This is a genomic window from Streptomyces sp. NPDC031265, from assembly GCF_055570295.1.
The window spans coordinates 1-57,491 of sequence record NZ_JBVIHM010000006.1; the positions used below are offsets into that span (position 1 = coordinate 1).

Annotated in this window: 45 protein-coding genes and 7 pseudogenes (1 of these 52 running past the window's edge); 24 read left to right on the plus strand and 28 right to left on the minus strand. The window is 70.9% G+C overall.

All coding sequences use genetic code 11. The annotated features are described in order from the left end of the window. On the minus strand, positions 1–483 hold a 483-nt coding region (locus ACZ499_RS11800), incomplete at its 3' end, for a TIM barrel protein (RefSeq protein ID WP_468674537.1). A 328-nt stretch (positions 484–811) separates the two neighbouring features. Here ACZ499_RS11800 and yicI point away from each other — a divergent pair. Both yicI and ACZ499_RS11810 read left to right on the plus strand, forming a co-directional pair. After that, positions 812–3,049, plus strand: a complete 2,238-nt coding sequence (gene yicI, locus ACZ499_RS11805; RefSeq protein WP_468674099.1) for an alpha-xylosidase — start codon at positions 812–814, stop codon at positions 3,047–3,049. A gap of 282 nt (positions 3,050–3,331) precedes the next feature. Continuing rightward, positions 3,332–3,727 (plus strand): annotated as a pseudogene (locus tag ACZ499_RS11810) (beta-xylosidase family glycoside hydrolase); the annotation flags it as partial. A gap of 241 nt (positions 3,728–3,968) precedes the next feature. Here ACZ499_RS11810 and ACZ499_RS11815 read toward each other — a convergent pair. Beyond that, entirely contained in the window at positions 3,969–4,136 is a 168-nt protein-coding gene (locus ACZ499_RS11815; protein WP_468674101.1) for a hypothetical protein, read from the minus strand. A 350-nt stretch (positions 4,137–4,486) separates the two neighbouring features. On the opposite strand from ACZ499_RS11815, the gene ACZ499_RS11820 reads away from it, so the two are divergent. Next, a complete protein-coding gene (locus tag ACZ499_RS11820) occupies positions 4,487–5,917 on the plus strand; it encodes a non-reducing end alpha-L-arabinofuranosidase family hydrolase (RefSeq protein ID WP_468674104.1) in 1,431 nt (476 codons plus the stop codon). A 1,002-nt stretch (positions 5,918–6,919) separates the two neighbouring features. On the opposite strand, the pseudogene ACZ499_RS11825 reads toward ACZ499_RS11820, so the two are convergent. The 4 genes and pseudogenes from ACZ499_RS11825 to ACZ499_RS11840 all read right to left on the minus strand — a co-directional run. Then, positions 6,920–7,147: pseudogene (locus ACZ499_RS11825) on the minus strand (YceI family protein); the annotation flags it as partial. Positions 7,148–7,255: 108 nt separating this feature from the next. Beyond that, on the minus strand, positions 7,256–8,974 hold the full coding sequence (locus tag ACZ499_RS11830) for a glycoside hydrolase (RefSeq protein WP_468674108.1): 1,719 nt from the start codon (positions 8,972–8,974) through the stop codon (positions 7,256–7,258). A 463-nt stretch (positions 8,975–9,437) separates the two neighbouring features. After that, a pseudogene (locus tag ACZ499_RS11835) lies at positions 9,438–9,821 on the minus strand (RNA polymerase subunit sigma-24); the annotation flags it as partial. A 37-nt stretch (positions 9,822–9,858) separates the two neighbouring features. Beyond that, entirely contained in the window at positions 9,859–10,026 is a 168-nt protein-coding gene (locus ACZ499_RS11840) for a hypothetical protein (RefSeq protein WP_468674110.1), read from the minus strand. 350 nt (positions 10,027–10,376) lie between these two features. Between ACZ499_RS11840 and ACZ499_RS11845 the strand changes: the two genes are divergently transcribed. Continuing rightward, complete coding sequence (locus ACZ499_RS11845) at positions 10,377–11,555, plus strand: non-reducing end alpha-L-arabinofuranosidase family hydrolase (RefSeq protein ID WP_468674538.1); 1,179 nt, start codon at positions 10,377–10,379, stop codon at positions 11,553–11,555. Between the two features lie 8 nt (positions 11,556–11,563). Further along, positions 11,564–11,812, plus strand: coding sequence for a hypothetical protein (locus ACZ499_RS11850; protein ID WP_468674112.1), 249 nt, complete (start codon positions 11,564–11,566; stop codon positions 11,810–11,812). A 44-nt stretch (positions 11,813–11,856) separates the two neighbouring features. Here the strand turns inward: ACZ499_RS11850 and ACZ499_RS11855 are convergent. The 6 genes and pseudogenes from ACZ499_RS11855 to ACZ499_RS11880 all read right to left on the minus strand — a co-directional run. Further along, positions 11,857–11,988, minus strand: a pseudogene (locus ACZ499_RS11855) (transposase); the annotation flags it as partial. Positions 11,989–12,213: 225 nt separating this feature from the next. After that, positions 12,214–13,664: pseudogene (locus tag ACZ499_RS11860) on the minus strand (NF041680 family putative transposase). A 671-nt stretch (positions 13,665–14,335) separates the two neighbouring features. Then, complete coding sequence (locus ACZ499_RS11865; protein WP_468674540.1) at positions 14,336–15,688, minus strand: glycoside hydrolase family 43 protein; 1,353 nt, start codon at positions 15,686–15,688, stop codon at positions 14,336–14,338. A 170-nt stretch (positions 15,689–15,858) separates the two neighbouring features. Beyond that, positions 15,859–16,551 (minus strand): annotated as a pseudogene (locus ACZ499_RS11870) (beta-xylosidase family glycoside hydrolase); the annotation flags it as partial. A 586-nt stretch (positions 16,552–17,137) separates the two neighbouring features. Beyond that, the gene (locus tag ACZ499_RS11875; RefSeq protein WP_468674114.1) at positions 17,138–17,557 is read right to left on the minus strand and encodes a transposase; all 420 of its coding nucleotides are present in this window, start codon (positions 17,555–17,557) and stop codon (positions 17,138–17,140) included. A gap of 471 nt (positions 17,558–18,028) precedes the next feature. Continuing rightward, positions 18,029–19,312, minus strand: a complete 1,284-nt coding sequence (locus ACZ499_RS11880) for a DUF6777 domain-containing protein (protein WP_468674118.1) — start codon at positions 19,310–19,312, stop codon at positions 18,029–18,031. Positions 19,313–19,575: 263 nt separating this feature from the next. Between ACZ499_RS11880 and ACZ499_RS11885 the strand changes: the two genes are divergently transcribed. After that, positions 19,576–20,898 carry a streptophobe family protein gene (locus ACZ499_RS11885; RefSeq protein WP_468674122.1) on the plus strand — a complete coding sequence of 441 codons (1,323 nt, stop codon included), beginning with the start codon at positions 19,576–19,578 and terminating at the stop codon, positions 20,896–20,898. Between the two features lie 41 nt (positions 20,899–20,939). Here ACZ499_RS11885 and ACZ499_RS11890 read toward each other — a convergent pair whose 3' ends face one another. From ACZ499_RS11890 to ACZ499_RS11900, 3 genes are read right to left on the minus strand one after another with little or no spacing between them, the layout of a single operon-like run. Further along, positions 20,940–21,938 carry a serine/threonine-protein kinase gene (locus ACZ499_RS11890; protein ID WP_468674124.1) on the minus strand — a complete coding sequence of 333 codons (999 nt, stop codon included), beginning with the start codon at positions 21,936–21,938 and terminating at the stop codon, positions 20,940–20,942. Then, positions 21,938–22,588, minus strand: a complete 651-nt coding sequence (locus tag ACZ499_RS11895) for a hypothetical protein (protein WP_468674126.1) — start codon at positions 22,586–22,588, stop codon at positions 21,938–21,940. The genes ACZ499_RS11890 and ACZ499_RS11895 overlap by 1 nt, the downstream gene beginning before the upstream one ends. Positions 22,589–22,597: 9 nt before the next feature. Then, positions 22,598–24,949 carry an ABC transporter ATP-binding protein/permease gene (locus ACZ499_RS11900; protein WP_468674130.1) on the minus strand — a complete coding sequence of 784 codons (2,352 nt, stop codon included), beginning with the start codon at positions 24,947–24,949 and terminating at the stop codon, positions 22,598–22,600. 232 nt (positions 24,950–25,181) lie between these two features. Between ACZ499_RS11900 and ACZ499_RS11905 the strand changes: the two genes are divergently transcribed. Beyond that, positions 25,182–25,469 (plus strand): hypothetical protein, encoded by a 288-nt coding sequence (locus ACZ499_RS11905; RefSeq protein ID WP_468674132.1) that lies wholly within the window; start codon positions 25,182–25,184, stop codon positions 25,467–25,469. 78 nt (positions 25,470–25,547) lie between these two features. Here the strand turns inward: ACZ499_RS11905 and ACZ499_RS11910 are convergent, their stop codons facing one another. The 3 genes from ACZ499_RS11910 to ACZ499_RS11920 are packed head-to-tail and all read right to left on the minus strand — an operon-like array spanning position 25,548 to position 27,968. Further along, positions 25,548–26,333, minus strand: coding sequence for an amino acid ABC transporter ATP-binding protein (locus tag ACZ499_RS11910; RefSeq protein ID WP_468674135.1), 786 nt, complete (start codon positions 26,331–26,333; stop codon positions 25,548–25,550). 7 nt (positions 26,334–26,340) lie between these two features. Then, positions 26,341–27,141, minus strand: coding sequence for an amino acid ABC transporter permease (locus ACZ499_RS11915; protein ID WP_468674137.1), 801 nt, complete (start codon positions 27,139–27,141; stop codon positions 26,341–26,343). Further along, complete coding sequence (locus ACZ499_RS11920; protein ID WP_468674139.1) at positions 27,138–27,968, minus strand: transporter substrate-binding domain-containing protein; 831 nt, start codon at positions 27,966–27,968, stop codon at positions 27,138–27,140. The genes ACZ499_RS11915 and ACZ499_RS11920 overlap by 4 nt, the downstream gene beginning before the upstream one ends. Positions 27,969–28,191: 223 nt before the next feature. Between ACZ499_RS11920 and ACZ499_RS11925 the strand changes: the two genes are divergently transcribed. Continuing rightward, complete coding sequence (locus ACZ499_RS11925; RefSeq protein ID WP_468674141.1) at positions 28,192–29,019, plus strand: SAM-dependent methyltransferase; 828 nt, start codon at positions 28,192–28,194, stop codon at positions 29,017–29,019. 179 nt (positions 29,020–29,198) lie between these two features. Beyond that, positions 29,199–29,870: a DUF6445 family protein gene (locus ACZ499_RS11930; protein WP_468674143.1), complete on the plus strand. Its 672-nt coding sequence runs from the start codon at positions 29,199–29,201 to the stop codon at positions 29,868–29,870. Here ACZ499_RS11930 and ACZ499_RS11935 read toward each other — a convergent pair whose 3' ends face one another. After that, positions 29,871–30,668: a putative protein N(5)-glutamine methyltransferase gene (locus ACZ499_RS11935; protein WP_385823072.1), complete on the minus strand. Its 798-nt coding sequence runs from the start codon at positions 30,666–30,668 to the stop codon at positions 29,871–29,873. 96 nt (positions 30,669–30,764) lie between these two features. On the opposite strand from ACZ499_RS11935, the gene ACZ499_RS11940 reads away from it, so the two are divergent. Beyond that, entirely contained in the window at positions 30,765–31,088 is a 324-nt protein-coding gene (locus ACZ499_RS11940) for a putative quinol monooxygenase (protein ID WP_468404758.1), read from the plus strand. 20 nt (positions 31,089–31,108) lie between these two features. Here the strand turns inward: ACZ499_RS11940 and ACZ499_RS11945 are convergent, their stop codons facing one another. Next, complete coding sequence (locus ACZ499_RS11945; protein ID WP_468674146.1) at positions 31,109–31,501, minus strand: hypothetical protein; 393 nt, start codon at positions 31,499–31,501, stop codon at positions 31,109–31,111. Positions 31,502–31,608: 107 nt separating this feature from the next. On the opposite strand from ACZ499_RS11945, the gene ACZ499_RS11950 reads away from it, so the two are divergent. Together ACZ499_RS11950 and ACZ499_RS11955 are read left to right on the plus strand one after the other, a co-directional pair. Further along, positions 31,609–32,331, plus strand: a complete 723-nt coding sequence (locus ACZ499_RS11950) for a methyltransferase domain-containing protein (RefSeq protein ID WP_468674148.1) — start codon at positions 31,609–31,611, stop codon at positions 32,329–32,331. A gap of 161 nt (positions 32,332–32,492) precedes the next feature. Then, positions 32,493–32,687 (plus strand): DUF2304 domain-containing protein, encoded by a 195-nt coding sequence (locus tag ACZ499_RS11955; protein ID WP_468674149.1) that lies wholly within the window; start codon positions 32,493–32,495, stop codon positions 32,685–32,687. Positions 32,688–32,700: 13 nt separating this feature from the next. Here ACZ499_RS11955 and ACZ499_RS11960 read toward each other — a convergent pair whose 3' ends face one another. Then, entirely contained in the window at positions 32,701–32,907 is a 207-nt protein-coding gene (locus tag ACZ499_RS11960; RefSeq protein WP_468674150.1) for a hypothetical protein, read from the minus strand. A gap of 247 nt (positions 32,908–33,154) precedes the next feature. On the opposite strand from ACZ499_RS11960, the gene ACZ499_RS11965 reads away from it, so the two are divergent. Continuing rightward, complete coding sequence (locus tag ACZ499_RS11965) at positions 33,155–33,571, plus strand: SsgA family sporulation/cell division regulator (protein WP_468674151.1); 417 nt, start codon at positions 33,155–33,157, stop codon at positions 33,569–33,571. 12 nt (positions 33,572–33,583) lie between these two features. On the opposite strand, the gene araD is transcribed toward ACZ499_RS11965, so the two are convergent. From araD to xylB, 4 genes are all read right to left on the minus strand, one after another. Then, entirely contained in the window at positions 33,584–35,314 is a 1,731-nt protein-coding gene (gene araD / locus ACZ499_RS11970; protein ID WP_468674152.1) for an L-arabinonate dehydratase, read from the minus strand. Further along, positions 35,302–36,222, minus strand: coding sequence for a dihydrodipicolinate synthase family protein (locus ACZ499_RS11975; RefSeq protein ID WP_468674153.1), 921 nt, complete (start codon positions 36,220–36,222; stop codon positions 35,302–35,304). The genes araD and ACZ499_RS11975 overlap by 13 nt, the downstream gene beginning before the upstream one ends. After that, positions 36,219–36,866 (minus strand): GntR family transcriptional regulator, encoded by a 648-nt coding sequence (locus ACZ499_RS11980; protein WP_468674154.1) that lies wholly within the window; start codon positions 36,864–36,866, stop codon positions 36,219–36,221. Before ACZ499_RS11980 ends, ACZ499_RS11975 begins: the two co-directional genes overlap by 4 nt. Before the next feature lie 113 nt (positions 36,867–36,979). Continuing rightward, positions 36,980–38,446, minus strand: a complete 1,467-nt coding sequence (xylB, locus tag ACZ499_RS11985) for a xylulokinase (protein ID WP_468674155.1) — start codon at positions 38,444–38,446, stop codon at positions 36,980–36,982. Positions 38,447–38,646: 200 nt separating this feature from the next. On the opposite strand from xylB, the gene xylA reads away from it, so the two are divergent. Further along, positions 38,647–39,816, plus strand: coding sequence for a xylose isomerase (xylA, locus tag ACZ499_RS11990; protein ID WP_468674156.1), 1,170 nt, complete (start codon positions 38,647–38,649; stop codon positions 39,814–39,816). 105 nt (positions 39,817–39,921) lie between these two features. Here xylA and ACZ499_RS11995 read toward each other — a convergent pair whose 3' ends face one another. After that, positions 39,922–41,157 carry an ROK family protein gene (locus ACZ499_RS11995; RefSeq protein ID WP_468674157.1) on the minus strand — a complete coding sequence of 412 codons (1,236 nt, stop codon included), beginning with the start codon at positions 41,155–41,157 and terminating at the stop codon, positions 39,922–39,924. A 96-nt stretch (positions 41,158–41,253) separates the two neighbouring features. Here ACZ499_RS11995 and ACZ499_RS12000 point away from each other — a divergent pair, with 96 nt between their 5' ends. From ACZ499_RS12000 to ACZ499_RS12015, 4 genes and pseudogenes are all read left to right on the plus strand, one after another. Then, entirely contained in the window at positions 41,254–41,898 is a 645-nt protein-coding gene (locus ACZ499_RS12000; RefSeq protein ID WP_468674159.1) for an LUD domain-containing protein, read from the plus strand. Between the two features lie 346 nt (positions 41,899–42,244). Continuing rightward, a pseudogene (locus ACZ499_RS12005) lies at positions 42,245–43,666 on the plus strand (alpha-amylase); the annotation flags it as partial. Positions 43,667–43,765: 99 nt separating this feature from the next. Continuing rightward, positions 43,766–49,156, plus strand: a complete 5,391-nt coding sequence (gene pulA / locus ACZ499_RS12010) for a pullulanase-type alpha-1,6-glucosidase (protein ID WP_468674542.1) — start codon at positions 43,766–43,768, stop codon at positions 49,154–49,156. Between the two features lie 147 nt (positions 49,157–49,303). Further along, on the plus strand, positions 49,304–51,160 hold the full coding sequence (locus ACZ499_RS12015) for a cellulase family glycosylhydrolase (RefSeq protein ID WP_468674161.1): 1,857 nt from the start codon (positions 49,304–49,306) through the stop codon (positions 51,158–51,160). 4 nt (positions 51,161–51,164) lie between these two features. On the opposite strand, the gene ACZ499_RS12020 is transcribed toward ACZ499_RS12015, so the two are convergent. Continuing rightward, positions 51,165–51,470 carry a MazG-like family protein gene (locus ACZ499_RS12020; RefSeq protein WP_468674163.1) on the minus strand — a complete coding sequence of 102 codons (306 nt, stop codon included), beginning with the start codon at positions 51,468–51,470 and terminating at the stop codon, positions 51,165–51,167. Between the two features lie 375 nt (positions 51,471–51,845). Between ACZ499_RS12020 and ACZ499_RS12025 the strand changes: the two genes are divergently transcribed. The 6 genes from ACZ499_RS12025 to ACZ499_RS12050 are packed head-to-tail and all read left to right on the plus strand — an operon-like array spanning position 51,846 to position 57,062. Further along, positions 51,846–53,210 (plus strand): ATP-binding protein, encoded by a 1,365-nt coding sequence (locus ACZ499_RS12025; protein WP_468674165.1) that lies wholly within the window; start codon positions 51,846–51,848, stop codon positions 53,208–53,210. After that, a complete protein-coding gene (locus ACZ499_RS12030; protein ID WP_385537610.1) occupies positions 53,207–53,629 on the plus strand; it encodes a roadblock/LC7 domain-containing protein in 423 nt (140 codons plus the stop codon). The genes ACZ499_RS12025 and ACZ499_RS12030 overlap by 4 nt, the downstream gene beginning before the upstream one ends. Next, positions 53,626–53,985 carry a DUF742 domain-containing protein gene (locus tag ACZ499_RS12035; RefSeq protein WP_190091195.1) on the plus strand — a complete coding sequence of 120 codons (360 nt, stop codon included), beginning with the start codon at positions 53,626–53,628 and terminating at the stop codon, positions 53,983–53,985. The genes ACZ499_RS12030 and ACZ499_RS12035 overlap by 4 nt, the downstream gene beginning before the upstream one ends. Continuing rightward, positions 53,960–54,592, plus strand: coding sequence for a GTP-binding protein (locus tag ACZ499_RS12040; RefSeq protein WP_329396516.1), 633 nt, complete (start codon positions 53,960–53,962; stop codon positions 54,590–54,592). The genes ACZ499_RS12035 and ACZ499_RS12040 overlap by 26 nt, the downstream gene beginning before the upstream one ends. Continuing rightward, positions 54,589–55,836 (plus strand): cytochrome P450 family protein, encoded by a 1,248-nt coding sequence (locus ACZ499_RS12045; protein WP_468674169.1) that lies wholly within the window; start codon positions 54,589–54,591, stop codon positions 55,834–55,836. The genes ACZ499_RS12040 and ACZ499_RS12045 overlap by 4 nt, the downstream gene beginning before the upstream one ends. Next, positions 55,833–57,062, plus strand: a complete 1,230-nt coding sequence (locus ACZ499_RS12050; protein WP_468674172.1) for a cytochrome P450 family protein — start codon at positions 55,833–55,835, stop codon at positions 57,060–57,062. Before ACZ499_RS12045 ends, ACZ499_RS12050 begins: the two co-directional genes overlap by 4 nt. Positions 57,063–57,195: 133 nt before the next feature. Here ACZ499_RS12050 and ACZ499_RS12055 read toward each other — a convergent pair whose 3' ends face one another. Further along, positions 57,196–57,491: the final stretch of a flavodoxin family protein gene (locus ACZ499_RS12055; RefSeq protein ID WP_468674174.1), read on the minus strand. The gene runs 421 nt beyond the window's last position; only the last 296 of its 717 coding nucleotides appear in the window; its start codon lies beyond the right edge, outside the window; it ends in the stop codon at positions 57,196–57,198.

A 57,491-nucleotide genomic window follows, 5' to 3' on the forward strand; every position in this document is an offset into this window, starting at 1 on the left:
CCGATACTGGTTGTATCGGGGTGATCCCGACAACGCGGCGAGCGTGCGTGCCAGACGCCGCCGGGCAGACGGGACTTTCGAAACACGCCCTAGTTCCACAGCGAGGTCGATGTTGCGGATGGTCTTGCGCAGCGCGAAGCGGCGTACGTCGCGGTCGTTGGCGGTGAAGCCGCCGTCCTTGAAGACGGGGTGGGTGAACAGGTTCGTGGTGGCCATCGGCACCGCGAGCCCGGTCTCATCGAGGGCGGCGCGAAACCGCTTGACGATGGCCTCGCGCTCGGCGTCGGAGGAACCGAAGGGGACCAGGTCATCGTCATGGAACGTCACGCCGTACGCACCGAGTTCGGCAAGCCGGCGTACGGAGTCGACGGGGTCCAGCGCGGGGCGGGTGGCGTCGCCGAAGGGGTCGTTGCCCCGCCAGCCGACGGTCCACAGACCGAACGTGAACGTGTCTTCGGGGGTGGGAGTGAAGCGGTCGGACATGGTGCGGCCCTTTGCTGCGAGTTTGTTTTCTGACATGACTAATATGCCACCAAGCGCTTCGACGCTAGACCCTGGAGCAAACGTCACGTCTCGCAAAAGCGTGGCTACCTGGCGCTGTTGAGAATCGAAGCGCTTCCGCGATCACGCCGAAGAAGGGTCCTTGCCGTTTTGTTTTCTGTACGATCAAATGGCACGCACAGCTACTTCCCCTTCAAGATTGCAAGCCAGTTGAGGGGCTCCACGCCACCGACCAGCGTCGTCATCGGCAGGGGAAGTCCGACGGCTCCTGCGACCCGAACCGCCACCCCGCACCACCCTGAGGTAGATCATGAAGTTCACCGACGGCTTCTGGCTCATGCGCGACGGGGTCGAGGCCTCGTACGCGACCGAGGTCCGCAGTGTCCGAGCCGACGCCGACCGCTTCACCGCCCACGCCGCGACCAAGCGCGTCGAGCGCCGCGGCGACACCCTCAACTCCCCCCTGCTGACCGTCGACTGCTTCTCCCCCGCCGAAGGCATCATCGGCGTCCGCGCCACACACCTGGCGGGCAAGCTCCACCCCGGCCCGGACTTCGGCCTGCCGGGCGCCGACACCGGGGTCGGCCAGGTGCACCGCGACGGCGACATGATCGAGCTGACCAGTGGCCCCCTCACCGCACGCCTGGGCCAAGCCGCACCCTGGGCGCTGTCGTTCCGTGACGCGGACGGCCGGGAGATGACATCGGCGGGCCGCAAGGGCACGGCCTTCTTCACCACCGGCGACGGTGCGCACCACATGGCCGGGCGGTTGGCGCTGGGCGTGGGCGAACAGGTCTACGGTCTGGGCGAACACTTCACGCCGTTCGTCAAGAACGGCCAGGTCGTGGACATGTGGCAGGCCGACGGCGGCACGAGCAGCGAACAGGCCTACAAGAACGTCCCGTTCAGCCTGCACGTCTCCCCCGCCGGAGCATACGGCGTGTTCGTCAACCACCCCGGCAAGGTGAGCTACGAGATCGGCTCGGAGTCGGTCGGCCAGATGCAGTTCAGCGTCGAGGACCAGACGCTGGAGTACTACGTCGTCGCGGGCCCGACGCCGAAAGACGTCCTGCGGCGCTACACCGCGCTCACCGGCCGCCCGGCGCTGCCGCCGGCGTGGTCGTTCGGACTGTGGCTCACCACGTCTTTCACCACGCAGTACGACGAGGAGACGGTGACGTCGTTCGTCGACGGCATGGCCGAGCGGGACATCCCGCTGAGCGTCTTCCACTTCGACTGCTTCTGGATGCGCGAGTACCAGTGGTCGGACTTCGAGTGGGATCCGGATGTCTTCCCCGACCCCGAGGGCATGCTGGCCCGGCTCAAGGGACGGGGACTGAAGCTCTCCGTGTGGATCAACCCGTACATTGCACAGAAGTCCGCCCTGTTCGACGAGGCCGCCGCCGCGGGGTATCTGGTGAAGCGGGCGAACGGCGACATCTGGCAGTGGGACCTGTGGCAGGCGGGCATGGCGCTCGTCGACTTCACGAACCCCGAGGCCTGCGCCTGGTTCCAGTCGAAGCTGAAGGTGCTGCTCGACCAGGGCGTCGACTGCTTCAAGACCGACTTCGGCGAGCGCATCCCCACCGACGTGGTGTGGCACGACGGCTCCGACCCGGAGCGCATGCACAACTACTACACGCACCTGTACAACCGCACCGTCTTCGAGCTCCTGGAAAAGGAACGCGGCGCGGGCGAGGCCGTCCTGTTCGCGCGCTCGGCGACGGCGGGCGGCCAGCAGTACCCGGTGCACTGGGGCGGCGACTGCTGGTCGTCGTTCGGTGCGATGGCAGAGTCGCTGCGCGGTGGTCTGTCACTGTCGTTGTCGGGATTCGGCTTCTGGTCGCACGACATCGGCGGCTTCGAGGGCACCCCGGACCCGGCGGTCTTCAAGCGCTGGCTCGCCTTCGGCCTGCTCTCCTCCCACAGCCGTCTGCACGGCTCCAGCTCCTACCGGGTGCCGTGGGAGTTCGGTGACGAAGCCGTCGACGTGACACGGCAGTTCACGCGGCTCAAGCACCGACTCATGCCCTATCTGTACGGCTCTGCGGCCGAAGCACACCACACCGGCGTGCCGCTGATGCGGCCCATGCTCCTCGAGTTCCCCGAGGACCCCACCGCCCGCGGCCTGGACCGGCAGTACATGCTCGGTCCCGACCTGCTCGTCGCCCCCGTCTTCTCGGCCGACGGCGTCGTCGAGTACTACCTGCCCGAGGGCACCTGGACCCACCTCCTGACCGGCGAACACGTCCAGGGCCCGGTCTGGCGCCGCGAGAGGCACGGATTCGACAGCCTGCCCCTGTACGTCCGCCCAGGAGCGGTCATCCCGCTCGGCTCCGACACACAGCGACCCGACGGGGACTGGCTCGACGACCTCGCCCTGCTCGTCACCCCCGACGCACACCAGGTGACGGTCACTGTCCCCGACCACGCCGGCCGCCCTGCCGCCGCTTACCAGGTGACGCGCGAGGCGACGGACACGACGGTGACCGTAACCCCACCGGAGGGCCACAGCGCTCCACGCACGGTGGTGTCGGCCGACCTGTGAAGGCCGGGGCCCAGGCAGACGCCCCCGTCATTGGCGGGGGCATCGCGGGGCGAGCCGGCCCCGGTGGCGCTTGTCGAGTGCGCCTACGTGCAGTCGAATAAGTCCTCCCGGGGAAGCGTGACGCCTGCGCGAACGCTTCCCCGGGACCGGCATCAGGCAGCAGACCCACCTTCGCGGCCTTCGTCTTGATCAGTGCACCTTGGTCGGAGCACATGATCAGACGACGGCTGCCCCAACGTCCGGCGAACCCCCAGGTAAGCGGCCTAGTTCGAGGCCCATTTCGACGGGTCCGGGCTGGCGATGCTGGGGGACTCCTCCGCCTGGATCGGCGTCACGCGGCAGGACGGCGTCAGCAGGCTGGTGATGTTCGACGGCCTGACCATGGACGCCGCCTGGAACACCAGCGGCACCGGCACCGAGCAGGCCGGCGCCGACCTCCCCGCGTCCGGCAGCCGCGTCTGGCTGCGCGCCGCCGCCGACATCAGCCCGGGGCCGGGCCGCCAGGCGACGTTCTCCTACAGCACCGACGGCACCACCTTCACCCCGCTCGGCCCGGCCTTCACCATGAACAACGCGTGGGAGTTCTTCATGGGCTACCGCTTCGCCGTCTTCAACCACGCCACCCAGGCCCTCGGCGGCGAAGTGCTGGTGGAACGCTTCGAGTTGAGCACGCCCTGACCATCCGATGCAGTCCGGCCCTCAGTCGAACAGCGTGGTGCGCACGATGCGTTGCACGGCCATCGCGTCGTGCCGGAACTGCGCCTCGCGGGCCGTCTGCAACTGCAGGCGGGCAGACACGAATGGGCTCTTCTGCACTGAGCACTGTGCATCGTGAAGTTGCTGGTCACGGGTCTGGTGTGTGCGGGGTTCGGGATGCTCGTACTGGTCGTGGGTGGATGACTTCGGTGAAGATCGTCGGTCACTGGGTAACGTCGCGGTTTGTGAGGACGAGCAGGGTCCTCACCAGGGCGGTCGTCCACGTCGGGTCGGTGCGGACCTTGCCGAGCCCGCGCCAGTTCTTGAGGTGGGTGAAGCCGTGCTCCACCGGTGCCGGGACCGCTGCCGGTGCGGTGTTCCTGAGTGCCACCGGCCCCGCCGCGAGCGCGGGTCGGGCGCCGAGCCGAGCCAGAGGCTCAGGTGAGCGGCCTGGTCGGGGTCCGTAATGATCACCAAGCCCGCGCACTGCTACCTGCCCCTCACGCCGAAGACCGGTACAACCACGGGACTTGAAGCCGCCTGGTTTCAGCCTTCGAACGTTTCTGCCCGCGGATTTTGCGAGAAGCATTGACGTTGATCACCGGAACCTTAATCATCCAATTGCTCGACTCTTCGACCCTTGTTCGGTATATCGGACAGTCGGGGTCGTACCGCACCGGCATCCGTGCAGCCTCTGACGGGGAAGACCGGAGTCGCTTGCTCAAGGATGACGAGGTCCTTATGCGCAGACACAGTTTCAGCCGCAGACATCCGTCGGCGGTGCTCGCCGCCGCGGTTGCGGCCCTGGCCGCGTTGGCGGCGCTGCTCGTCGCCGGCCCGGCTCAGGCGGCCACCGCCAGCGACGTGCGCGGTGTTGATTCCGGCCGGTGTCTCGATGTGTCGGGCGTCAGCCAGACCGACGGCGCGAACGTGCAGATCTGGGACTGCCACGGTGGAACCAACCAGCAGTGGACGTTGACGGACAGCAACCGGCTGACGGTGTACGGCAACAAGTGCCTGGATGTCCGGGGCGGCGCCACCACGTCCGGGACCCCGGTGCAGATCTGGACGTGCAACGGCAGTGACAACCAGCAGTGGCGGGTGAACCCCGACGGCACGGTCGTCGGCGTGCGGTCCGGGCTGTGCCTGGAGGTCGCGGGCTGGGGTAAGGCCAACGGCACGGGGGTGCAGATCTGGTCGTGCCACGGCGGCACCAACCAGAAGTGGACCGGCCTGTCCGGGGCGAGCAACGCGTGTGCTCTTCCGTCGACCTACCGGTGGACCTCGTCGGGTCCGCTGGCGGAGCCGGCGAACGGGCAGGTCGCGCTGAAGGACTTCACCACCACCACGTACAACGGCAAGCACCTGGTCTACGCGACCACCTCCAACGGAACGTCGTGGGGCTCGACGGGGTTCAGTCCCTTCACGAACTGGTCGGACATGGCGACGGCCGGTCAGACCCAGATGAACGACGCCGCGGTGGCGCCCCAACTGTTCTACTTCGCGCCCAAGAACGTCTGGGTGCTGGTGGACCAGTGGGGTCAGTGGCCGCTCTACTACCGCACGTCCAGCGACCCCACCAACCCCAACGGCTGGTCCGCCCGGCAGCCGCTGTTCACCGGCAGCCTCCCCGACGGCCCCGGGCCGAACCAGAAGAACGCCCCGATCGACCCGACCATGATCGCCGACGACCAGAACATGTACCTGTTCTTCGCCGCTGACAACGGCAAGATCTACCAGGCGAGCATGCCGATCGGGAACTTCCCGGGCAACTTCGGCTCCTCGTACACGACGGTCATGAGCGACACGAGGGACCTTCTGTTCGAGGCGCCGCAGGTCTACAAGGTCCAGGGCCAGAACCAGTACCTCATGATCGTTGAGGCGCAGGGGACGAACCGCTACTTCCGCTCGTTCACCGCCTCCAGCCTGAACGGTCCGTGGACCGTCCAGGCCGGCAGCGAGAGCAGCCCCTTCGCGGGCCAGGCCAACAGCGGTTCCACCTGGGCCCAGGGCGTCAGTCACGGTGACCTGGTCCGCAACAACCCCGACCAGACCATGACCATCGATCCCTGCAACCTGCAGTTCCTTTACCAGGGCCTCCCCACCAACACACAGGAACCCGACTACCTGAAACTGCCGTACCGGCCGGGCCTGCTCACCCTGCAGCGCTGACCCGCCTGATCCACGATGATCGCGATGGGGTGCGGTCCGCCGACGCGTGGACGAGCTGTTCACCGCGTGGGCGACTCCACCTGCTGACCGATACTCACCACCTTGAGGAACCCCAGTCGCGCGTCGGTCGGGGTTCCTCCCTTTCGTGGCTTTCCCCCGCGGGCGCATGGCGGCGTAACGGGTAAGCGTGCACTGATCCGTACCTGACATCCGTGCGCAGTCCGGCAGGATGCGATGACGATCCCGCATTCGAGGAAGTCGTGGCCGAACGCCGCTGGTGCCCGGCTGGTCGGCCTGGTGGATCAAGTCGATGACGTCGTCCACCATGCCCTGGCGATTTGGCCCAGAGACGGCCCAGCCCCGCCAAAAAAGCGAGGCATTGTCAAATCCTGTGGACTGGCCCGCCCGCGTCCCACCGGGCATCCGCACCACGAGCCTGGTCCACGAGAACGCCCTGCTGGCCGTGCCCGACCGGCACCCGCTCGCCCAGCTGGAGTACGTGCCGCTGGACAACCTGCGAGGCCAGGTCTGGGCCAGCTGCCCACCGGGCACGAGGTCCGCGAACAACCCTGACCGGGAGCGGTACCTTCAGCTGCTCGCAGTGATCAACAGCTGGTCGCCCCCGGAAAACCTGGCACCGGTACTGGACTGGTTCATCCAGGCCTTGCGTGCCCCGGATATCGGGGTAGCGGCCCGGTCGCGACGCGGCGTGGCCGGACCGGTTCACGTCACGCTGCCTTCGCCTGGACGGCGGGTTCTGGGCTGGACCGCGCCCTGGCGGCAACTTCCGAGTGTCGGCGCGGCCGCCGGTACCGCGGGAGGCGATGCCGCGCGGCTTGACGTCGACCGGCCCGCCGCAGCCGCCGGACTCCTCCCGATATCACGCTGTACGGCAGCCAGGACGGTGTCGACATCCTGCTCAGCCACCAGGAGGCACAGGCCACAGACGGCCCGGCCCCCTGTTCCCGAGTGAGGCAGGGGGCCGAGCCGTCTCCGCCGTCGTCAGGCGAGCGGCGGAAGCTGTTCGCCCTGGGCGGCCTGGAGGTCGATCCCGACGCGGAGCGTGGTGCCGATGGCGGCCATGCCGGACTGGACGACCTGGATGACCTGGACGTAGTTCATCGCGAAGTCCTCGCGCGGCGATTCCGCGGTGGCCCGGAACGCGGCCCGTGGGCCGCGTTCCGGGTCGGGACCGGTGCCGAGGCAAGCCAGGTCCAGGTCAACGACCCGGGCCTTGTTTGTTTCCTGACCGCCGACGCCGGCGCGGAGGCCGACGGCCCGGCGCGCACGCCACGGGTGGGTGGCGTTGCTGCCGGGCCGTCAGTCACTCACGCGGTCTCACTTCCCGTGCAAACCCCTGCGGCGACGTCCGCGAAGCAGCAGCACGCCGCCGGCAACGATGACCAGCAGGCCACCGAAGGCGCTGTACGTGACAACAGCGTTGCTCGCCCCGGTGGAAGCCAGGTCGCCGGACGCGCTGCTCGGGCTCGCCTGGCCGACGGGTGCGCCGATCCCCCCCTGCGCACGGGTGCCGATCGTGCCGGAGGAGGAGACAACCGGCGAGGGGGCGGTCGGTGTGGGGGCGGGCGTCGGCTTGTCAGCTATGGCAGTCCCCGACGCGGGCTTCATCTGAAGAGTCGTGATCGAGTACGGCGGCAGCGTCTGTGCGACCGCCGTGCCCCGCTTCGCCGTCGCCAGGGCGGTGCCTCCCTTGGCGTACGAAACGGTCGTGACCGCCCCTGCGGCCGGGGTGAATCCGGCGTACGAGAGCGACACCTGCGCCGCGTTCTGCGGGCTCTTGTTGGTCAGCATGACGTTCAGACCGCCGGTGCTGTTCCGCACCGCGTGCACAGTGACCGACGAGTTGCCCGAGGACGACTTGACGATGGTGTCGCCAGGCTTCGCCAGTGCGGTCAGCGAGCGGATGCCCCAGTAGGTGGGGAAGGTTGTGTCGCGCGGCGGTTGGCACTTCCCCCCGGCGCAGGTGCCGGCGGAGAGAATGCCCCCGTCCTGGTAGTCGGTCTGGCCGTTGACGGTGGTGGGTGCTTGGTCCGTGCCGTTGTGCAGGTTCCACCAGTCCACGTGGGTGGCGCCTTGCTCGAACCAGGTCATGTAGGTGTCCGGCGCGAACAGGGCCGCGGCCTGGCTGGTCAAGGCGGGCGAGCCGACGCCGTCGGTCTCGGTGACCGCGATCTCCACCGAAGCGGCGCGCGAGCCCGCGTACTTAGCGATCAGCGAGCGCAGCTCGGACGTGGTACCGGCGATCCGGGAGGGGGTGTTCAGCAGGTCGGCCGTGGTGGTGCCGCCCGGATACCAGTGGACGATGACGAAGTCGATCGAGCTTCCCGCGATGGAGAGCACCGTGTTGTTCCAGTCGGCGGTGTCACCGGGAGCCTTCTCCTTATCCGGCCAGCCGCCGGGGGTGGTGAGCACCGCTCCGATCTTCACCGTCGGGTCCACGGCCTTCATCGCCTTCGAGTAGGCGACCAGGTTCTTCCCGTACTCCCTCGGGCTCTTGTCGGCGTGATTGTCGATTTCCCAGCCCTTGCCGTTGCCGTAGTGCCCGTTGCCGTAGACCTCGTTGCCGATCTCCCAGTACTTCACGCCGTAGCCCTTGTCGACGTTGGAGTACTTGACCCAGTCGGCGGCCTCCTGAGGGGTGCCGGAACCGTAGTTCGCGGTCAGGATCGGCTGGGCGCCGACCCTCTTCGCGGTGGCCATGAAGTGGTCGAAGTCGGTGTTGGAGGGGATCCAGCCCTTGCCGTCGCCGGAGGTATGGGTCTTCCAGTGGTAGTCATCCGCGCCAGAGCCGCCGGGATAGCGCAGCTGCCGAACTCCCGCCGCCTTCATCAGCGATGTCACCTTGGCGTCCCCCATGTGCTCGTCGCCGAAGCCCGTGTTGAGGCCGACACCACTGCTGGGCACCGTGCCCAAGGAGGTACGGGCATCCACACGGATGCGGACGGTCGGCGCTGCGCCCGCGCTGGGCGCCAGGGCGCCGACGCCGACCGAGGCGGCGAGCACCGCCACCGCCCCCACGACACAATGCCGGAGCATCCGGCTACGGCGGCGGGGCGTGCGACCCCGAGGCATCGGCTGCTCGGCGGATCTCGGGTTGTCTGATGACACGTGATGCTCCGATCAGGGTGTTAACACAGAGGGCGTAACGCCGCTGACCACGGCTCGCCCTCGTCGGTACACCCCTAAGTGGCCACTCGGAGCGGAAAGGTTGCCATCTCAATCGTTTTTTTAGCCGCGACGCGGTCGCACCGTCTCACCGGCCCCGGTGCCCCGCCCGGGCTCCCTTTCCACCTCGACGGCGCGAACCATCACATGCTTCCGGCCGCACACCGCCCCGCGGCGGCCGAGCGGCTGAAGCCGCACAGGAAGCACAGGAAAAGACAGACGGCGGCCGCCGCCAACGCGACGGGCGGCGGCGCGGCCCAGGCCGCACCGGCCGGCCGGAGCGTGGTGGCCGGAGCGTGGTGGCCGGAGCACCCGACGACCCGGCCACGCCGCATCACCACGCCCAGGAGAACACCCTTGGCAGGCGGGCGTTGAGCCGGGGGGCCTGAGGTGTCAGGTGGTCGCGCTCGGCGAGGTTGGGTGCCTTGTGGGCCGCCTCGGGGTACAGCCGAGCCGCCGTCGCCAGGTCGCCGTCGCGCTCGTGGAGGTACGCCGCCACCGCGGCGTGGCGGGGTATGGGGTATCCCCTGCTCGAAGAGCTTGGGGAGGAGCCGTCCAGCGCCGCGAGCGCCGCCAGGCCGGCGCGTGGTCCGTCGGCCTGGCCGACGGCCACCGCGCGGTTGAGCCGGACGGCCGGGCTGTCGGTCAGGCGCACCAGCTCGTCGTACCACTCGACGATCGGCATCCAGTCGGTCTCCTCGGCGGTGGGCGCGTCGGCCTGGTCGTGGGTGGATGACTTCGGTGAAGATCGTCGGTCACTGGGAAACGTCGCGGTTTGTGAGGACGAGCAGGGTCCTCACCAGGGCGGTCGCCCACGTCGGGTCGGTGCGGACCTTGCCGAGCCCGCGCCAGTTCTTGAGGTGGGTGAAGCCGTGCTCCACCGGTGCCGGGACCGCTGCCGGTGCGGTGTTCCTGAGTGCCACCGGCCCCGCCGCGAGCGCGGGTCGGGCGCCGAGCCGAGCCAGAGGCTCAGGTGAGCGGCCTGGTCGGGGTCCGTAATGATCACCAAGCCCGCGCACTGCTACCTGCCCCTCACGCCGAAGACCGGTACAACCACGGGACTTGAAGCCGCCTGGTTTCAGCCTGCGAACGTTTCTGCTTGCGAATTGTGCGAGAGGTATTGACGTTGATCACCGGAACCTTAATCATCCAATTGCTCGACTCTTCGACCCTTGTTCGGTATATCGGACAGTCGGGGTCGTACCACACCGGCATCCGTACAGCCTCTGACGGGGAAGACCGGAGTCGCTTGCTCAAGGATGACGAGGTCCTTATGCGCAGACACAGTTTCAGCCGCAGACATCCGTCGGCGGTGCTCGCCGCCGCGGTTGCGGCCCTGGCCGCGTTGGCGGCGCTGCTCGTCGCCGGCCCGGCTCAGGCGGCCACCGCCAGCGACGTGCGCGGTGTTGATTCCGGCCGGTGTCTCGATGTGTCGGGCTTCAGCCAGACCGACGGCGCGAACGTGCACATCTGGGACTGCCACGGCGGCACCAACCAGAAGTGGACCGGCCTGTCCGGGACGAGCAACGCGTGTGCTCTTCCGTCGACCTACCGGTGGACCTCGTCGGGTCCGCTGGCGGAGCCGAAGTCGGGGTGGGCCTCACTCAAGGACTTCACCAGCGTCGTCTCCAACGGCAAGCATGTCGTCTATGCCACGACGCACAACACCCTCGCCGGTGACGATGGGCGCTGGGGATTGACGACCTTCAGCCCCTTCACGAACTGGTCCGACATGGCCACCGCCACCCAGAACACGATTCCCTTCGATGGCATCGCGCCGACGCTGTTCTACTTCGCCCCGAAGAACCTCTGGGTGCTCGCCTACAACGGGGGTTGGCCATACAGCTTCTCCTACCGCACCTCGAGCGACCCCACCAACCCCAACGGCTGGGGCCCGCAGCAGGAACTCTTCACAGGCACCCTCCCGAAGGGGGGCCCCCTCGACGTGACCCTCATCGGTGACGACACGAACATGTACATGTTCTTCGCCGACGATGAGGGCGGCATCTACCGCGCCAGCATGCCCATCGGCAACTTCCCGGGCACCTTCGGTTCGTTCACGAAGATCATGAGCGACACGCCGCTCAACCTGTTCGAGGCGGTTGAGGTCTACAAGGTCCAGGGTCAGAACCAGTACCTCATGATCGTCGAGGCCCAGAATTATACAGGGTATGGTCGCTACTTCCGCTCGTTCACGGCCACCAGCCTCGGCGGCACCTGGACACCGCAGGCCGACACCGTGACCAACCCCTTCGCCGGCAAGGCCAACAGCGGCGCGGCCTGGACCAACGACATCAGCCACGGCGATCTGGTTCGCACCAACCCCGACCAGACCAAGACCATTGACCCCTGCAACCTGCAGTTCCTCTACCAGGGGCGCGACCCCAGCACCGACGGCATGGACTACGGCCTCCTGCCGTACCGGCCGGGCGTGCTGACACTGCAGCGCTAGCCGGTGGCGTGACGCAGGTCCTGGTGTTCCTGACGTTCGCGGGCAACGACGTACGCCTCTTGGCCGAGAACTCCAACCAGGCCATGCACACCCGGGACATCGCGCGGCATCTCGGGCTCCCCACCTCGGGGCGCCCCCTCAGCAGCCTCACCGCGCAACTCTGCTATTGGGCCCGCAACGGCCGACTCATCCGCACCGCGCCGAGCACGTACAAGATCACTCTCCCTGATGCCTTGACACCGCCAACGGGGCCTTAACTTCGTGGCATTGGTCCAGCATTCTGGCGGTGGCAGTAGCCCTCGGGCTGTCCGCCCCGCCCCTGAAGCCAGGCCGGCACCGGCAGCAACGGCCGGATGGCCGCCCACTCTGCGTCCGTCATGTCCGACGGATACCGGCGCACCCGGTCCGGGTTATCGGCCGCATTCCCGCACACGTGCGCGAGGCAATCACACGATCGGGCACCCGAGTTGAGAACAGCGGGCGTGAGCGCGTACAACTGCGACAACAGGGCCTCCTGGTACTGCTCGGTTCGGTTCGCACCTCCGAGCTACCAAGGGGCCCTGCCCTCATGCGCCGACAGCCAGAAGATCACCCCGGCGGGAAACCTGTTCGACTTGCACGCTCCATGATCGGTTGAGATACGGCTTCTCCTTGGCGTTTAACCTTGCTGGGCTTGGTGTTCCTTGATCGACTCGGCGCGTTTGACGGTCTTGCCGACGTCATGGCGTCTGGCGCGCTGCTTGTTTTTCGAACCAGGTGGCCGTCCCGGGCCTGGCCGGGAGGGCTTTGGTGCGGCTGCTGGTCGGGCCGCTGTCGCGCGGACGTTGCGAAACCCTCGGCGGACTCGGGCGGGGGTGAGGCGGCGTGGTTCCGCGGGGCGTTCCCAGGGGCGGCGGAGGTCCTCGGTGAGGGGCCGGGCGAGGCGGAGCTGGGTGTGGGCCGCGACGATCAGCCAGGTCCAGAGGTCGGCAGTGTCGGGTTTCCTGACCTTCGGGGCGGTCCAGCCCAGGGTCTGCTTCATCAGCCGGAAGGTGTGTTCCAGGTCGAAGCGGCGGAGGTAGGACTGCCACCAGCGGTCGACGTCGGCGGGTGTGGCGGCGGTGGCCGAGCACCACAGCCAGACCGGCTTCGGGTCACGGTCGCCGGGTAGGCGCTCGACCTGCAGGCGGATCAACGTGCCGTGCAGGACGGTGAGTTCTTCCTTGGCGTGCTCCAGCCAGGGGCCGCGGTGGGTGAGCCGGGGGTGTATCCGGTCCCAGGCGGATGCGGTGGCCGTGCCGTAGTGGGTGGTGTCCGTGGCTGTCGTGACGTCGGGCTCGTGCCAGGTGTCGGGTTTCTTGAATGTGAGGACGCCGCCGTGTCTGTGGGGGCGCCCGCCCTTGGGGCCGGAGCGTGCCGGGCCGGGGTCGCGGAGCATGATCCGGTCCGAGCGCAGGCGTCCGACCAGCACGACGGGAAGGTCGGCGAGCGCGTGGGTCAGGTAGGCGATGTCGTAGCCGGAGTCCATGACGATCAGGATGTCCAGATCACCCGGACGTCAATGGCCGGGCTTGTCAACCGCAGGACAGTGTGGCGAAGTTGGTCGGCGGTGACGGTGGTCGCGTCATCGTCCGGGCCCAGGCGGACCGCGTCCAGAATCGCGACCCAGGAGGTGCGGCCGGTCTCCAGGGCCGCGACGAACGAGTAGGGCCAACCGGGCACGAGTTGGTCCGCTCCTCGGTCGCCTCTGCGTCCGTAGACGTGGCAGAACAGGCGGTCCGCGCTGGTCGGGGCGTTGGGCCGCAGCCAGTTCGACACGTCCACGGCCAGCACGATCCGCCCGTCGGCGGCCCTGGGAACGGGCAGGCCGGCAAGCAACCGTCGCAGTCGGGCGGGCTCACACCAGCCGCGGTCCAGCGCGGCGTAGAGCGCGCCGTGCCCGCGCCGATGCTCGGCCGCCAGCGAGAGCTCGACCAGTGTCCTCACCGGCCCCTCCGCGCAAAGCACCGCGTCGCTGAGCTCGAAGAGCGTGTCCGCACGGCTGTACAAGCAGTCGTAGAACTCGACACGAAAGTGGGACAGGACGCCGAACGCGGCGTCGGCGGGTCCTGCGGGAGCGAGACTCTTCACCAGCGGCCGTTCCTTCACGCGACGTTGCTCGACACCTCGAAGCGTGAAGAACGGCCGTCCCGCTTTCCCACGAAGGACTCAAGATCAGCCCGTCGGGTGACCGGCCGAGGTTGAACGCCAAGCTCAGTCCGGTGTGGGGGAGAGGCCAGACGGCATGAATGTCCTGAGGGTGTGTGAGTTGGGGTGTGGTGCCGTGGCGAGTGGGCGTGAGCTGGGATTTTGTCAGTAGGAGGTCCGGTGATCAGGTTGTGTCATCTGCGGTGAGTGGTGGGCATGTTCAGTGATTGCTGGTATGTGCTGGCTCCGAGAACGGAACTGTCGACGGCGGCTGGCGGGAGGAGCATCGCTAGTGGGGTCCGGTGCTGCCGAGAAGTCGTTGTTGGTTGCTCTGGAGTTGTTGGGTGGCACGTTCGGGCGTGAGTGCCCAACACCGCCTGCCGTGCGGTCCACGACCGGGACCACAACGCCGCGAAGAACGTGAAAACGGCCGCCGGACTGGCGGATACAGCCTGTGGAGCGCAGGTCAGACCAGGACTCGTCGCGGCACAGCGCGACGAAGCAGGAAACCACGGATTCCCGTTCGAAGGCTGTGCCGCGTCCCGGTACAGCCTTCGAACGGGAAGGCCGGAATCCTCGGGCTTCAGCGCGAGGAGCAAGTCGACGCGGTGCGGTTACGCGGCGCGGGTGAACCGCCACCAGTCGACATTGAACAAGTAGCCGCTGCCGCCGCTGAACGTCAGGTAGAGGTCATGGGTTCCCGTCGCGCCGCTCACTGGGCAGGTCACCGTGGTCCAGGCCTGCCAGCCGCCGGTGTTCGGCACACCGCACCGGCCCACGACCGACCCGCTCGGACCGTCCAGGCGCACTTCGAGGGTGCCGCCGCTGGTGGCCGAGGCGACGCGTGCGGCGAAGGAGGAGGCGCCGGCCCCGAAGGCCACTCCCTTGACCTTGGTGTAGTCGCCGGTTTCGATCCAGCCGACGTTCATTCCGCCTTCATTGGACGGTTCGGTCTCGATCCCGGATCCCCAGGCGATCGTCTCGGCCTCCTGGCGTACGTACGGGTCAAGCGCACCGAGCTGGGGTGTACCGGTGTTCGTCATGTTGATCGTCGGGATCGTTCCGTCAGCGTTGTAGGAGAACTTCTCCACTGCGACCGAGCGGGTGAAGCCACCGCCGCCCGGGAGGGCGCCGTTGTGATAGAAGAAGTACGAGTTGCCCTGAAAGTCCACGATGCCCGGGTGGTTGGTGAAGCTGGTGCCCTGGGCGGGCATGACTGTTCCACGGTAGGTCCACGGCCCGGTCGGGCTGGGTGCCGTGGAGTAGGCGATGAACTCCGCGCAGCACTTGGCCGCATATACGATGTAGTACAGACCGCCCCGTTTGTAGACCCACGGCCCTTCTTCGTACAGCGTGGGACGGTCGGGGTTGTCGGTGCGGGTTCCGAAGCCCTCGGTGGTGAGCGGAATCCTGGTGGGGCTGCCTGAGTAGGACGTCATGTCCGCGTTCAGCTTGACGTACCACAGGTTGGGGTTGCCCCAGTAGAGGTAGGCCTGGCCGTTGTCGTCGATGAAGACGGTCGGGTCGATCTCACTGTTCTCCACCAGCGGGCGGCCGAGGGCGTCCCGGAACGGGCCGGTGGGGCTGTCCGACACCGCCACGCCGATGGCGAATTGGCCGGTCGCCCGGACCGTCACCGGCACGTACCAGTAGAACTTGCCGCCCCGTTCGACGGCCTGGCCCGCCCACGCGTTGTCGGACGCCCAGCTGAAGGTGTTCAGGCTGAGCGGTGAGCCGTGGTCGGTCCAGTTGACCATGTCGGCGGAGGACCACACCCGCCAGTCCTTCATCACGAAGGAGGAGGTGGAGCCGTCCTCGTCGTGCCCGGTGTAGAGGTAGACGCGCCCGTTGTACACCAGCGGGGCAGGGTCGGCGGTGTAGACGTTCTGCACGATCGGGTTGTCGGCCTTGGCCGCCGTGGGATGCACCGCGGCGGGAAGGACGGCGAACGCCAATATGAGGATCAGCACCCAGGTTGCCCGGGCGAGTCTCGTACCGGTGGCGGGTGATCTCACTGCGGTTGGGTGAGCCGTTGGCCTGTGGACGGCGGTACTGGCCATGGTGTGGTCCTTCCTGGTGCTGCGGGTCGGGGGCTGAGTAGCTGGTCAGATGCGGGGGAGGGACGTTGCTGTGCTCGGGGTGTGGTCAGTGCGAACCGTGCGATGCGGACGGAGCCGCCGAGTGTCTGCGTGGCGTAGTTGGAAAGGGCGAAGCGGTAGCCCATGAAGAACTGCCAGGTGTTGCCCATGGTGAACGCGGGCCCCCAGGCGGGTGAAGTTGGTGCCGTCGGTGCTGTGGGAGAAGGTTCCCGGACGGGAGGCGCCGGGGCGGATGTCGGCGGCCGCGCGCAGCCAGATGCGACCGCCCGTGACGTTGGCGCTCGCGACTTCGGTGCCGGTGGTGTGTTCCAGTTGCTGGCCATGGTCAAGCCGTTGACCATCACTACCCGCGTTGTGCCGCCGTCTCGTTTGATGCCGATCCACGTGGAGGAGTCGCGCAGCAGGGCGAGTCCGGCCCGGTCGCCGTCGCGCATCGTCGCGTAGTCCAGCTGGATGGTCGCGGTGGAGGTGGGTCCCTGAATCCGGTGGGTGAGGGTATTGCGGGCCCAGTACAGGTCGTTGGTGACCGTCGCGGTGCGCAAGGTCGGGCCGTTGTTGACGGACCACTTGCCGTTGTCCGGATGGTGGTTCCATTCCCACTTCGGTTTCACGGTCGTTCCGTCGAAGGTGTCGACGCCGGTCAGTGGGGTGACCTGGCGGGGTGGGGGCGCCAGGACGGGGCTGGGATACGACGTGCCCCAGGCACCGCCTACGAGTTGGACGACGGGCCAGCTGCGCAAGGCCTAACAGGAGGAGCGCGGCCGCGCGGCACAGGCGCGGGCGTGGGCATTGTGCGGGTGACGTCACACGAAGCTCCAGGAGGCGATCGGGGCTCGCCGCACGAATGCCAGGTGCACCCTTCCAAGTCCGGCACTTGGCGTGTGGGGGAGAGCCTTACCGGTACGGATGATGCGGGTGCTGTCATGCCCGGCATGTGCACCATGCGCAAGCCGCTTCGGCCGGGACATGTTCGATACTGCGAACGTGAACCGATTCCTCGGACGGCATGGATCCTAGGAGTTGAGAGCGGACAGCACAAGATCCTCGTAGGCGGACAAGTCAGGTCCTGATCTGCGGGGTTGATCTCCCTTTCCGTGGACCCACAGGCACCGCTGCGGCCCTTCGCCCAGGGCACGCACAGGGCGGCGAGCGCGGTGTACAGGAGCAGTTTTTCTGATCAAGGCTGGGTGGATTGAGCTGGGTTGATCAGGCAGTGCGCAATGAGAAGCCGTTGCCTTTCCGAGAGTGCGGGTGTGTTTCCGCTGGTCAGGTGTAGGGGGGGTGTAGGGGTGGTGTTTCGGCGGGAGGGACGGGTTGTTATGTCGTCTCTTCGGTGGAGGTGCCGGGATGCCGTCGGTGATGGGGCTGCTGGAGGAGCGTGAACGCGTCGCTCGGCAGCACGGTGAAACCGCTGGTGTCGTCGCTGCGTCTGACCACGGTCAGCGCGATCCGCCAGGCGTCACGGGCGAGGTCGACCAGGCGCCCGGTGTAGCCGCCGTCGGCCCACACCCGCGTGACGCGCCAGTGCCGTTCACGCAGCCGGGCCAGGAGTGTCTGCCCTGCGTCCCGGTCAGTGACCGAGGCTGCGGTCACCATCACGGCCAGCAGCAGTCCGAGGGTGTCCACCACGATGTGCCGCTTGCGGCCGTTGACCTTCTTCCCGCCGTCGAAGCCCCTGGTCGCGCCCGGCACCGACGCGGCCGCCTTCACCGACTGCGCATCGATGAACGCGAACACACTCGATCCGCCACGCCATCCGGCAGGTCTGCCCCAGCACGGACGGCAGCCGCCCGCACATCTGCCGGAACGAGGCCCCGCCGAGCGGGTTCTTCCCGTAGTGCCCCGCGAAGGTGATCTCGGCGGGCGGGGGCGGCGGCACCGGGGGTGCCGACGGCGTCGCTTCGCTGCTCATGCCCGCCTCCCCGGGTCCGTCTGATCGAACACCAGATGAACGTCTACGACGTGGGTACGGGCATCCATGGCGACTCCTCGGACGGCGGTTGCGGAACCTGACGTACGTACAACGCTGCTGATCAGCGCGACGTCACGGCCGAGCAGTCGAGAAAAAGTTCGACTCCCCAGGTGAAACGTTGTGGCGGCTGGACTGGGCGCCCGTGATCCGTAGTTCGAATCACCCGGGAGTGGGCCGGCACTCGATACGGGGATTGCCGGGCGCCCTCGACCTGCCCTGTGAAGGCGGGTCCCCGGTCAGTAACCGCCCGGTGCCGAGGGCGCGGTGCTCGTCACCGGCGCGTACGGGGTCGAGGTCTCCGGCTGCGGCGCCGACGTCGTCGGGGGCTGCGAGGAAGGGGACTCGGAGCGCGTGGTCCCGCCGGTGGTGGGCGATGAGCCGTACGGATCCGATGTCCCCGGCGGTGGGGTCTTCTTGTCGCCCGCGCCCGTGTCGCCCTTGGGGCGCGAGAACCACTCGTCGCGGTCCGGGTCGAACATGACGAACGTGTCGACCGCATGGGTGGCGGGGGCGACGACGGCCACGTTCGAGGGCCGGTACGCGGGCCACGCGTCACCCGTCGGCTTGGGCGTGCCCTGCTGGGCGACCGGCGGCACCAGCGGGTTCCCGCAGGCACAGCGCACCCTCGGCACACCCCGGTCGTCCACGAGCACCGCCGTACCGGCCTGCAGAACGGCCTGGTAGGGGCTCGCGGAACCGTTTCGGTAGCCATGGTTGGTCACCCGGGTGTCGACGCGGAGCTGTACGGGGGTGAGGGAGCGCAGATACGTGGGCACGGTGTCGGGGCCGATGCCCAGGGCGGACGCGAACGCCTTGTTCTTCGCCGGCTCCGCCCCCAGTGCGCTGATCTGCTTCTCCACGTCGCAGCTCGCCTTGTTCCGCGTACCGCCGTAGAGGCCGGGCGCCGAACCGTCCACGCCCCGCGTCACATTGGCCGAGGCCGGCGCCGACGCGCTGGGCAGGGACGGCGGGGACGGGGGCGGGGAGCTGTGGCGCGCGCTCGACGGGGTGAACGGCTCCGGGCCGTCCTTGCCCGCCGCCTGGAGGAAGACCTCGCTGCCCCCGCCCTTCTTGCCGGACGAGCCGTCGGGGCGGGTGAAGACGAGGATGAGCGCCACGGCCGCCACGATCGCGCCGGTGGTGAGGGCGATACGGGGGGCCGAGCGCCACCAGGGGCGGTCGGGGCCGCCGTCCTTGCCGGGGGTGCCGCCGTCGCCCGGGCCTTTGCCGGAGTCCCGGTCGCCGGGGCCGCCGCCAGGTCCGGAGGGTCCGCCTCCGCCGCCCGGGCCACCCGTCCCCCCCGGGCCCGACGGCCCGCCGCCTTCGCCCGTACCGACCGCGATCGTCTCGTCGTGGCCGCCCCCGCTCCGGCCACCGCCCCCGCTTCCGTCGCCCCGGCCCGTACCGCCCTGGCCGCCGCCGCTCGGCGGGCCCGTCGGCGGGCCGGGCTGCGAGGGGCCCGAGAGGGGGCCGGACGGGGGGCCGGCGGGGCGGCCGGACGGGGGAGGTTCGACGCTCACGAGCTCTTCTTCCCGGCGTTGGGGTCCCGCGGGGGTGCGGGGCACTCGGCCGAGGATTCCCGCGGGACCGCGTGCCCGCCGCAGCTCGGTGGGGAGCGCGGCGCGCGGGGCGGTCCGGCTCGTCCTTCGTGCGCGAAATGCGCGATGAGTCCGGTACGTCCTCGGCCTGCCCATTGTGTGCCCGGGTCCGGGCGGGCCCGCAAGCTGACGCGGTCGGCCCCCCATGACGGGCGGCCCGCCCCGGCGCTGCTTAGCGTGACAGCGTGAGCCAGGACAAACCGCCCGATTCGCCCGCAGGACCGCGACGTGCGCGCCACGGCTGGGTCGAGGCCCTAGTGACGGTGCTGACCGGTCTGATCGCCATGGCCGTAGTCGCCGCGCTCGGGCTGCTCGCGGCCGGCGCGGCCGACCTGCCCGACAACGCCTTCCCCCAGGTCGTCGCGGCCGTCGTCGTCATGGCGGTCGGCGGCTCCGTCGACATCAAGGGCGACGCCGGTGTGATCGGCGAGACCCACGCCGATCTGACCGCGCTCCCGCTCTCCGTCACGCTCGTCGGCGCACTGCTCGTCGCGGCCGGATTCCTGCGGCCCCTGCGGCACCGGGCCGTGGCGAGCGCCCGCGAACTGGCGGCCTGGGCCGCCCGGGTGGCCGCCCTGTGGCTGCTTGCGCTCCTCGGCCTCTCGTTCCTCGCCCGCAAGCAGTTCGCCATCGGGCTCGGGAACGGGGCCATCGGCGACATCGGGGATCTGCTGGGCGCCTCGCCCAGGGCCGGCTTCGAGACCGATGTGCCGCTCACCCTGCTCTTCGGGCTGCTCTGGCTCGCCGGACTGCTCTTCCTCGCCCTGGTGGTCTCCCGCAGGGCCCCGCTGCCCGCCCGGCTGCTGCGCTTCCAGGAGTCGGTACGCCCGGCCGCCTTCGCGATGGTCGTGCTGCTGCTGGCGTACGTGGCGCTGGGCATCGTGGTGGGACTCGTCGTCGCGGTGGTCAAAGGGCACACGGCCGAGACCTTCGCGGTGATCCTGCTCGGCCTGCCGAACCTCGTCTGGCTGGCTTTCACGCTCGGGCTCGGCGCCTCCTGGGAGGGCAGGGTGGACGGGCCGTTCGGGCTTCCCATGCCGCACGTACTGGACCAGGTGCTGCGTACGCCCGACCTCTCCACCCTCAATCTGAGCACCCTGGCGGACTACGACGGGCGGGTGTGGTGGCTGCTCCTGGTCGCCGCGGTGCTGGTGCTTGCCGCCGGGTTCGTCATGGCGGCGCGGTCACCGGCCCGGGTACGGGCGTGGCAGCACGCCCTGCACCTGGCCATCGCGCTCGCCCTCGCTGTACTGGCCGTCAGTCTGCTCGCCCGGATCTCCGCGCACTACGGGCTTTCGCTGCTCGGCATCGGAGACATCGGCGGCGGCCTCTCCGGCCAGGTGTCCCTCAAGCCGCGCCTGTGGTCGGGGCTGGGGTTCGCCGTGCTGTGGGGGCTGGTCGCGGGCTTCCTCGGCAGTCTGCTCGCCCGGCGCGTGCGGCGGCGCGGGGAGGTGGAGCCGGGGGGAGACCGGGCGTCGGCCGACCGTCCCGAGGAGCCGTCCGGCTGACCGGCGCGAGGAGGACGGGCGTTCACCCGTCCTCACTCACCTCACCGCACCCCCGGGAACACCGGCCGCGCCCACTCCGGCGGCTCGGGCGGCGGTCGGGGCGGCTCCGGCGTGCCGATCACCCGCAGATCGACCTGGGTCGGGGGATGGCCTCCCGCCCCTACGTCCTTGGCCGCCGAACGCAGCGCGGCCACGAACGCCAGGCACGAGTCGTACCGGTCGTCCGGGCTCTTGGCCAGCGCCTTCGCCATCACGCCGTCGACCCCGGCGGCGATGTCGGGGCGCTTCTCGGTCAGCGCCGGCGGCTGGTCGTACTGGTGGGCCCACAGCAGTGCCATGTCGTCGTCGCGCTGGAACGGCGGGGAGCCCGCCATCGTCTCGTAGACCACGCACGCGAGGCTGTAGACATCGCAACGGCCGTCCACCGGGCGGCCGGAGATCTGTTCCGGCGCCACGTAGTCGAGCGTGCCGACGAACTGGCCGACCGTGGTGAACCCGGTCAGCGACAGGGACTTCTTCGTCAGTCCGAAGTCGGTGAGGTAGACGTGCTCGGGATGGTCGCTGTCCGTGCCCTGGGCCACCAGGATGTTGCCCGGCTTCACGTCCCGGTGTACGAGGTCGTGCGCATGGGCGGCGTCCAGCGCGGACGCCACCTGGGCCGCGATCCTGGCCGCCGTGGCGACCGGCAGCGGGCCCTCCTGGTCGAGCAGCGCCCGCAGATCGCGCCCGGCGACGTACCGCATGGCGATGTACAGGACGCCGTCGGTCTCCCCGGCCTCGAAGACCGGCACGATGTGCGGGTGGTCGATCGCGGCGGCCACCCGTGACTCGTGGGTGAAGCGCTGCCGGAAGGTGTCGTTGCGGGCGAGTTCGGGGGCGAGCAGCTTCAGCGCGACCGTCCGCTCCAGGCGCAGATCGCGGGCCCGGTACACCACGGCCATCCCGCCGCGCCCGATCTCCCCCTCGATCCGGTACCCGGCGATCCGCCGCCCGACCAAGTCGGAGGGGCGCCCGGTGGACAGGTCGCCCTCGGGCGCCATCAGGTGTCACCGGGCCAGGCGCGGGCGTCGTCGAGGGCCCCGGGCTGCGGCGCCTCGCCGTTCGGGCCGACCACCCGGGTCGCGTCGGCCGGGGTCGCGCCGGAGCCCCCGGCCGGGGGAAGCCCGTCGTCGGCGGAAGGCACCGCGCTCGTGCGCCCACCGGACGGCGGGCCGGACGCCGCGAACGTGCTCAGCCGCGTCCCGTCGCAGTACACCCACCGCTCGTGCTCCGCGTCGTACAGCCACACCGCCTCGCCGTCGACGACCATCCCGGCCCGCAGCCCCTGGGTGTGCTGCCGGAACGTCTCGCCGTCGAGATGGCCCGCGGCCAGGTCCTCCGCCGCGCTGCGGTAGCGGTTCAGCATGTCCTGGACCCGGGAGAGGAGCGGACGGGGGTCGGCCGTACGGGCCAGGGGTGCGCCCGGCACCGGCGGCCCCTGCGGAACGGTGACCAGGAGGCGGCCGTCGACCCACGCCGACCAGGCGTTGGCGCACAGGATCCGGGCCCAGTCGCCCCGCCGGTCGATCAGCTGCACCGGCAGCAGCGCGTCCAGCGGCACCGTGGGGCGCCCGGTGTCCGGGCTCTCCCAGGCGGCGAGTCCGCCGGGAGGGACGACATGGGTGGGACGGAAGTCGACGGGAGCGCTCATCGCGGCCGCCTACTTCCGCATCACGGCGGGCTCGTGCCGCCGCAGCAGCCGGGCGACCGCGAAGCCGAAGAGCACCGACAGGGCGACCAGCATGCCCATGTTGAGCAGCCACACACCCGTCTCGTGCTTGAACAGCGGGTCGCCCGTCAGCTCGCCCGGCACGATCCTGGAGAGCCCGATCGTGCCCGCCATCCCGCCGAGCGCCCACCGGGAGGGGACCAGCCAGGCCAACTGCTCGATGCCCGGGACGCCGTGGAGCTTCAGCAGCGCTCCGCAGAACACCACTTGGACGATCGCGAGCAGCACCAGCAGGGGCATGGTCACCTCCTCCTTGCGCACGAGCGCCGAGACGAGCAGGCCGAGCATCATCGCCGTGAACGAGAGCAGGGCCACCGCCACCGTGATCTCCACCAGCGGCGGCATGACCACGCCCTTGCCGCCCGGCGCGTTGAGGTTCACGCCGAACAGCGCCACCAGCGTCAGGACGACGGCCTGGAGCACGGTGATCGTCCCCAGGACCACCACCTTGGACATCAGATACGCCGATCTGGACAGGCCGACGGCCCGTTCGCGCTGGTAGATCACCCGCTCCTTGACCAGCTCCCGTACGGCGTTGGCCGCGCCGGTGAGCACACCGCCGACGCACAGGATGAGCAGCGCGTTCATCGCCGTCTCCTGGGTCAGCTTGCTGCCCGCCAGGGCACGCGCCATGGCTCCCATCACGAAGGGCAGCGCGATCATGATGGCGAGGAAGGTCCGGTCGGCGCCGAGCGCGGCCGCGTACCGGCGCACCAGGGTGCCCAGCTGGGAGCCCCAGCTCTGCGCCTTGGGCGGCGGGGCCACGATCCGGGCGGCGGCGGCCTCCTCGAGGTGCGGCTGGGCGCTGGAGCTGACCACGTACCGCTGGTGGAAGGACGAGTGGGCGTACTCGCCCGCCCAGTCCCGCTCGCGGTCCCGCTCGAAGGCCTCGAACGCCTCCGGCCACTCCCCGAAGCCGAAGAAGCCCAGGGTGTCGCGGGGCGGCCCGTAGTACGCGATGTGCCCGCCGGGGGCCAGGACGAGGATCCGGTCGCAGACGTCGAGGCTGAGGACGCTGTGGGTGACCACGATGACGGTACGGCCGTCGTCCGCGAGGCCGCGCAGCATGTGCATCACCGAGCGGTCCATGCCCGGGTCGAGCCCGGAGGTGGGCTCGTCGAGGAAGAGCAGCGACGGCTTGGTCAGCAGCTCCAGGGCGACGCTCACGCGCTTGCGCTGGCCGCCGGAGAGGCTGTGGATGGACTGGTCCGCGCGCTGCTCCAGGCCGAGCTCGCCGATCACCTCGTCGACCCGGGCGCGGCGCTCGGACTTGGCGGTGTCCTGCGGGAAGCGCAGTTCGGCGGCGTAGCCGAGGGCCCGGCGCACGGTGAGCTGGGCGTGCAGGATGTCGTCCTGGGGGACGAGCCCGATGCGCTGACGCAGCTCCGCGTAGTCCCGGTAGAGGTCGCGGCCGTCGTAGAGAACCGTGCCCCGGTCGGCGGGGCGCAGCCCGGTCAGGGCGTTGAGCAGGGTGGACTTGCCGGCGCCGCTCGGTCCCACCACGGCCAGCAGGCACTTCTCGCCGACCGGGAACGACACCTGGTCGAGGAGCGTCTTGCGGCCACGGTCGACGGCGACCGTGAGGTCCTGGACGTCGAGCGAGACCTCGCCGGTGTCGACGTACTCCTGGAGCTCGTCCCCGACCAGGCAGAACGCCGAGTGGCCGACGCCGACGATGTCGCCGGACGCGACCCGGGCGCGGGCGACGGGCTGGCCGTTGAGGAAGGTGCCGTTGTGGCTGCCGAGGTCGACGATCTCGTAGCTGCCATCGGGGAGGGCGCGCAGTTCGGCGTGCCGGCGCGAGACGACCAGATCGTCGACGACCAGGTCGTTTTCGGGGGCGCGGCCGATGCGTACGGTACGGGCGGGCAGCGGGCGCACCGAGGTGGGCTGCCGGAAGGCGCCGGTCGCGGACGGCATGGACACGGCGGACAGCCGCTCCGGGGCGCGGACCGGCGGCGGGGCGCGGCCCACCAGGACGGCGCGGGGGCCGTCGGCGGGGCTGCCGAACCGGATGACGCTGCCGGGGCCCACGCCCCACTCGTGGACGCGACGGCCGTCGGCGTACGTTCCGTTGGTGCTGCCCTCGTCCTCGACCGTCCAGTGACCGCCGTCCACGCGCAGCACCGCGTGGTGCCACGAGACGCGGGCGTCGTCGATGACGATCTCGCTGAGGGGGTCGCGTCCGACGTGGTAGTCCCGGCTCGGACTCATCACCGTGGAGCCGGTGTCGGTCTCCAGGACGAGTTCGGGCGCTGTCGGCGCGGCAGACCGCTCTCCCATGGGGTGAATTCTACCGATCAGCACCTGATCGCGCCTTTTTGCCCAGAGGGGCGGGGGTGCCGAGCCGGTACCGCCAGGGTTTACCTCCCGCGGTTTCTGCGCCGCTGGGATGACGTACGGGGTCAGCCGTCGACTGGATGTGCGCGCGTGCGCGCGGACCTGGGCCGCGACGCGGAAGCAGGGCGCCACCGGCACACCCGCACCGCACCACCGACGGAGAGGACCGTGCCCGATGTCATGGATCCGTACGAGACGAAGACCCGCCCCGCGCCTGAGCGCCCGGGCGCTCTCGCCGGCCGCCAAGAGCGACAACGTGAGCTTCACGGCGTCCACCGACGATCCGCACGCACCGGTCAGGACCCGCTCGTTCACCAGCTTCAGCCAGGCCGCGCACGAGGACGCGGACGGCAGGGTCCGGCTCGGTGTGCACGGCCCGTGGGACGCGAGCGACGGCTACGCGCTCGGCGACTCCATCGCCACCTGGGGGTTCACGCACAGGATGAAGGCCGCGGGCTTCTGACCCGGTAGTGCACGGCACGACGGCGCCCGCCCCGGAGAGCTCCGGGGCGGGCGGTCCGTACGCGTCCGTACGCGTGGGTCAGGCGTCCTCGGGCGGCAGCTGCGAGGCGGGTCCCGGCTCCGCCGCCGGGTCCAGGATGCGGTTGAGGAAGTTCCTGGTCCGCTCCTCGCGCGGGGCGCCCACGACCTGCGCGGCCGGGCCCTGCTCGACGATGACGCCGCCGTCCATGAACACCACCCGGTCCGCGACCTCCCGGGCGAAGCTCATCTCATGGGTGACCACCATCATCGTCATGCCCTCACCCGCGAGCACCCGCATCACCGCGAGGACATCCCCGACGAGTTCGGGGTCGAGCGCCGAGGTCGGCTCGTCGAAGAGCATCACCTCAGGGCCCATGGCGAGCGCCCGGGCGATGGCGACGCGCTGCTGCTGCCCGCCGGAGAGCTGCGCGGGATACGCGCCGGCCTTCTCGGCGAGCCCGACCCGGGCCAGGTTCTCGCGGGCCACGGCGGCCGCCTTCGCCTTGCCCCGCCGCAGTACCCGGCGCTGCGGCAGGACCAGGTTCTCGGTGACCGTGATGTGAGGGAAGAGGTTGAACTGCTGGAATACCATGCCGATACGGCGGCGCACCGCGTCGATGTCGACGTCCAGGTCGGTGACCTCGGTGCCGCCGACGAACACCTGGCCCGCGCTCGGCTCCTCCAGGAGGTTCACACAGCGCAGCAGCGTCGACTTGCCCGACCCCGAGGGGCCGATGACGCACACCACCTCGCCCCGGGCGACCTCCATGTCGATGCCGCGCAGCACCTCGTTGTCGCCGAACGACTTGCGCAGCCCTCGGATCTCGATCTCGTTCTCCGGCATCGCTTCCTCACCTCGCCCGGTCGGCGCGGGCCTCTAGGCGGCGCACCACGAAGCTCAGGGGCACCGTCACCATCAGGTAGCAGAGCCCGGCGACCAGGATCGGGGTGGAGTTGGCGCTCTGACTGGCCAGGTCCCTGCCGTACTTGGTCAGCTCCCGCTCCTCCAGGGTGACCCCGAGGAACAGCACGAGCGAGGAGTCCTTGAAGAGCAGCACCAGTTCGTTGGTCAGCGGCGGGATGACGATCCGGAACGCCTGCGGGATGATCACCGACACCATGGCCCGGGCGTGCGAGAACCCCAGCGAGCGGGCCGCCTCCATCTGGCCCTTGGGTACGGCCTGGATGCCCGCCCTGATGGTCTCGGCCATATAGGCCGCGGCGACCAGACCGAGCCCGAGGGCGACCTTTCCGTACGTACCGCCGGGGATCTCCGTGCCGGGGAAGGCCAGCGGCACCGCCACGCCCACGAAGATGAAGATCAGCAGGGCGGGCAGCCCGCGGAACAGCTCGATGTAGATGCCCGCCACCCAGCGGTAGGGCGCCACGGACGAGAGTCGCATCAGCGCGACCACCAGACCGAGCACCAGGCCGAAGGCGAAGCCGGAGAGCGTGTACACCACGGTGTTGCGCAGGGCGATGGTGATGATGTCCGGGAAGAGCTTCCCGATCAGGTCGGTCTGCGCGAACTGGTTCTGCAGCCGGTCCCAGTCGGCCAGCACGCCGATGGTGATCAGCACCGCCACGAAGACCGCGTACTGGATGCCCTGAGAGACGCGCCTTCGTTGACGCCTCGTCAGGCGTGAGGTCACGGCTGGGCCTTGGGCAGCGGTCCGATCCACTGTTCGTAGATCTTCTTGTACGTGCCGTCCGCCTTGGCGTCGGTGACGGCCTTGTCGATGGCGGCGAGCAGCTTGGTGTTGCCCTTCTTGACCGAGAAGCCGTACTGCTCGCCGGTCGAGATGTTCTCCACCAGGGCGAACTGGTCGGCGTTGGCCTTGTCCTTGAGCCAGTCCTGGACCACCGGGTAGTCGATCACCACGGCGTCGACCTGGCCGGTGCGCAGACCGTTGATCACCGCGTCGGAGCTCTCGAAGGCGACCGGGTTGAAGCCCTTGCCGGTGGCGTAGCTCTCGCCGGTGGTCTCGGCCTGGGCGCCGAGCTTCTTGCCCTTGGCCTTGAGGTCGGCCAGCGAGGTGACGCCGCTCTTCTTGGTGGCGAGGAGCGCCTGGGTGGCGTCGAAGTAGGGGACGGAGAAGTCGACGTTCTTCTTGCGCTCGTCGGTGATGGTCATGCCGGCGGCGGCGAGGTCGCACTCGCCGGAGTTGAGGAAGGCACCGGTCTTGAAGTTCTCGAACGGGGTGTCGAGGATCTTCTGTTCGACCTTGAGGTTCTTGGCGACGAGGTCGATCAGGGACACGTCGAACCCCACGACCTTGCCGTTCTGCTCCGACTGGAACGGCGGATAGGGCAGGTGGGTGCAGGTGGTCAGCTTGCCCTTCTTGACCACCGGCACCCCGCCCGCGGCCTCCCCGGCGCCGCCACCGCCCGACGAGCAGCCGGTGGCGACGAGCAGCAGCCCGGCCGTAGCGGCTGCGGCGGTGGTCAGACTGCGGATACGGTGAGCCGTCCTGGTCACGGTTGACCTCCATGGATACGGGGGTGGCTGAGGAGCGGAACCGTTCAGCCATGATCGTATGAGACTGGGGGTGACTTCGCCCCGGAACGCGTCAGGCGCGCCGATGACGTCATCCGGACACCCGCCTGCCCGGGCACCGGCCGACGGGCTTCCAGGACGCGGCTCAACTTGGCCATCTAGGCTGATCATTGACAGTTCCACCAGGCCCCAGGAGAAGACGCCCGTGACCGAGAACCCCGCCCACCTCGATGCTCCCGAGCACGTTCGGAGCAGAATCAACACCTCCCAGCCGCACACGGCCCGGATCTGGAACTACTGGCTCGGCGGCAAGGACAACTACGAGGTCGACCGCGCGGTCGGCGACCAGATCCGGCAGCTCCACCCCGGCATCGGCGACTACGCGCGCGCGGACCGGCTCTTCCTCGGCCGCGCAGTCCGCCACCTGGTGGCCGACCGCGGCATCCGGCAGTTCCTCGACGTCGGCACCGGTCTGCCCACCGCCGACAACACCCACGAGGTGGCGCAGCGCATCGCGCCCGAGTCGCGGATCGTCTACGTCGACAACGACCCGCTGGTGCTCGCCCACGCCCGCGCGCTGCTGACCAGCACGCCCGAGGGGCGGACCGACTACCTCGACGCCGATCTGCGCGATGTCGACGGCATCCTGGAACACGCCTCGAAGACGCTGGACTTGACGCAGCCGGTCGCGCTGATGCTGCTCGGCGTGGTCATCTTCATCGAGGACGACGCCCAGGCGTACGGCCTGGTGCACCGGATCATGGAGAAGCTGGCCCCCGGCAGCTATCTGGTCCTCTCGCACACGGTGACCCACCCCGAGATGCCGGACGTCGACCAGGCGGTGGCGTTCTGGAACGAGCACGGCACCCCCAAGCTCACCCAGCGCACCCCCGAGCAGACCGCCCGCTTCTTCGACGGCCTGGAGGTCCTGGAGCCCGGCGTGGTGTCGTGCTCGCGGTGGCGGCCCGAGGATGCGGCGGACGGCGAGCCGGCCGAGGTGGCCATGTTCGGCGGCGTCGGCCGCAAGGTCTGACCTGCGCCGCAGCCGTCTCCTGGGACGTAATTGGAGCGGCCTTTGCCATTGCGGGGACATCCCGCCGGGATGTCCCCGCAATGCGCCCTTCGTCACGGAGTGCGGCTTCACCACACCTTGAAACAAGGTTGACCAACTCGCGGACGGCGACGGAGGGTTGCGGAACTAGGTTCGGCCGCATGTCCGCCAACCGCTCCTCACTTCCGGTCCTCCCGTACCGCAGACCCACGCCCGGCCGGGACTACTGGGTCCTCGACGACGTCCTGCCCAACGTCGACGAGGTCCGCGCGCGCTGCCTCGCCAAGGACGACTGGGTCGAGGGGTACCCCCGCAAGCCCGAGACCTGGCCGGGGCTGCGTACCATGCCGGGCCTGGAGCCCGCTGAACTGGCCCGGGTGGAGCGGCTGGTGAAGAAGGCGACCGGCGCGCGTGAGCTGTGGCTGCAGAAGGCGCCCGGCGGCGCCAAGCTCAACCACAACTGCGTCCAGGTCGTCGGCAAGGACGAGAGCGAGCCGCGCCCGCACACCGACTCGCGCGCGCTGTGCCGGTACGCGGCCGTGCTCTACCTCAACCCGGGCGTGCCCAAGGACTGCGGCACCAGCTTCTACCGGCAGAGCCTGCCCGGCGGAGTCCTCGGCGGCAATCTGGTCGCGGCCCCGCACACCAACCTGGTCGAGGCGCTCGGCACCCGGTTCGTGCCGTCGGACTCCTTCACCGAGGACGTCCGCGTCGCCCACCGCTACAACCGGCTGCTCCTCTACAACGCCAACATGATCCACACCGCCACCGGTTACTGGGGCAGCACCATCGAGGACAGCCGGATGACGGCCGTCTTCTTCTGGATGGCGTGACTACCCGGCCGGGGCGGGCCGGGTGGCGACGACGACCGTGGCATACCGCTCCTCGCAGGTCGCCACGCGCGGGACGAGCCCGCCCCCGGTGACCGCGGCGACGGCCAGGGGCACCTGGCGCTCGCTCGTCTCGAAGAGCAGATGGCCGCCCGGCGCCAGCCAGTGGGCCGCCTCGGCGGTCACCCGGCGCAGCACGTCGAGGCCGTCGGCGCCGCCGTCGAGCGCCACCCGCGCCTCATGGACGCGCGCCTCCGAGGGGAGCAGCTCGATCTCCTCGCTCGGTACGTACGGCACATTGGCGAGCAGGACGTCCACGCGGCCCCGCAGCCCGGCGGGGAGCGCGGCGAACAGATCGCCCTGGTAGGCCCGGCCCCCGGCGGCGGCGACATTGCGCCGGGCGCACTCCACGGCGGCCGGGTCGATGTCGGCCGCGTGCAGCTCCGCCCCGCCGAGCCCCGCCACCAGCGCCGCGCCCAGCGCGCCCGAGCCGCAGCACAGGTCCACCACGACCGCGCCCGCCGGAGCGAGCGGAACGGCCTGCTCCACCAGGAACTCGGTGCGGCGCCGGGGCACGAAGACGCCCGGGTCCACCGCGACCCGTACACCGTGGAACTCGGCCCATCCCAGGACGTGTTCGAGCGGCAGGCCCTCGGCGCGCCGCGCCACCATGGCGTCGAGCTCGGCCGGGGTGCGGGCCGTGGAGACCAGCAACTCGGCCTCGTCCTCGGCGAAGACACAGCCCGCCGCGCGGAGTCGGGCGACGACGGCGTCGGGGGGAGGGGTGGTAATGAGTCTCACCTGCGGTTTTCATGGCCGGATCAGTTCTGGGCGCGGCCACCCTACCCTCGGCCCGGTCGGGCTGCCGAGTGATTAAAGCGCGCATAGACTGACGGAATGATCTTTATCGTCGTCAAGTTTCCCGTGAAGCCCGAATACGCCGAGGAGTGGCCCCAGCACCTCGCGGACTTCACCAGCGCGACCCGTGCCGAGCCGGGCAACCTCTGGTACGAGTGGTCGCGCAGCCTGGAGGACCCGAACACCTATGTGCTGGTCGAGGCGTTCCAGGACGGCGCGGGCGAGGCGCATGTGAACTCCGACCACTTCAGGGCCGCCATGGAGACGATGCGCCCGCTCCTGCGCCACACCCCCGACATCGTGAGCACGACGATCGAGGGTGCGACGGGGTGGAGCGCGATGGGCGAGCTGAAGATCGACTAGCCCTTCGCCAGGGGGTGACGTCACTTCACGGTGACGGTCACCGTCGGGGAGACGGTCGCGCCGTCCATCACCCGCAGCTCCTCCTTGCCCTTGGTGTTCATCTTGTAGTCCAGGGAGTAGCTGCTGCCCTGCTTGATGGTGGTGTCGGCGTGCAGGGTCGTCCACTTGCCCTGGTACTTGTGCTGGAGCACGACCTTGCTGCCGACGGACAGCCCCTTGGACCGGCCGGTGAAGGTGACCTTGTCACCGGCCTTCGCCTCGGTGGTGCTCGCCTTGATGGTCAGCGAACCCGGCGCCGCCGACGCGTACTTGCTGCCGCTCGGCGATGGTTCGGGGGTGGGGGCCGCGGCCGTGGCGACCGCGGCGGATCCGCCGGCGAGCAGGGCGACGGTCAGGGCACTGGCCGCGGCCATCCGGACACAGCGACGTGGCAGAGTGGATTTCACGATGGCTTTCTCCCGTCTCTGCGGCTCCCCATCCGCTCGATTGGTACCTTTTCTGAGGCTATAGGCTGAGGTCGATGTACGCTTCCCAGGGCCCTACTCTGCGCGAACTCGCCGTCCAGGCGCTGTCGTCGGTCGAGCACGGCTACGACCTGCTGGCGCCGAAGTTCGACTTCACCCCGTACCGGACACCCCAGCCGGTCCTCGACGCCGTCACGCGCACCCTCTCCGAACTCGCCCCCTTCGAACGCGGCCTCGACCTGTGCTGCGGCACCGGCGCGGGCATCCCGGTACTGAGCGCGGTGTGCCGGGAGCGGATCGCCGGGGTCGACTTCAGCGCGGGAATGCTGGCGGTGGGACGCGCCCGTACGCCCGGGGGCGAGGCCGTCGACTGGATCCGGGCCGACGTCCGCGCCCTGCCGTTCGCACCGGCCGCCTTCGACCTCGTGGTGAGCTTCGGCGCGTTCGGCCACTTCCTGCCCGGTGAGCGGCCCGGCCTGTTCTCCCAGGTCCGCTCGGTGCTGGCGCCCGGCGGCCGCTTCGCGTTCCCGGTCGCGGCGCCCGCCCGCCCCGGCTCCCTCGGCTACTGGGCCCTGCTCGGCTTCGACGCCGCGATGCGGGTGCGCAACGCGCTGTGGCGGCCCCGATTCGTCATGTACTACCGGGACTTCGCACTCGCGGACGTGACGCGGGAACTCGCCGACGCCGGGTTCCGGGTCGAGCTGTACGCGCTGGACGAGCTCGGCCGGCGCCCCGACGGCAGCCCCCGCTGCCGCCTGGTCGTCGCCGACGCCGTGTGACCCCGACCCGCCCGAGCTGCGGGAATGACGGCCGGTGACCGGCCGTGTGGCGACGGGTGAGCGCCGGCCGTAGCGTGACGGAGGTGCTTTCCACCGGCCCACCGCCGTTTCGGCGCGGCGGGCCGGTGCTCGACAGACTCGGGGTCACGAGGTGAAACACCGTGCCCTCCGTACATTTTCCCCTGATGCTCGCGCTCGCCGTGGCCGCGTTCTTCCTCTGCCGCAAGGGCGGCACCAAGGTCTCGCACGCCGTGATCTGCGCGGCGTTCGGTTTCTACTTCGCCGACACCGCCGCCGCCCCCTCACTGCACAGCGCGGTCAACTCGGTGATGGGCATGCTCAGTCAGCTCGGCTGAGCTCACGCGTCCGTCACCCAGCTGCCGTGGAAGCCGAGCGGGACCCGGCCCGGCAGATGGATCCGGCCAGCGGCCTGCCGGTGAAGTCCTGCGCCGCCAGGATCAGCGGATCGGCGGCGCCGCGCTCCGGATCGTGGACGTACGCCGGCGTGTTGCCGTCCTCCTCGGCGGTCCCCGGGTCCGGGTCCGGTCCTTGTACGGGATGACGTGCGTAGTGCACGCGAAGTCGTCCTCGGGTACGGGCCCGGGGTGCGGCTCGCCGAGCCTGCCGCCGACGGCGGCCGAGCGGACCCAAGGCCCCGGAGCGGGGTGGCGCCAGGCCCCCTCTTTCGCGGGTCCGCCGGGCCCGGCCGCGCGGGCCGCATTCGGGTCTTTCGCACGAAATCTCAAGCAAGGTGTTGAATATGCGACTATTGAGGTGATGTGATGCAGGTCACAGATCGGGAGTGGCAGCAAGGAGCGAGTCGATGTCCACCACCGTCGAAGAATCCGTCCTGGCCCGCCTCGTCACCGACGCATCCCACGGCGTCCCCGTCCCCGTCACCCTCAGCTACGACGGCTCCGACCCCCTGGCCGTCCGCATGGTGTTCCCGCCCGAGGTCTCCCTGCACGACGGGGGCGTGACCTGGGTCTTCGCCCGCAACCTCATCGACAGGGGACTGCGCGCCCCGGCCGGCACCGGCGATGTGCACGTGTGGCCGCGCGGGCGGGCACAGACCATGGTGGAGCTGCGCTCCCCGGACGGCCTGGCGCTCCTCGAATTCGGCACGGCGGCACTGCGCCGCTTCCTCTTCCACACCTACGCGGCCGTCTCCGCCGAGGTCGAGAACCAGGACCTCGACATGGACAGCGCCCTGGCCGAGCTGCTGCGCGAGAGCCGGTGAGTACGCGGCCACTCAGCCCGCGTACGGATCGGGCACCCGCCCCGGCGCGGCCAGGAAGGTGAAGTCGCAGCCGGTGTCGGCCTGAGTGATCTGATCGCTGTAGAGGGCGCCGTACCCCCGCTCGTAGCGGGGCGGGGGCGGCGTCCAGGCGGCGCGGCGCTGGGCCAGCTCCTCCTCGGACACCTGGAGGCGGAGGCTGCGCGCCGCGACGTCCAGCGTGATCAGGTCGCCCGTGCGCACCAGCGCGAGCGGCCCGCCGACATACGACTCGGGGGCGATGTGCAGCACGCACGCCCCGTAACTCGTGCCGCTCATCCGGGCGTCGGAGATCCGCAGCATGTCGCGCACGCCCCGGCGCAGCAGATAGTCGGGGATCGGCAGCATCCCGTACTCCGGCATACCGGGGCCGCCGCGCGGGCCCGCACCGCGCAGCACCAGCACGTGGTCGGGGGTGAGTGCGAGCGCGGGGTCGTCGATGGTGCGCTGCATCGTGCGGTAGTCGTCGAAGACCACCGCCGGGCCGGTGTGCCTCAGGAGCCGGGGCTCCGCCGCGATGTGCTTGATCACCGCTCCGTCGGGGCAGAGGTTCCCACGCAGCACCGCCAGACCGCCCTCGGCCGCCAGAGCCTTCTCGCGCGGCCGGATCACCTCGTCGTCGTGGACCCGGGCCCCGGCCAGCTGTTCGCGCAGGGTGGGGTGGGCGACCGTGGGGCGGTCGAGGTGGAGGAGGCCGGTGAGGCGGGAGAGCAGTCCCGGCAGGCCCCCCGCGAAGTGGAAGTCCTCCATCAGATGGCGCCCGCCGGGCCGTACGTTCGCCAGCACCGGGACCGTGCGCGCGATCCGGTCGAAGTCGTCGAGGGCCAGCCGCACCCCGGAGCGCCCGGCCATGGCGATGAGGTGGATCACGGCGTTGGTGGAGCCGCCGAGCGCCAGGACCGTGGTGACGGCGTCCTCGTACGCCTCGCGGGTCAGGATCTTCGACAGCTTCACGTCCTGGCGGACGAGTTCGACGATCCGCAGCCCGGAGGCGGCGGCCATCCGGTCGTGCCCGGAGTCGACCGCCGGGATCGAGGAGGCGCCGGGAACGGTGACGCCCAGCGCCTCGGCCGCGGCCGTGAGCGTGGAGGCCGTGCCCATGGTCATGCAGTGGCCGGGGGAGCGGGCCAAGCCGCTCTCCAGCTCGGCCAGTTCGCAGTCGCCGAGCAGCCCGGCGCGCTTGTCGTCCCAGTACTTCCACATGTCCGTGCCGGAGCCCAGGACCTGGTCGCGCCAGTGCCCCGGCAGCATCGGTCCGGCCGGTACGAACACGGCCGGCAGATCGGCGCTGGCCGCGCCCATCAGCAGCGCGGGCGTCGACTTGTCGCAGCCGCCCATCAGCACCGCGCCGTCCACCGGATACGAGCGCAGCAGCTCCTCCGTCTCCATGGCGAGGAGGTTGCGGTAGAGCATCGGCGTCGGCTTCTGGAAGGTCTCCGAGAGGGTGGCCACCGGGAACTCCAGCGGGAAGCCGCCCGCCTGCCACACCCCGCGTTTGACGGCCTGCGCGCGGTCGCGCAGATGGACGTGGCAGGGGTTGATGTCCGACCAGGTGTTGAGGATCGCGATCACCGGCTTGCCCAGGTGCTCCTCGGGCAGATAGCCGAGCTGGCGGGTGCGGGCGCGGTGGCTGAAGGAGCGCAGGCCGTCGGTGCCGTACCACTGGTGGCTGCGCAGCCGCTCGGGGCGGAGCGTCACCGCTCCCACCCGGCCACCAGGGCGGCCACCGCGGCGCGCCGCTCCTCGGGCAGGACGCGGCTGGGCGGGCGGACCTCGCGCCGGCACAGTCCGAGCGAGGCGAGCGCCTCCTTCACGACCGAGACGTTGTCGGCGGAGCGGTCGGCCGCGCGCAGCTCCTCGAACCCGCGGATCCGCTCCCAGGTCTTCATGGCTTTCGGATAGTCCCCGGCGCGCAGGGCGGCGAGCATCCCCAGCGACATCCGGGGGGCCGCGTTCACCAGACCGGAGGTGAAACCGGTGGCGCCCACGGCGAAGAACGACGGCGCGTACAGCTCGGCGAGGCCCGCCACCCACACGAAGCGGTCCAGACCCGCGTCCCGCGCGAACGCGGCGAACCGCGCCGCGTCCGGCACCGCGTACTTCACCCCCACCACATTGGGACACGACTCGCCCAGCTGCAACAGGAGTTCGCCGTCGAGCAGGGGATCGCGGACGTACGGTACGACCCCCAGTTCCGGCACCGCCTCCGCGATCGCCCGGTGGTAGTCGAGCCAGCCGCCCGGCGAGAGGTACGGATGGACCGGCTGGTGCACCATCACCATCTGCGCGCCCGCCTCCCGGGCGTGCCGCGCCGAGGCCACGGCGGTGGGGACGTCCAGGCCCACCCCGGCCAGGACCGAGGCCCGTCCGGCCGTCTCCTCGACGGTCAGCTCCGTCACGGCTCGGCGCTCGGCGGGGGAGAGGGCGTAGAACTCGCCCGTGTTCCCGTTGGGGGTGAGGGTGCGCACACCGCCGTCGAGCAGCCGGTGGATCAGGGCGCGGTGGGCGGCTGTGTCGAGGGAGCCGTCAGCGGCGAACGGGGTGACGGGGATCGCCACGACATCGGCGAGTGCGATCCGTACGGCGGTGAGGTCGGGGAACTCGCGTGCGGTCATACTCCGTTGTCTCCTTCGGGGAACGCGCGGCGGACGAAGGACTCGATGTGCTCGCGCAGGGCGTCGGCCGAGGCCTCCGCCTCCCCGGCCCTCGCGAGCCGCAGGATCGCGCGGTGCTCCCGGGCCTCCCGATCCCAGGACGGTTCGGTGGCCCAGACGGCCGTCGCCACCAGGGCGGCCTGGTCGCGGATGTCGTCGAGCGTCCTGGTGAGCAGGGGGTTGCCGCAGGGCAGATACAGGGCGCGGTGGAACTGCCGGTTGGCCAGCGCCCGTCCGGCGGTGTCGGCCGCGCGGTCGGCCCGGTCGAGGGCGGCCCCGGCGGCTTCCAGCGGCGCGAGGCGCTTCACGGTGCGGCGCAGCGCCTCGGGTTCGAGCAGCAGGCGTACGTCGTAGACCTGGCGGGCCATGTCCGCGTCGACGGCGCGCACGGCGACGCCCTTGTACTGGTTCATCACCACGAGCCCGGTCCCCGCCAGCGTCTTGAGCGCTTCCCTCACCGGGGTCTTGGACACGCCGAACTGCGCGGCCAGCTCGGCCTCGACGAGCGCCTGCCCCGGGGAGAGCCGGCCGGCGAGGATGGACTGCTTGATCGCGTCGAGCACGTACTCGGTACGGGAGGGGATGGGGGCCGGGGTGAAGGCCATGGCGGGCCCACCTCTCACATGTCGCGTCTCATATATGACGTATGACGAGCAACGCCTCGAAGGTAAAGGGGAGTTGGTGGCACGTCAATCGTCGCGGTGACCGTCGGACCGGTTCAGCCGAGGACCGGCGCCGCCCGGTCGAGGACGGAGGCGATGCGCTCCCAGGCCGCGGTGTCACGGGCGACCGGTTCAAGCGCGGCGCCCTCGCCGGTGCCCCACGCGCCCGCGGTCGCCACCGGGTCCGCGCCGGAGACGGCCGCCGCGGCCAGTGCGGCGGCGCCGAGCGCGACCAGCTCGGTGGCCCGGGGGACGATCAGCGGCCGGCCGGAGAGCCGTCGTACGGTCTCGACCCAGGTACGGCCCCGGGCGCCGCCGCCGATCAGCCGCAGCGGACGGGCCGCGGCCCCGGCGGGGTCGAGCCCGCAGACGCGCAGCAGGTCGTCGAGGGCGCGCAGGGCGGTGAAGACCGCGCCTTCGTAGGCCGCGCCCAGGAGTTGGGGCCCGGTGGTGGTGTGGCGCAGGCCCGTGAGCAGCCCGGCGGCGGTCGGCAGGTCGGGGGTGCGCTCGCCGTCGAGGTACGGCAGGAGCACCGCTTCGCCGCCGGGTTCGGCGTCGTCGCGGCCGAGCCCGAGCAGGGCCGCGACCTTGTCGACGGCGAGTGTGCAGTTGAGGGTGCAGGCGAGCGGGAGGAAGGTGCCGTCGGCGGCGGCGAACCCGGAGAGCGCGGGCGAGCCGGGGCGGGTCCGGGTGGCGGCGAAGACCGTGCCGGAGGTGCCGAGGCTGAGGACGGGGTGGTCGAGCAGGCCCGCGCCGCCGAGCCCGAGGCCCACGGCGGCGGCCATGTTGTCGCCGGTCCCGGCGGCGACCGCGATCCCGGCGGGCAGCCCGAGCGCCTCGGCGGCCCGGGCCGTAAGGGATCCCGCCCGGGTGGCCCCGGTGGCGGCGACCTCGGGCAGCAAGTGGGCGTCAAGGCGGAGGAGTTCGAGCAGTTCGGGGTCGTAGGAGCCGGTCGCCGTCGAGTACCAGCCGGTGCCCGAGGCGTCCCCGGGATCGGTCGCGGCGGTTCCGGCGAGGCGCTCGGTGAGGAAGTCGTGGGGGAGGCGGACCCCGGCGGCGCCCGAGGCGTGCGCGGGCTCGTTCTCGTACAGCCAGCGCCACTTGGCGGCGGTCACGGCGGCGACGGGCACCGAGCCGGTGCGCGCGGTCCAGGCGGCCGGGCCGCCGAGCGCCTCGGTGAGGGCGGCGGCCTGCGGGGCCGAGCGGGTGTCGTTCCAGAGCAGGGCCGGGCGCAGCGGGCGCCCGGCGCGGTCCAGGACGACCAGGCCGTGCTGCTGTCCGGCGACCGCGATGCCGGTGACGGCGGACGCGGCCACCCCCGCCTCCTTCAGCCCGGCCGCGACCGCCTCGCACAGCGCCCGCCACCACAGCTCGGGGTCGCTCTCGCGGGCCCCGGCGGCGCCGTCGACCCGGTGCGGGGCGCGGCCGACGGCGAGCGGCCGCCCGGTCTCCGCGTCGGCGATCAGCGCCTTGGTGGACTGGGTGGAGCTGTCCACACCGATGACGACCGGGGCCTGCGGCATCCGGGCACCCCTTCTCCTGCGGGCGGACCCGGTTCTTGGCCGGTCCCGATGGGCGAGCGAACATTTGAGCGTGCGCGAAACAAATTAGATGACGGCCCGGGGGTTACGGAAGCCGCAGAGATCATGTCATATTCGTAAGGTCAGCAAACAAATAGCCGCAGGGGCTCCGTCGGGCGCCCCGCACCGAGGTGGACACGACGATGACGGAACGCTTCACTCCCACCCCCGAGGACAAGTTCACCTTCGGTCTGTGGACCGTGGGCTGGCAGGGGCGCGACCCGTTCGGCGACGCGACCAGGCCCGCCCTCGACCCGGTCGCGACGGTCCACCGGCTCGCGGAGCTCGGGGCGTACGGGGTGACCTTCCACGACGACGACCTGATTCCGTTCGGCTCGTCCGGCGCCGAACGCAGCGCCCACATCAAGCGGTTCCGGGTGGCCCTCGACGCCACCGGCCTCGCGGTGCCGATGGCCACCACCAACCTCTTCACCCACCCCGTCTTCAAGGACGGCGCCTTCACCGCCAACGACCGGGACGTACGCCGGTACGCGCTGCGCAAGACGATCCGCAACATCGACCTTGCCGTGGAGCTCGGCGCCAGGGTGTACGTGGCGTGGGGCGGCCGTGAGGGCGCGGAGTCCGGGGCCGCGAAGGACGTACGGGTGGCGCTCGACCGGATGAAGGAGGCCTTCGACCTGCTGGGCGAGTACGTGGTGAGCCAGGGGTACGACCTGCGGTTCGCGGTCGAGCCCAAGCCGAACGAGCCGCGCGGCGACATCCTGCTGCCGACGGTCGGGCACGCGCTCGCCTTCATCGAGCGTCTGGAGCGCCCGGAGCTGGTCGGCGTCAACCCGGAGACCGGGCACGAGCAGATGGCCGGGCTCAACTTCACCCACGGCATCGCCCAGGCGCTCTGGGCCGGAAAGCTCTTCCACATCGACCTCAACGGCCAGTCCGGCATCAAGTACGACCAGGACCTGCGGTTCGGCGCGGGGAACCTGCGGGACGCGTTCTGGCTGGTCGACCTCCTGGAGTCGGCGGGGTACGAGGGCCCGCGCCACTTCGACTTCAAGCCGCCGCGCACGGAGGACGCCGACGGGGTGTGGGCCTCGGCCGCCGGGAACATGCGCAACTACCTGATCCTGCGGGAGCGTTCGGCGGCGTTCCGCGCCGACCCTGCGGTACGGGAGGCGCTGCGGGCCTCCCGCCTCGACGACCTCGCCCGCCCGACGGCGGCGGACGGCCTGGCCGGGCTGCTCGGGGACCGCTCGGCCTTCGAGGACTTCGACGCGGAGGCGGCGGGGGCGCGCGGTATGGCGTTCGAGCAGCTGGACCAGCTGGCGATGGAGCACTTGATGGGGGTGCGCTGAGGGGTGCGTCCGGGGCGGGTGTGTCGCCCGGCGGACAGCCCGGCCGGGCGACACACCTCTTGGGCGAGCGGGCGCCTCCTGAAGCCGGCGCCGGGGCCGCGCGGCTCAGCTCGCCGCCCCCTCCGTCCACCCCGCCGGATCGTCGAGCACCGCCTCCACCACCAGGGCCGCCGCGCCCCGGGCCGCGTCCCCCGCGAGGGACGAGGCGCGCAGGCGGCCGGAGTCGCGGGGCCACAGACCCGACACCACCCTGGCGGCGAGCTCGGCCTCGGCCGGGGGCGACAGCCAAGGCGCCAGTGCGCGGTAGACACCGCCGAGCACCACGGCCTCCGGGTCGATGAGGTTCACCGCGCCCGCGAGCACCCGGCCCAGCATCAGCCCGGCCGTGCCGAGCGCCGCCAGCGCGCGCTCGTCGCCCGCCCGCGCCCGGCGCTCCAGCTCGGCCACGCCCGCCGCCCCGGCGTCCTCCTCGATGCCCGCCCCGCGCAGCAGCGCCGACTGGCCCGCGTATTGCTCCAGGCAGCCCCGCGCCCCGCAGCGGCAGGCGGGGCCGGCCGGGTCCACCGGCACGTGGCCGATCTCCCCGGCGAAGCCGTGCGCGCCGCGCAGGAGTTCGCCGTTGAGGACGAGGGCGCCGCCCACGCCGATCTCACCGGAGAGGTAGAGGAACGTACGGGCCTCGCCCGGGCCGCCGAACCAGAGCTCGGCGAGCGCCGCGAGGTTGGCCTCGTTCTCCGAACTCACCGGCAGGGCAAGGGTGTGGGGGCACTCCGTGAGGGCCCGTGCGAACAGGGCGTCGGCCGGGACGCCGTTCCAGCCCAGGTTCGGTGCCTGGCGGACCGTGCCGCCCGCGACCAGGCCCGGCAGGGCGAGCGTCACCCCGGCGGGCCGCAGCTCCTGCTGCCGGGCGGAGTCCAGCGCGTGCGAGGCGATCCGGGCCGCCCGGGCCAGCACCTCGGCGGGCGCCGCGACCCGGTTGTCCAGGTGCTCGGTGAGCCGCACCCGGTCGGTTCCGGTCAGATCCACCACGCATACGGTCACATAGTCGACGTTGATCTCGACGCCGACCCCGGCGGCGCCGGTCCTGGCCGGCTTGAGGACGGTGCCGGGGCGCCCCGCCTGCCCGCTGAACGTCTTGCCCGACTCCGTGAGGAAGCCGCCCTCCATGAGCTGCTCGACCAGGGAGGACACGGCTGCCCGGGTCAGCCCGACGCGCGCCGCGACGCCCGCCCGGGTCGTCTCACCCTCGTCGTGGACCGCCCGGAGCACCAGGCTGAGGTTGTGCCGCCGCACGGTGTCCTGGTCGGCCTTGGGCGCCAGCGGGGCGAGGTTGCTCTTCATGTCGTGGCCGAGCCTATGCGATGGCCGGGGCTCCGCAGTTGCCCGATCCAGCGACGCTCGAACGAGACTCGCGTCCCGGCGCTTAGTTTTCTGATCATGAGCGAGAAGACCGTCACCACACTGCCCGCCGACGAGACCTTCGCGGTCGCCGCGAGCGCAGAGAGCATCGAACGGGCCGCCGAGGCCCTGCGCGGCAACGGGTTTGCCGTGCACATAGTGGACACCGCCGCCGACGCCCGCGAGCTCGTCGCCGAGGCTCTGCCGACCGACAAGGCGATCTTCGCCTCGACCAGCGAGACCCTGCGGCTCTCCGGGATCCAGGAGGACATCGACGCGTCGGGCCGGTTCAAGAGCATCCGTGCCGAGCAGGCCGACTGGGACCCGCGCGTCCGCAACGACGATGTGCGCACCACGCGCTCCGCGCCCGACGTCGTCGTCGGCAGCGTGCACGCCGTGACCGAGGACGGCCGTCTCGTCACCGCCTCCGCGAGCGGCAGTCAGCTCGCCGCGTACGCGTTCGGCGCGGGCCGGGCGGTCTGGGTGGTCGGCGCCCAGAAGGTCGTCGCCGACCTGGACACCGCGCTGCGCCGCATCGAGTCGTACTCGCTGCCCAAGGAGGACGTCCGCGCCCAGCAGGCGTACGGCAAGCGCAGTGTCGTCGCCAAGATCCTCATCAACGCCCGCGAGGTCGTTCCGCAGCGCAGCACCGTCGTGCTCGTCCGCGAGGCGATCGGCTTCTGAGGCTCTCTCCTTCTGAGACCCCGTCCCTCTGACGTCCAAGAGCCGTCGCGCCCCCGGGTGCGGCGGCTCCGGCCGTTCGGGCGCGTCCGGGGCCGAGTTGTGGTTGAAAGTAACATCACTGCAATCTCTTGCGAAAGGCTTTGCGGAGAGAAGGCGGTGAGATTTCACAGGCATGGCGACGGTGTGTCCAAAGGGTTGACCAGGCCGTCCGGGCCGCCTACGGTCTCGACCGCAATAGCTTTCCGGTTGTTTCAGCAAGAACATTCAGAGCCCTCCTGGGTGGCCGGGCCGCGCCGCCCGGGAGACCGCTCCGTCCCCCGCATCCCCGCACGGAGGTCCCCCCCCCATGGACGCTCGTACCGCCGGCACCCCCCGCACCCGCCGCACGCGCAGATCACTGGCCGCCGCCGTCGCGCTCGTCGCGGGGGCCGCGAGCAGCGTCGTCCTCGGCGCCCCGCAGTCACAGGCCGCCGCACCCGGGCCCAAGGACGTGACCGCCGTCCTCTTCGAATGGAACTTCGCCTCGGTCGCCAAGGCCTGCACCGACGAACTCGGCCCCGACGGCTATGGATACGTCCAGGTGTCCCCGCCCCAGGAACGTATACAGGGCGCCGCCTGGTGGACCGCGTACCAGCCCGTGAGCTACAAGATCGGCAGCCGGCTCGGCGACCGCGCCGCCTTCCGCTCCATGGTGGACACCTGCCACGCGGCGGGCGTCAAGGTCGTCGCCGACTCGGTGGTCAACCACATGGCGAGCGGTTCCGGCACCGGATCCGCCGGATCGGCGTACACGAAGTACAACTACCCCGGCGCGTACTCCGGCGCCGACCTGGACGACTGCAAGTCCGAGATCACCAACTACCAGGACCGCTGGAACGTCCAGCACTGCGAGCTCGTCGGCCTCGCCGACCTCGACACCGGCGAGGAGTACGTCCGCAACACCGTCGCCGGATACCTGAACGACCTGCTCTCGCTCGGCGTCGACGGCTTCCGCGTCGACGCGGCCAAGCACATCCCCGAGGACGACCTCGCCGCCATCAAGTCCCGGCTGAGCAACCCGGGCGTCTACTGGAAGCAGGAGACGATCTACGGCGCGGGCGAGGCCGTACAGCCCACCGAGTACTTCAACACCGGCGACGCCCAGGAGTTCCGCTACTCCTGGGACCTCAAGCGGGTGTTCAACAACGAGAAGCTCGCGTACCTGAAGAACTTCGGCGAGGGCTGGGGCTATATGACCTCGGGCAAGGCCTCGGTCTTCGTCGACAACCACGACACCGAGCGCGGCGGCCAGACGCTCACCTACAACGACGGCGCCCGGTACACCCTGGCCCATGTCTTCATGCTGGCCTGGCCCTACGGCTCCCCGGACGTCCACTCCGGCTATGTGTTCAGCGACAAGGACGCGGGCCCGCCCAACAACGGCCAGGTGAGCGCCTGTTACAGCGACGGGTGGAAGTGCCAGCACGCCTGGCCCGAGGTCCGCTCCATGGTCAAATTCCGCAACACGGCCGGCACCGCGGCGGTCACCAACTGGTGGGACAACGGCGGCAACGCCATCGCCTTCGGCCGCGGCGCCAAGGCGTACGTGGCCATCAACCACGAGGGCTCCTCGCTCACCCGCACCTTCCAGACGTCGCTGCCCGCGGGCGGCTACTGCGACGTGCAGAGCGGCCGGAGCGTCACGGTCGACGGCAGCGGACAGTTCGCCGCGACCCTCGCCCCGGACACCGCGCTCGCCCTGCACGTCGACGCCAGGACGTGCGGCGGCAAGTGACGTGAACGCCCCCTGGCGCGACTGACCGGCCTGCCCGACGCTCTCCCCGTGCCCCGCACCCCGTAGCCCCCTGTAGAAGGAGTACGTCCCGTGATCGGCTCTCCGCGCCGAACCGCCGTCACCGCCGCCGTGGCCCTCGCGCTGCTCGCGTCGGCCGCGCCCGCGGCGCATCCGGCGCCGGCGGCGCCCCCGGCCCCGCCGTCCGACGCCCGGCTCGCCGCCGAGCCCGCCCGGCACGAACTCACCCGGGAACAGCCCTACTTCGTCCTCCCGGACCGGTTCGCCGACGGCGACGGCGCCAACAACACGGGCGGCCTGACCGGCAGCCGCTCGGTGACGGGCTACGACCCGGCCGACAAGGGCTTCTACCAGGGCGGCGACCTCAAGGGCCTGACGCAGAAGCTGGACTACATCAAGGGGCTCGGCAGCACCGCGATCTGGCTGGCGCCGATCTTCAAGAACAAGCCGGTCCAGGGCACCGGCGCCGATCAGAGCGCCGGGTACCACGGCTACTGGATCACCGATTTCACCCAGGTCGACCCGCACTTCGGCACCAACGCCGATCTGGCGCGGCTGATCGACAAGGCCCATGCCAAGGGCATGAAGGTCTTCTTCGACGTCATCACCAACCACACCGCCGACGTCATCGGCCACACCGGGCAGAGCTCCCAGTACCTCTCCAAGGGCGCGTTCCCGTATCTGACGAAGGACGGCACCCCGTTCGACGACAGCGCCTACGCGGCCGGCGGCAAGGGCTTCCCGGCCGTCGGGCCCGGATCCTTCCCGTACACGCCGACCGTGCCCGCAGCCGAGAAGGACGCCAAGGTCCCGGCGTGGCTCAACGACCCCACGCTCTACCACAACCGCGGCGACTCGACCTTCACCGGTGAGAGCGCGGAGTACGGGGACTTCTCTGGGCTCGACGACCTGTGGACCGAGCGGCCCGAGGTCGTGCGGGGCATGGAGAAGATCTACGAGAAGTGGGTGAAGGACTTCGACGTGGACGGCTTCCGCGTCGACACGGTCAAGCACGTCGACATGGACTTCTGGACCCAGTGGGCGACCGCCCTGGACGCCTACGCGGCGAAGCGCGGGCGCAAGGACTTCTTCATCTACGGCGAGGTGTACTCCGCGGACCCGTCCGTGACCTCCCCGTACGTCACCCGGGGCAGACTCGACGCGACCCTGGACTTCCCCTACCAGCAGGCCATGCGCAGCTATGTCTCGCAGGGCGGCCCTGCGGGCGACCTGGCCGCGGCCCTCGGCCAGGACTACCGCTACACCACCGACAAGGCCAACGCCTATGAGCAGGTGACCTTCCTCGGCAACCACGACATGGGCCGGATCGGCGGCTTCCTGGTCCAGGACAACCCGCGGGCCGACGCCGCCGAACTGCTGCGGCGCGACAGGCTCGCCCACGAGCTGATGTTCCTCAGCCGGGGCAACCCCGTCGTCTACTACGGCGACGAGCAGGGCTTCACGGGTGCGGGCGGCGACAAGGACGCCCGGCAGACCATGTTCCCGTCCAAGGTCGCCGACTATCTGGACGATGCCCAGATCGGTACGACCCGTACGCATGCGAGCAGTGCTTTCGATCCGGAGCACCCGCTCTACAAGGCGATCGCCGCTCTCTCCAAGCTCCGCAGGCAGAACCCGGCGCTGGCGGACGGTGTGCAGAGCGAGCGGTACGCGGCGCAGGGCAAGGGCGTCTACGCCTTCTCCCGCACCGACGCGAAGACCGGGACCGAGTACGTCGTCGCCGTCAACAACGCGACCGAGGAGAAGACCGCCGAGTTCGCGACCGGCTCCGCGAACACCGCCTTCACGGGGATCTACGGCGCGTCCGGCACGCTCACCAGCGCCGCCGACCACCGCGTCTCGGTGCGGGTGCCCGCCCTCTCCGCCGTCGTCTACAAGGCGGCCAAGCCTCTGGGCGCCCCCGCCGCGCGGCCCTCGCTCACCCTCAAGGCCCCGGCGGCGGGCGCCACCGGTGACGTCGAGATCGCGGCGGACACCGTCGGCGGTCAGCTGAACCGGGTGGTCTTCGCCGCCCAGACCGGCACCGGCAAGTGGCAGGTCATCGGCTCCGCCGACCACGCTCCGTACAAGGTCGTCCAGCATCTGCCCGCGACCCTCGCGGCCGGAACGCCCCTGCGCTACAAGGCCGTTGCCGTCGACTCGGCCGGGCGCACCGCGAGCGCGACCGCCGCGACCACCAGCGGCGCTCCCGCCGCAGAACCGGCGCCCACCGCGACGCGGCGCGACTACGCGGTGGTCCACTACAAGCGCCCGGCGGGCGACTACACCGACTGGCGGCTCTACGCCTGGGGCGACCTCGCCGACGGCGAGTCCACCACCTGGCCCGCGGGCCACGCCTTCACGGGCCGCGACGCCTACGGCGCCTTCGCCCACGTCAAGCTCAAGCCGGGTGCGTCGAGCGTCGGGTTCCTCGTCATCGACAAGGACGGCAACAAGGACGTCACCGCCGACCGCACCATCGACGTCGGCCGGACCGGCGAGGTCTGGGTCGAGCAGGGCAAGGACGCGGTAATGACCGCGCCGCCCGCCGGGACCTATCCGCCGCAGGACACCGCCAAGGCCGTCATCCACTACCAGCGCGCCGACGGCGACTACGGCGGCTGGGGCATCCACACCTGGACGGGGGCCGCGACGCCCACCGACTGGTCGAGCCCGCTTCCGCCGGTGCGCACCGACGCCTTCGGCGCAGTCTTCGAGGTGCCCCTCAAGGAGGGTGCGTCGAGCCTGAGTTACATCCTCCACAAGGGCGACACCAAGGAGTTCGGCTCCGACCGCTCCCTGGAGTTCTCGGCGTACTCGCACGAGGTGTGGCTCCTGGGCGGGGTCGAGAAGTACCTTCTGCCCATGACGTCCGGCTCCGCCGCCGACCTCGACCTGTCGAAGTCGCGGGCGCAGTGGATCGACCGTGACACCGTCGCCTGGGACACGGGCGCCACGGCCGCGAGCTACCAGCTGGTGTACGCGCCGAAGGGCGGTCTCGCCGTCAAGGACGGCGTCCTCACCGGCGACGGCCACTGGCTGCGGCTCACCCCCGTGCCGGGCGGTCTGACGGACGCGCAGAAGGCCAGGTTCCCGCACCTCAAGAAGTACGCGGCGTTCACCGTCGACCCGCGCGACCGCGCCCGGGCCGGACAGGCCCTCGCCGGGCAGATCGTCGCCACCCAGCGCCTCGCCAACGGCGCGCTGCTCGCCGGCACCGGCGTCCAGACCCAGGGCGTCCTCGACGACGTCTACGGCGGTCGGGCCACCAAGGCCGCGCTCGGCCCGGTCTTCACCGGCGGGCGTCCGACGCTCTCGCTCTGGGCCCCCACCGCCCAGCGGGTCGCCCTCGAACTCGACGGCCACACCGTCGCGATGCGCCGCGACGACGCGACCGGCGTCTGGTCGGTGACGGGTCCCAGGAGCTGGTCGGGCAAGCCGTACCGCTATGCCGTGACGGTGTGGGCGCCCAGTGTCCGGAAGGTCGTCACCAACCTGGTCACCGACCCGTACGCCACCGCCCTCACCACCGACTCGGCCCGCAGTCTCGTCGTCGACCTGGCCGACCCGAAGCTCGCCCCCAAGGGCTGGGCGACCCTGCGCAAGCCCGCCGCCGTGCCGCTGCGTGCCGCGCAGATCCAGGAGCTGCACATCCGCGACTTCTCGGTCGCGGACCCCACCTCCCGCCACCCCGGCCAGTACCTGGCGTTCACGGACACCGGCTCGGACGGCATGAAGCACCTCAAGGAGCTTGCCGGCTCCGGCACTTCGTACGTCCACCTCCTCCCCGCGTTCGACATCGGCACCATCCCGGAGAAGAAGTCCGACCAGGCCGTCCCCGCCTGTGACCTCAAGGTGTACGCGCCGGACTCGCCGGAGCAGCAGGCGTGCGTGGCGAAGACCGCCGCCAAGGACGCCTACAACTGGGGTTACGACCCGCTTCACTTCACCGTGCCCGAGGGGTCCTATGCCAGCGATCCCGAGGGGACCCGGCGCACGGTCGAGTTCCGGCAGATGGTCCAGGGCCTCAACGGCGCCGGGCTGCGCACGGTGATGGACGTCGTCTACAACCACACCGTGGCGAGCGGCCAGGCCGACAAGTCGGTCCTCGACAAGATCGTGCCCGGCTACTACCAGCGGCTGCTCGCCGACGGCGCCGTGGCCACCTCCACCTGCTGCGCCAACACCGCGCCTGAGAACGCCATGATGGGCAAGCTCGTCGTGGACTCGGTGGTCACCTGGGCGAAGCAGTACAAGGTCGACGGCTTCCGCTTCGACCTGATGGGCCACCACCCCAAGGCCAACATCCTCGCGGTCCGCAAGGCGCTCGACGCTCTGACGCCCGACAAGGACGGCGTCGACGGCAAGAAGATCATCCTGTACGGGGAGGGCTGGAACTTCGGCGAGGTCGCCGACGACGCCCGGTTCGTCCAGGCGACCCAGAAGAACATGGCGGGCACCGGCATCGCGACCTTCTCGGACCGGGCGCGCGACGCGGTGCGCGGCGGCGGCCCCTTCGACGAGGACCCCGGCGTCCAGGGCTTCGCCTCAGGCCTCTACACCGACCCCAACTCCTCGGCGGCCAACGGCACCCCGGCCGAACAGCGGGCCCGGCTGCTGCACTACCAGGACCTGATCAAGGTCGGCCTCTCCGGCAACCTGGCCGGATACACCTTCACCGACACCTCGGGCCGTACGGTCAAGGGCGCGGACGTCGACTACAACGGCGCCCCGGCCGGGTACGCCGAGGCTCCGGGCGACGCGCTCGCCTACACCGACGCGCACGACAACGAGTCGCTGTACGACGCGCTCGCGTTCAAGCTGCCGCGCTCCACCCCGGCGGCCGACCGGGCCAGGATGCAGGTGCTCGCGCTGGCGACCGCCGCGCTCTCGCAGGGGCCGGCGCTCTCCCAGGCCGGTACGGATCTGCTGCGCTCCAAGTCGCTGGACCGCAACTCCTTCGACAGCGGCGACTGGTTCAACGCGATCCACTGGGACTGCGCGGCCGGCAACGGCCTCGGCCGCGGGTTGCCTCCGGCGGCGGACAATCAGTCCAAGTGGGCTTATGCGAAGCCCCTGTTGACGGCGTCGACGCTCGCGGTCGGGTGCCCGGAGATCACGTCCGCCTCGGCCGCCTACCGGGACCTCCTGAAGATCCGTACGACCGATCCGGCGTTCCGTCCGGCCACCGCGGCCCAGGTGCAGTCCGCGCTCTCGTTCCCGCTCTCGGGCAGGGACGAGACGCCGGGTGTGATCACGATGCGGCTCGGGGAGCTGGTGGTCGTGTTCAACGCGACCCCGGACCGGCAGGCCCAGCGGGTCGCGGACCTGACGGGCCATGGGTACGTGCTGCACCCCGTGCAGGCGGCGGGCGGTGATGCCACGGTGAAGTCGGCGTCATACGAGGCGAGTTCGGGCACGTTCACCGTACCGGCCCGGACGGTCGCGGTGTTCGGTCGTCGCTGAGGCTGTTGTGGTTGGTCGGCCGCGGACCGTGCGTGGCTGGCCGCGCCCACGTGGCGGAGCCGCAAATGTCGCAGCCCCGCGCCCCTCAGGGGGTGCGGGGCTTCCGGAGGGTTGACTGTGCTCCTGGCCGCCCTGATGGTAATGGGCATGCCAAAGTCGTGGACGCGTCCGTTCGGTGTCCTCGTCCTCCTCGCCGCGCTCCTCGCGGCGGGAGGCACCCCGCCCTCGGCCGCCGACGGGCTCCCCGGCGCCCAGTGGTTCGACGGGGCGAGCGCGTCCGCGCTCACCGTCGAGGACGGGCGCCTGATCGACGGGCTCGGCCGCGAGGTGGTGCTGCGCGGCTACAACGTCTCCGGCGAGACCAAACTGGCCGAGCACGGCGGGCTGCCGTTCGCCTCGGTCGCCGACGCCCGCGCCTCCGCGACCGCCGTGCGCGCCCTCGGCGGCGCCAACACCGTACGGTTCCTGCTCTCCTGGGCGTCCGCCGAACCCGTACGCGGCCAGGTGGACCGCGGCTATCTCGCCGCCGTCACCGAGCAGATGCGGGCCTTCCTGGACGCCGGGATCCGGGTGCTGCCCGACTTCCACCAGGATCTGTTCTCCCGCCACCTCTTCGACGGCGGCAGCTGGTACACCGGCGACGGCGCCCCCGCCTGGGTCGTCGCGGCCGGCGGCTATCCGCACGAGTCCTGCGGGATCTGCCTGTTCTGGGGCCAGAACATCACCCAGAACGAGGCCGTCAAGCGCGCGTCGTACGACTTCTGGCACAACGCGCGCGGCATCCAGGACGCCTTCCTCGCCACCGCCGGGACCACCCTGGCCTACCTCGCCGAGCACCTCACCGCCGAGGAGTTCGCGGCCGTCGCCGGCTTCGACCCGTACAACGAGCCGTACGCGGGCGGCTACGACACCGGGCAGACCAGCCGCACCTGGGAGCGGGACGTGCTCTGGCCGTTCTATACGCGCTTCCGGGCCCGGATGGACGCGGCGGGGTGGCAGGCCAAACCCGCGTATGTGGAGCCCAACCTCTTCTGGAACGCCAATCTCGACTTCCAGCGGCAGGAGGGCGGACTCCTCGACACGGGCCCCCTCGGACCGCGCTATGTCCTCAACACCCACTTCTACGACCAGAAGGCGATCTCCGGCGTCTTCATGTGGGGCAAGGCGGGCGACGGCCAGTACGCACGCGACCTCGGCGCCGTGCGCGACCGGGCCGCCGCCGCGAGCACGGCCGCCGTCGTCAGCGAGTTCGGCCATCCGCTCACCGGAACCGTCTCCGACAAGGCGCCGAGCGTCCTCAAGGCGATGTACCAGGGCCTGGACTCCCGGCTGCCGGGGGCCACTTGGTGGTCGGACCCGCTGGCGTCCGGGCCGGTCCTGTCGGGCACCCAGTGGCAGTGGGACCTGTACAGCGGCCGCCACCACGAGCTCATGAACGGCAACCCCGGCAAGGTCCTGACCTCCGGCGACGCCTGGAACGACGAGGACCTCTCGGCCGTGCGCCTGGACGACTCCGGCGTACCGGTGCCGCGGCAGGACGCCCGGCTGCTCGACCGCCTCTACCCCGGGGCCACGGCCGGCCGCGTCCTCGCCTTCACCTACGAGGACCGCTCCCGCGACGGCTCCACCACGCTGAGCTGGAACCCCGTTCCGGCCGCGCTCCCGCATGTGGCCCAGCTCGTCGGCACCGGCCGCTACGGACTGCTCCTGTGGCGCTCGAACGGCGTGGCCGCGCCCACTGAACTCCATCTGCCGGCCTCGTTCGCCACCACCGTCGTCTCCGACCTCGGCGCCGCCTCCGGCCCGCCCGCCTACACGGCGCACACCCCGGTAGCCGTCGCGCCCGAGCCGGGCGGCACCGGGAGCCGCCGCCTGCTGCTCACCGCACCCGAAGCGGGCGACGTCCACTTCGCGCTGGTCACCGACGGGGCCACCGACCCCTCCGCCCAGCTGCTGAGCGCCGCCCGCGCCGAGCTCGCGGCCTGGGCGGCGGCCCACACGTAAGACCTCAGCCCTCCGTGATCCGGATCAGGACTCCACGCTCGTCGCGTACGTAGGCGCGGCGGCGGTTCTTCTCCAGTTTGCGGGCGACCTCGTCGTCCAGGTCCACGCCGTTCATCTCCGCCAGCGCCACCAGATAGAGGAAGACGTCGGCCAGTTCCTCGCCGAAGTCCGGGAGACGCTTGCGCCAGGCCGTGAACGCCTCGCCCACCTCGGCCGTGAGCAGGCCGAACTCCAGCGGCACGTCGGTGACGTTGAACCCCTTGTCGATCTTGTTCTCCCAGGCCTGCTCCTGAGCGGTCCGGATCTCCAAGTCTCCTCCGTGCGGTGCGGCGGTGGCGTCCGTCCAGCCTAGCGAGGGCCGAACGGGGCCCGCCCGCCGATCCGGTTCAACACCGGGGTGCCGGTGGCCGATAGGAGGGGGACACGCAGACGGCGAGGAGGAGTACGGCGGCGAGTCGCGGCGCCGCCGCTACCGGGTCCGCAACTTCTTCAACCAACAGTGGGCAGGTGTCAGTCCCGACACGCTGACGTTTCGTACAGAATCGGACTCCCGCGTTCAGGTTCGAAAGGATCTTCGTGTAAAACAGTGCGGGACCGGTCAATGACAGTGTGTACTGGCCACGTTCGCCTCCCGGGGCGGTCGTCCACATGCCCCTTCTCCCGATCTCCCCTGAAGGTCCATCAGATGATTGAGATACCGGACCTGGCCGCCGGAGGCCTGGCGGCCGGGACCCTGTCCGCGTTCGTGCTGGCGGGCGGGCTGCTGCGCTCCCGGCGCCGGGGAGCCCGGCAGCAGGAGGAGATCGCCGGGCTGCGCTCCCAGGGGGACGGCGCCCGCGCCGAAATGGGCCGGCTGTCCCGGGCGTACGCCGCCGAGGTGGCCCATCTCGCCCAGCGGCGCGTCCCGGCCGAGGCGACCCGGGCCGCGCATCCGCACGTGCAGGTGCCCGGCCCCCTCCACCCGGACCTCGCGGGCACCGAACTCGGCGCTGGCCTCGACGGCGTCCTGGAGGGGATCGCGGCCGCCGTGGCGCAGGAGCGCAAGCGCGTCGACGCCGCCGCCCGTGCAGGCATGCGCGGCGCCACCCGGGAGATCCAGGCCGGGCTCTACCGTCTCCAGGACCAGCTGCGCGGACTCCAGCAGCGCTACGACGACCCCGAGCTGGCCCAGACGCTCTTCGCCCTCGACCACGAGAACGAGCAGTCGCTGCGGCGCGCCCAGGTCACCGCCGTGGTCTGCGGCGCCTGGGTCGGTCTGGCCCGCGAGGAGTCGCACCTGGTGGACGCGGTGACCGGCGGCCAGTCCCGGCTCGTGGGCTACCACCGGGTGCGGGTCCACAACCATCTGGAGCCGGGCACCGCGCTCGTCTCGCACGCCGTCGAGCCCGTCGCGATCATCGTGGCCGAGCTGCTCGACAACGCGCTGCGCCACTCCGCCCCGGACACCGAGGTCGTGGTGAACCTCGAACGCGCCCACCACGGCGTCTCGGTCACCATCGACGACGCCGGGGTCGGCATGAGCCCCGACGAACGCGCCTACGCCCAGCGGATGGTGGCCGGGACCGAGCCGATCCTGCTCTCCGAGCTCGGCGACCCGCCCCGGATGGGCCTGGCCGCGATCGGCCAGCTGACCCGGCAGTTCGACCTCGCGGTGGACCTGTCCTCGCCCTCGCCGTACGGCGGTGTCCGCGCGGTGCTCCTGGTCAAGAACCATCTGCTGAGCCGGATCGACCCGGCCCGGCGGCGGCCCGCCGCCGCCGCGCCGCGCTCCACGCGCACGGCCGACGAGCAGCCCGCCCTGGAGCCTGCCGCGCCGTACGCACGAGAGGTGGCCGCCGCGTACGACACCGGCCCGATCACCCATGAGCCCGCGCCCGACGGTGACGCGCTGCCTCAGCGGCGCCGCCGCGCCCGGGCCGCGCTGCCCGCCGAGACGGCCGCGGCGCCCGCCCGTACCCCCGAGGAGTCGGCCGCCGCGCTCGGCGCACTGCAGTCCGGCACCGCCGCGGCCCGCTCCGCCGCCCCCACCGAAGGGAACGAACCGCGATGAACAGCGGCACTACCGGCGAAACGGCGTGGGTGCTCGACGCGATCCTGGAGATCCCGCACGTCCAGGCCGCCGTCCTGCTCACCCGGGACGGCCTCGTCTCCGGCTACACCAAGGCCCTCTCCCAGGCGTCGGCCGAGCGCACCGCAGCCATCATGAGCACCGTGCAGGGCGCCTGCCGCACCGCCGCGGCCGCCTTCGCGGACCAGGAGGACGCCCGTATCCGCCAGGTCGTCATCGAGTCGGACCACGGCTACATCCTGGTCGCGCCGACCGCGCACGGAACCTGTGTGGCCGCCTACGGCGACCCGGAGGTCCGGCTCGACCTGCTCGCCCACCGCGTCCACTCCCAGGTGGCCCGGCTCGGTGAGAAGACCATGGCGGCCGCGCCGCGCGGAGCCGACGGCGCCACCCACGTATGACGGGCCGCCGCGGCGGCCGTCCGCTGGTCCCCGCCTATCTGTCCACCGGCGGCGTCGCGCGGCCCAGCCGCAACAGCCTGGAGCGGCTGTCCGTGCTGACCGGCGGAGGCGGGCCGGAACCCGCCGGACTGCCCGCCGCCCAGCACGCCCTGCTCGACGTGCTGGACGGCGGCTCGCTCACCGTCGTCGAGACGGCGGCGCTCCTGGAACTGCCGGTCTCCGCCGTCCGGGTGCTGGCCGCCGAGCTGATCGACCAGGGTCTGGTGAGCGCCCGCCCGCCGATCCCCGTCGCCGCACTGCCCGCCCCCGATCTGTTGAAGAGAGTGGCCGATGGCCTCCGCGCCCTCAAGCAGTAGCCCCGGCCCCACCGGCGCCGCCGGGGCCCGTGGGATCCATCTGCCCGACACCGCACGCGAGTTGGTGAAGATCCTGGTCGCGGGGCCGTTCGGGGTGGGCAAGACCACCCTGATCGACTCGGTCTCCGAGATCCGCCCGCTGCACACCGAGGAGCACCTGAGCGAGGCGTCCGCCCGGGTCGACGACCTGGCCGGCGTCCGGGACAAGACCACCACCACGGTCGCCATCGACTTCGGGCGGATCAGCCTGGGCGGGGGAGTGGTGCTCTACCTCTTCGGCACCCCCGGGCAGGAACGTTTCCGCTCCCTGTGGGCGGACATCGCCTACGGGGCGCTCGGCGCGCTCGTCCTGGTGGACACCCGGCGCATCGACGACTCCTTCGACGTGCTCGGCCTGGTGGAGGAGACCGGACTGCCGTACGCGGTCGCGCTCAACACCTTCCCCGACTCCCGCCCGTACACCGAGGAACAGCTGCGCCGCTCGCTCGACCTGGAGGCCGGCACCCCGATGGTGACGTGCGACGCCCGCGACACCAACTCCTCCATCGACGCGCTGCTCGCGCTCGTCCAGCACCTGATCGCCCGCAACCGCCCGGAGACCCGGTGAACGCGCACCCCGCCTACCCCGCCCCCGCAGCCGCCTTCTCGCTCTCCGCCCCGGTGCGGCTGTGGGAGGACGGCTTCGCCGCCGACCCGCACGCCTACTACGCGGCGCTGCGCGCCCAGGGCCCGGTCGGCTGGGCCGAACTCGCCCCGGGCGTCCCCGCGTACGTCGTCACCGACCGGCGGGCCGCGCTCGACCTGCTGCACGACCCCGACACGTGGTCGCACGACCCCAGGCCCTGGGAGGCCACGGTCGCCGCCGACTCGCCGATCCTCGGCATGATGCGCTGGCGGCCCAACGCGCTCTTCGCGGACGGCGACGCCCACATCCGCTACCGGCGCACCCTCCTTGACGCCTTCGACCTGGTCGAGCCGCACGACCTGCGCGAGCGGGTGCACCGGGCGGTGGACATCCTGGTGGACCGGTTCGGACCGGCCGGGCGGGCCGACCTCGTCACGGAGTTCGCCCGCCCCTTGATGGCGCTGATCTTCAACAACCTGTTCGGCCTGCCCGACAGCGAGAGCGGCCGCCTCAACGACTCCCTCGGCCAGATGATGGAGGGCGGCGAGCAGGCGGCGCGGGGCGAGGCCGAGTACGGCCGCTACGTCCTGGAACTCGTCGCGGCCAAGAGCGAGCGGCGCGGCGACGACGTCACCAGCCGGCTCCTGGACCACCCGGCGGCGCTCACCCCCGAGGAGGTTGCCTGGCAGGTGTTCCTCACCCTCGGCGCGGGCCACGAGCCCACCGCCAACCTCGTCTCCAACGCGCTGTCGCGCATCCTCGGCAACCCCGCCTACTACTCGACCCTGACCAGCGGCTCGCGCCCGGTCACGGACGCCGTCGCCGAGGTGCTGCGGTACGAGACCCCGCTCTCCAACTACGGCATCCACTTCGCCCGTGAGTCGCTGAGCTTCCACGGCGTGTGGATCCAGGCCGCCGTGCCGGTGGTCGTCTCCTTCGGCGCCATCGGCCACTTCGCGGAGCACGACTTCGCGGGGGCGCACCACCCGCACGACGCCTCGCACCTGTCCTGGTCCGCCGGGAACCACGGCTGCCCGGTCAAGCAGCACACCCTGCTGATCGCCACCGAGGCCATCGAGCGGCTCACCCAGTGGCTGCCCGACCTCGACCCCACCACCGAGCGCGGGCGCCTGACCTGGCGCCCCGGCCCGTTCCACCGTTCGCTCACGTCGCTGCCCGTCCGCTTCACCCCGCGCACCCCCGACCAGCCAGGAGAACGAGCATGACCCCGTCCTCGCGTGTGCCCCTCGACCCGTTCGGCGCCGACATCCCCGCCGAGAGCGCCAAGCTGCGCGCGCTCGGCACGGTGGTGCCCGTCGAGCTGCCAGGGGGCATCCCCGCCTGGGCGCCCACCGGTTACGACACCCTCAAGTCCCTGATCCTCGACCCCCGGGTCAGCAAGGACCCGCGCCAGCACTGGGGGCTGTGGTCCGAGCTCGCCGAGCACCCCGACTGGGGGTGGATCCTGGGCTGGGTCGGCGTGATCAACATGCTCTCCACGTACGGGCCCGACCACACCCGGCTGCGCAAGCTGGTCGCCCCCAGCTTCACCGCCCGGCGCACCGAGGCGATGCGCGCCCGGGTGGAGGAGATCACCGCCGAGCTGCTCGACGAGCTGGCCGAGGCGGCCGCATCCGGCGAGCCGGTCGACCTGAAGGCGGCCTACGCGCACCCGCTGCCGATGCGGCTGATCTGCGAACTGTTCGGCGTACCCGGCTACTTGGTCAAGGACATGGCCCGGCTGATCGCGGCCATCATGGACACCTCGGACCCGAGCCCCGAGCACGCCGAGTCCGTCCAGAAGCAGATCGCCTATGTGCTGCCGTCGCTCATCGCGTTCAAGAGCGAGGTGCCCGGCGACGACATGACCACCGAGCTGATCAAGGTCCGGGACGAGGACGGTGACCGGCTCAGCAACGACGAGCTCGTCTACACGCTGCTGCTCGTCATTGGCGCCGGCTTCGAGACCACGGTCAACCTCATCGGCAACGCCGTCGTCGACCTGCTCCACCACCCCGACCAGCTCGCCGCCGTCCGCTCCGGCGAGATCAGCTGGGACAACGTGATCGACGAGGTCCTGCGGGTCCACCCGTCCATCGCCACCCTGCCGCTGCGGTTCGCCGTCACCGACATCACCGTCGACGGGGTCACCATCCCGGCGGGCGACGCCATCGTCACCACCTACGCGGCGGCCGGCCACGACCCGGCCCACTACGGCGAGAACGCCGGAGCCTTCGACGCCACCCGCGCCGCCGACGACCACCTGGCCTTCGGCATCGGCGTCCACCGCTGCATCGGCGCGCCGCTGGCCCGGATGGAGGCGCTGGCAGCGCTGCCCACCCTGTTCGACCGCTTCCCGGACCTGCGACTCGCCGCCGACGTCGACGAGTTGAGCCAGGTGCCGTCGTTCATCGCCTTCGGCTACCAGGAGATCCCGGTCCGGCTCGGCTGAGCCGGCGGGGGCAGCAGCTGTACGTGGCGGGCGGGGGCGCCGAGAGGAACGGCGGCCCCGCCCGCCGCGGCCGACCCGGGGGCGCTCCACCGATTCGTTTCGGACGATCTGAGCCCCCGGTGCCGCCCGGACTTCACCGGTGCTCGGGGTTGGCGAAGTCGTCCCGGCAGCCCGCGTCCCATGCCGACCGCTGGTTGCCGTGCGCGGGGATGCCGCCCGCCCGCTTGAGCATCGCCGCCAGGTGCATCAGGTTCCAGCTCATGAAGGCCGTGTTGCGGTTGGTGAAGTCGTTCTCGGGGCCGCCCGAGCCCGGCTCCAGATACGACGGGCCGGGCCCCGCCTCGCCGATCCACCCTGCGTCGGCCTGCGGCGCGATGGTGTAGCCGAGGTGCTGGAGGCTGTAGAGGAGGTTCATGGCGCAGTGCTTGA

What these genes read in the sequence shown, in the direction of transcription:
- yicI (WP_468674099.1), top strand. Translation starts at nt 812, where the DNA reads ATGAAGTTCACCGACGGCTTCTGGCTCATGCGCGACGGGGTCGAGGCC.
- ACZ499_RS11820 (WP_468674104.1), top strand. Translation starts at nt 4,487, where the DNA reads ATGCGCAGACACAGTTTCAGCCGCAGACATCCGTCGGCGGTGCTCGCC.
- ACZ499_RS11830 (WP_468674108.1), bottom strand. Translation starts at nt 8,974, where the DNA reads ATGCTCCGGCATTGTGTCGTGGGGGCGGTGGCGGTGCTCGCCGCCTCG.
- ACZ499_RS11845 (WP_468674538.1), top strand. Translation starts at nt 10,377, where the DNA reads ATGCGCAGACACAGTTTCAGCCGCAGACATCCGTCGGCGGTGCTCGCC.
- ACZ499_RS11890 (WP_468674124.1), bottom strand. Translation starts at nt 21,938, where the DNA reads ATGGCGCCCGAGGGCGACCTGTCCACCGGGCGCCCCTCCGACTTGGTC.
- ACZ499_RS11895 (WP_468674126.1), bottom strand. Translation starts at nt 22,588, where the DNA reads ATGAGCGCTCCCGTCGACTTCCGTCCCACCCATGTCGTCCCTCCCGGC.
- ACZ499_RS11900 (WP_468674130.1), bottom strand. Translation starts at nt 24,949, where the DNA reads ATGGGAGAGCGGTCTGCCGCGCCGACAGCGCCCGAACTCGTCCTGGAG.
- ACZ499_RS11905 (WP_468674132.1), top strand. Translation starts at nt 25,182, where the DNA reads ATGTCATGGATCCGTACGAGACGAAGACCCGCCCCGCGCCTGAGCGCC.
- ACZ499_RS11910 (WP_468674135.1), bottom strand. Translation starts at nt 26,333, where the DNA reads ATGCCGGAGAACGAGATCGAGATCCGAGGGCTGCGCAAGTCGTTCGGC.
- ACZ499_RS11930 (WP_468674143.1), top strand. Translation starts at nt 29,199, where the DNA reads ATGTCCGCCAACCGCTCCTCACTTCCGGTCCTCCCGTACCGCAGACCC.
- ACZ499_RS11940 (WP_468404758.1), top strand. Translation starts at nt 30,765, where the DNA reads ATGATCTTTATCGTCGTCAAGTTTCCCGTGAAGCCCGAATACGCCGAG.
- ACZ499_RS11945 (WP_468674146.1), bottom strand. Translation starts at nt 31,501, where the DNA reads ATGGCCGCGGCCAGTGCCCTGACCGTCGCCCTGCTCGCCGGCGGATCC.
- ACZ499_RS11950 (WP_468674148.1), top strand. Translation starts at nt 31,609, where the DNA reads ATGTACGCTTCCCAGGGCCCTACTCTGCGCGAACTCGCCGTCCAGGCG.
- ACZ499_RS11965 (WP_468674151.1), top strand. Translation starts at nt 33,155, where the DNA reads ATGTCCACCACCGTCGAAGAATCCGTCCTGGCCCGCCTCGTCACCGAC.
- ACZ499_RS11975 (WP_468674153.1), bottom strand. Translation starts at nt 36,222, where the DNA reads ATGACCGCACGCGAGTTCCCCGACCTCACCGCCGTACGGATCGCACTC.
- ACZ499_RS11980 (WP_468674154.1), bottom strand. Translation starts at nt 36,866, where the DNA reads ATGGCCTTCACCCCGGCCCCCATCCCCTCCCGTACCGAGTACGTGCTC.
- xylB (WP_468674155.1), bottom strand. Translation starts at nt 38,446, where the DNA reads ATGCCGCAGGCCCCGGTCGTCATCGGTGTGGACAGCTCCACCCAGTCC.
- xylA (WP_468674156.1), top strand. Translation starts at nt 38,647, where the DNA reads ATGACGGAACGCTTCACTCCCACCCCCGAGGACAAGTTCACCTTCGGT.
- ACZ499_RS11995 (WP_468674157.1), bottom strand. Translation starts at nt 41,157, where the DNA reads ATGAAGAGCAACCTCGCCCCGCTGGCGCCCAAGGCCGACCAGGACACC.
- ACZ499_RS12000 (WP_468674159.1), top strand. Translation starts at nt 41,254, where the DNA reads ATGAGCGAGAAGACCGTCACCACACTGCCCGCCGACGAGACCTTCGCG.
- ACZ499_RS12015 (WP_468674161.1), top strand. Translation starts at nt 49,304, where the DNA reads ATGCCAAAGTCGTGGACGCGTCCGTTCGGTGTCCTCGTCCTCCTCGCC.
- ACZ499_RS12025 (WP_468674165.1), top strand. Translation starts at nt 51,846, where the DNA reads ATGATTGAGATACCGGACCTGGCCGCCGGAGGCCTGGCGGCCGGGACC.
- ACZ499_RS12030 (WP_385537610.1), top strand. Translation starts at nt 53,207, where the DNA reads ATGAACAGCGGCACTACCGGCGAAACGGCGTGGGTGCTCGACGCGATC.
- ACZ499_RS12035 (WP_190091195.1), top strand. Translation starts at nt 53,626, where the DNA reads ATGACGGGCCGCCGCGGCGGCCGTCCGCTGGTCCCCGCCTATCTGTCC.
- ACZ499_RS12040 (WP_329396516.1), top strand. Translation starts at nt 53,960, where the DNA reads ATGGCCTCCGCGCCCTCAAGCAGTAGCCCCGGCCCCACCGGCGCCGCC.
- ACZ499_RS12050 (WP_468674172.1), top strand. Translation starts at nt 55,833, where the DNA reads ATGACCCCGTCCTCGCGTGTGCCCCTCGACCCGTTCGGCGCCGACATC.